Genomic DNA, 57,671 nt, shown 5'->3' on the forward strand with positions numbered 1-57,671 from the left:
CTGTACGTCGATGATGAAAAGGGCGGGCCGTTTGCCAAATCCGCCGCGCTTGCCATATCCGGCGAGCTGGTAGATTTCCTTGTCATGTTCGGTGAGGAATTTATCCCAGACCCGTTCCGTCATTTCACGCTTTCCCTGAAGTTCTGAAAATGTAATCACCGCCGGCCTCGATGCCGGGCAGGACCTTGCCGCCCTCGGCAATCAGCCGGCCTTTCAGGACGGTTGCGGTTACCGCCCCTTTCAGTTTGCGCCCGGCCCAGGGCGTATAGTCGGAATGCGATTCCAGCTGGTCCGGATCGACCAGCGTCTCGCCATCCAGATCGACAATTGCGAAATCGGCGCTGTAACCCGGTGCGATACGGCCCCGGCCCGCCAGATTGTAAAGATCCGCCACATTCGCGCTGGTTGCCGCCGCCAGCACGTCCAGACCGACGCCGCGCCGGTGCCAGCCCTCGTCCAGCAAGACCGGCAAGAGCGTCGCGATCCCCGGGAAACCTGCACTCGCAGTCCAGATGCCGCCGTCCTTGGTCTCGGCTTTGCGGGGCACATGGTCCGATCCGATGGTGCTGATCTCGCCCAGCCGCACCCCTTCCCAAAGCGCGTCGATATCGGCCTGCGACCGCAGGGGCGGGTTCACCTTGGCCAGGGCTCCGCTGGCATCGTCATGCGAGAGCGAGAGGTAATGCGCGCAGGTCTCGACATGGATCGGTGCCCTGTCGGGCCGGCGCAGACGGCGCACGAGCTCAAGGCTTTCCCCGGCAGACATATGCACGATATTGACCGGGCAGCCGGTTTTCTCACCAAACCAGCAGACGCGGAAGACATTCTCAGTTTCCAGAAAGCCGGGGCTCTGTTCATCCCAGGCTCTCAGATCGTCGCGCCCGGCGTCACGCAGCGGCTCGCGGAAGACGGGAATGACTTCGGTATTCTCGCAATGCACGCCTACCACGGCGCCAGGGATCTTTGCCCCGGCCTGCAGCGCGCGGAACAGCAATGCGTCATCGACCTCGCCAAAGCCTTTGGCGGCCCCGGCGGCGCCCTTATACATCAGATAGACCTTGATCGAGGTCACCCCGAACCGGGCCGCATTCTCTGCCAGTGTCTCGACATGGGCGCGGCTGGTGACCCCGAAATGAAAGCCGAAATCGATGATCGAGCGCGCCTCGCCCGCCTCACGCCACGGCCCGGTCGACAGTGCCAGATCGTCCGAGCGGTGGAAGGTCATCATCCCGGTCACCCCGCCAAGCGCGGCGGAACGGCTCTCGGTCAGGAAGTCGGCTTCTTTTGCGCCAAAGCCGATATGGGTATGGGGGTCGATCACGCCGGGGAAGACGTGATTTCCCTTGCAGTCGATCACACGGACGGCCGTCGCGCTCTCGCCCGGCGCCAGCAGCGCGGCAATGCGCCCACCGCTGACCCCAACCGAGGCGTCGACAAGGCCAGTGCCGGGGATCACGAGGGTTCCGTTTTTCAGGATCAGGTCAAAATGCATCGAAACCTCAGGAGACAGGGGCAAGCAGGCGGTCAAACAGCCGCGGGAAAATACCGCCGGCGGCCAGCAGCGCCCGCTCATCGGCACCGTGAAGGTCGGCGGTCAGGCTGAAGCGGATCTCGCTGCCATCCGGCGCGGTGGCGGTGACGCGGATCGCATCTCCGGTCCTGATCGCCGCGTGAAGGCCGTCAATGGCAAAGCTTTCCTCACCGCTCAGCCCGAGGCTTTCATGGCTCTCGCCCTCCTGGAACAGTGCGGGCAGGATCCCCATGCCGATCAGGTTAGAGCGATGAATGCGTTCATAATTTCGCGCCATCACCAGCGAGACCCCCAGCAAAGCCGGGCCTTTCGCGGCCCAGTCGCGGCTGGACCCCATGCCATAATCGCGCCCGGCGAGGATGATCGCCGGAACCGAAGCCGCGCGGTAGCGCATGGCGGCGGTATGGATCGGCATCTCTTCGCCATCGGGCAGGTGGCGGGTCCAGCCGCCCGGACGGCGGACGAGGCGGTTGCGGATGCGCGGATTGGCAAAGGTCGCCCGCGCCATAACCTCATGATTGCCGCGCCGCTGCGTATAGGCGTTGAAGGCGCTGACCGGCACGCCCAGGCTGGCCAGATACTCACCGGCAAGCGTATCTGCGGTGATCTCGCCCGAAGGGGTCACATGGTCCGTGGTCAGGCTGTCGCTAAAAACCGCCAGCGCGCGGGCCGCATCGAGACGGTCCGGAACTGAGCGACGGGTTTCCAGGAAATCCTCGTCAAAGAAGGGTGGGCGGGAGATATAGGCCGAGGCCTTATCCCAGTGGAAGAACGGGCCCTCCGGTGTCTCCAGCGCCTGCCATTCCTCGGTGCCCTGCGCGATCGTTGCGTAGTTCTGACGATAATCATCCGGGCGGAGCGCCGTTGCACTGAGCGCCGCCAGTTCCTCTTCGCCCGGCCAGATATCGGCGAGAAAAACCGGCTTGCCCGCCTGATCATGGCCCAGCGGCTCACGCGTCAGGTCAATGTCGATCCGTCCTGCCAGCGCATAGGCCACAACCAGCGGCGGCGAGGCGAGATAGGCGGCCTGGACGGCCTTGTGAGTGCGGCCTTCAAAATTGCGGTTGCCGGACAGCACGGCAGTGGCGACCATGCCCTCCGCGCTGACCTGGTGCTGGATGCCGGGGTCAATCGGGCCGGATTTGCCGGAACAGGTGGTGCAGCCAAAGCCGACCGTATGAAAGCCCAGCTCATCCAGCGGTTTGAGCAGCCCGGCCGCGCCGAGGTAGCTGAGCGCGACCCGCGAGCCCGGCGCCATCGAGGTCTTCACGCCTTTTGCGGTTCTCAGCCCGCGCGCGACCGCAGCACGGGCCAGCAGCCCTGCGCCCAGCATCAGCGTCGGGTTGGACGTATTGGTGCAGGAGGTGATCGCCGCAATGGCCAGGCGGCCATGATCGGGATGCGGCCCGGCCTCGAACCCGCCCGCCGATGCGGGGAGAGAAAGCCCCGCGCGAAACGCATCCGCGACCTGCGACAGGGCCAGCCTGTCCTGCGGGCGGCGTGGTCCGGCAAGTGAGGGCTCGACCTCGGACAGATCAATCTCAAGCAGGTCGGAAAATTCCGGCTCCGGCGCCCCGTTGTCGCGAAACAGGCCGAGGCGGCGCGCAACGGCTTCGACCTGAGCGATATGCTCCTCGTCGCGGCCCGTCTGACGCAGATAGTCGAGGGTCAGGCGGTCGATCGGAAAATAGCCGCAGGTCGCCCCATATTCCGGCGCCATATTGCACAGGGTCGCGCGTTCCGGGACCGCGAGGTGATCAAGCCCCTGGCCGGTAAATTCGACAAAGGCCCCTACGACATTCAACGCGCGAAGGCGCTGCGTCAGGGTCAGAACCAGGTCGGTCGTGGTGACACCCGGCCTCAATGCGCCGGTCAGCCTCACGCCGGTGACACGCGGGATGGTGACGCGGTAACGTTCGCCCACAAGGGCGGCCTCGGCATCAATACCGCCAACGCCCCAGCCAAGCACGCCGAGGGCATTGATCATCGGGGTGTGGGAATCGCAGCCCAGCACGAATTCCGGATGCCCGTCCGCCGTGACGACGCGGGCGAGATGTTCCAGATGCACCTGGTGGATGATGCCCATGCCGGGCGGGATCACCCGCAGCTTTTCAAAGGCCTGCTGCGCCCAGCGAAAGACCGTGTAGCGCTCGGCATTGCGGCGAAATTCCATCTTCAGATTGTGCTGCATCGCGCCCGGATGCCCGGCCTGATCGACGATCAGCGAATGATCCACCACAAGGTCGCACTGGATCTGCGGCTCGGCGCGGGCCGGGTCGCCACCCTCGCGCAACAGCGCGTCGCGTAAGGCGGCGAAGTCCATCAGCACCGGCAAGCCGCTGGAATCGGGCAGCACCACCCGGTCGACCGCCAGAGGCACCACAAGACCCGGGGCCCCCGGTCTCCAGGCGGCGACCTCAAGGATCAGGGCACGCTCGTCGGTCGGGCTGTTGCGGATCAGGTTCTCAAGGACGATCCGCAATGAATAGGGCAGCGGTGCGGTTCGTGTGGCGACGAGCCTCGCCAGTTCTGCTGCAACAGAGGCCTGTCGCCCATCGGCGCGGTCCTCGGAAATCTGGGTAATGCTCATGCCTCTGCTCTCCTGACGCCATTCTGGTGCAGATCGCGAAAACTGTCAAGAAAGTTGTATTATAAAGAATACAATAAAACAAATATGGCCAAAGAGAAGGGCGCGACATCTGGTATGCTGCATCCGGATCACAGGGGAAGAAGCCGGGCACACCGTCTGGCAACGAGCAGGCCCCTGTCTGGGGGCCTGGCACATCTGTTCGGTTTCGCATGTGACGGTGCGGCCTGGCGCAAGGGCAGGACTACCGGGCGCCGCTGAGACCGGAAATTCGCGGAATGTCAGGAAGAAGCAGAAGAGCCCGTCAGGATGCGAAGTCCTGGCCACGCCGGACCCATTGCGGCGTCTGGCTTTCGCCCTGTTCGCGCGAAAGGCTTACCCGGTATTCAAACAGCTCGGGATTGTAGAAGATCCGCAGAAATTCCACGAGGCGCCCGGTACTGTCGAAAACGGTGCGGCGCATACAGATCAGCGGCGCGCCGGGGGCCATGCCAAGATGGCTGGCCAGCTCCGGATCGGCGGCAACGGCAGTCAGGCGTTGTTCGGCATGGGAAAAGACAAAACCCTGTTCTTCCAGCGCTGCAACCACCGTGCGGTTTCCAAGCGATTCTTCGGAAAGAAGGTCCGATTCCGGCGGGAAAACATAGACGACGGAATGTGAAAACGGCACCTCGCCGCGGCGACGGGTGCGCCGGATCCTGAGCGCGGGACCGTTCAGCGCCTGACCGGTTTCCCGGGCCAGATCATTCGGAATATCCACTTTGGCGAATTCATGCAGTTCAACCGCCGTGGTTTCCTCAAACTCCCGAATATTGTCTTTGAAGCCGCTGATGCCGTCTCCGGGGCCACGGTCCAGCACCTCCGGATTGACAAAGGTACCGCGCCCGCGATGGCGGGTGATCAGACTGGCCTCTTCGAGAAGGGCCATTGTCTTGCGCACCGTCACCCGCGAGACGCCATATTCAGCTGCAAGCTCCTGTTCGGAGGGCATGACCTCGCCCTCGCCCCAGGTTCCGGCGCGAATCTGCTGATCCAGCACCAGGAAGATCCGGAAATACAGCGGAATGATGTCCTGCAAATCCCTGCTTTGTCGGGCTTGTGTCATCATTGCTTTACTGTGGATCCTGCACCGCGTTGCCAGAAGCTATAGGCCGCACAGGGGCTTGCGTCCAGTCTGGTGTGGCCGTTCAGCCAATGGTTTGCGCAAGCTCGGGGGCGGCGCGCTTCATGTTTTCACCCGGCGCGATATTCAGCGTCTTCAGCAACCACCATGCGGTGCAGAGGTTGGAGGACAGGAAAGGCAGGCCGCTGTCAGCGACCGCAAGCCCGGCGGGCACGGTGATCATGCCGGTGCCGCTCATCACCACGGCATCCGCGCCGCTGTGATCCACCCGGCCAAGGGCGGCCGCGACCTCATCTGTCGTCAGCTCGTAAGCGCGGAACTCTTCCGAGATCGGGACAATCTGGGTCACCTCGCAGCCAAAGGCCGTCCAGAAGGCGGTGGCATTTTCCGTGAGCCAGGCAGGATAAGGCGAGACCAGGGCGATCCGCTTTGCCTTCAGGGCCTCAAGTGCGCGCAGGATCGCGAGGCTGGCCGTCGCGACCGGATGACCTGCCTGGGCCGAAAGGCGGTCACATTGCGCGATATCGCCCTCGGGCAACAGCCGGTAAGACGGGCCGGTCAGGCCAATGGCTGTCGCGCCCAGCGTGATCGAGCCGAAATCGCCCAGACGCTGCGGATACTGGTCAAGATAGGCCTGGTTGCGCTCTTCGAGCGTCGTGCCGGGGCGCACGGGAAAGCGGGTCACATGCAGGCCGACGGTTTCGGGAAGCAGGAAGCGCAGCTCGGGTTCAACCGTCGGATTGGCGGGGGGCACCATCACGCCAACACGGGCGGCGGGGGCGAGAAGATCGGCTGCGACGGTCATTTTGCGGTCTCCGGCTGGATGGTCTGTGCGGGTGTCATCCGGGTGTCCGGCTGAAGGTTTTGGGCGTCACGCGGTGGTGCCATGTCGAGCATGGTGGTTCGCACCAGCATTTCCCGCGCGTTTTCCGGGCTGGCAGCACGGCGGCGCACTTCGTCTAGCCATCCTGGGCCGCCCGCGACATTGCGGTCGGTGCGGGGCAGCAGTTCTTCTTCCGCGACGCGGCGCCTCGCAATCGCTGCCGCTTCGGCAAGCCCCGGCTGGCCGCTATCCAGCGCATCGGCAATCGCATGGCCCAGCACCCAGGCATCATGGATGCCGCAATTCATATTCATGCCACCGCGTGTATTGGTCAGATGCAGCGCATCGCCAATCAGGAAAACCCGGTCATTGCCATGGCTGGAGGCCAGCATCTTCCGCGCGCCATAGATATCATGGCTGCGTAGGGTCAGACGCTCGGGCAGCATCGGCAGGAAATGGTGCAACTCTGCCATATACCATTCCGGTCTGACCACTTCATCCTCGTCAAACCCGGCTGGCAGGCGGATGATGAGCCGCCAGCAATCGGGCATTTGCAAGAGGCTGACCGAGCGGTTGTCACGGTCGAAAACATAGCTGATCTGACCGATCCCGGGGAGGTAGTCTTCAATCGGGTCGGTGCTGACAAGCCGCAGCACCCGGCCCGGATAGTGGATACCCTCCAGCTCCAGACCCAGAAGATCGCGCACCGTGCTGCTGGCGCCATCGGCCCCCACCACGAAGTCACAGTCATGATGATGAACGGCGCCATCCGCATCAGACCAGCCGACGCGCACCCCGTCTTCCAGCGTTTCAAGACTTTGCAGCTCTGCACCGAAGCGGATCTCGCCATGGCCCGAGCCGCGCACGATATCCGCCATCAGTGGCGTGATCGCCGATTGCTCCAGATGCAGGCGGAAAGGATAGGGGGTGTCGGCCTCCAGCAGCGCGTGGTCGAATTCGGCAAACACACCGTCGGGATCGCGATACTGGATATGGGTCGCCTTGCGCCCCTTCTCGAGCATTGGCCCGAGAACCCCGAAGTTTCCAAAGATTTCCAGCGTCGGCGGGTGGAAGGTCGACGCTTTTGACACGGTGCTGAGGCCGTCGCGCTTTTCGAGCAGAAGACAATCTGTGCCGCGGCGGCTGAGCACGACCGCAATCGCCAGCCCTACCGGCCCGGCTCCGATTACCGTTACTCGTGCAGCATCGGCCATCCGAACTCTCCTCAGTCTTGTGGTTGCGGGCAAACGGACAGCCTGGGCTCCGGAAAGTTCTATCGCATAGCTTTATGTCTCATACAAGATACATTTGATGCGGTGTGATGTCTCACATCAGGCCATTGCGCGGTGGGCAGATATTGCCGCCGCACGTCTGAACGCTGTTCCGGCAGGTGGCTGCAACGAACAGGACAGGTGCCGTTTGCGGCGCAGAAGAAATCCGAAATGAAACAGGCCTCAGGCGCCGCCTTCCGGCAATGCGCGCAGCTGATCCAGCGCCAGGCGGATATGGGCGCGCATCAGGGCTTCGGCCTGATCCCCTTCTCCGGCGGCAATTGCAGCGGCGATGGCGCGATGCTCATCAGCGGCCTGGGATTTGCGCTCGGGCACCGCGCCGGATTGGCGGCGATAGAGCTTGAGCAGGTGATAAAGATCGCCGCAAAGCGTCCGCACCAGCCGCTCATTGCCGCTGGAAACTGCGACCAGCTCATGAAAATCCAGATCCGGGCCATCAATCAGCGGCTCAAACTGCGCGAGCAGCGCCTGTGCAGAGGAAGGCTGCATCCGTTCCGCCGCAAGCCGGGCGGCGCATCCTTCCAGCGCTTCGCGCAGCTGAAAGAGATCAATCATCGCCGCACGCGACAGCCGAACCACCCGCGCCCTTTGCCAGGATTCGCGGGTGATCAGTTCAAGGCCCTGAAGGCGGCGCACCGCCTCCCGCACCGGGCCGCGGCTGACGCCCATCTCGGCCGCAATCCGTGCCTCGCGGATTTCGGTGCCGGGAGGAATGGCGCCGGAATGGATCTGCTCCAGAAGAGCATGAAACACCCGGTCGCCAAGCGCCGCTGCTTTCGGTTCTGGCTCTGTCATAAGGCCCCAGTCCGGCTTGTGATCCGGTTCGCGGTCAGTATGTGACCCCGTCAAGGTCCATATAGCGCGCTTCCAGACCGGCGACATCATTCTCGCCCATCAGATCCCACAAATCATCGATATCGGTGAGGAGGTCCGGTCGTTCTGTCGGCTCAAAGCTGTCGAGCGATTCCTTCATCGCCACCAGCGCCCGCCGCATCGCCAGCACGGCCGCCGCAGGCAGCATCCGGGGCAGGGTGACCCGCTTCACCCCAAGCTCTGCCAGCCGCGCCACCGGAATCAGCGGCGTCGTCGGGCGCGAACGGAGGCCAAAGCCCATATTGACCGAGACCGGCACATCCACCGATTCGACCAGGCGGCGGATCTGGTCCTCTCCCTTGATCGCATCGGCAAAGATCAGATCCGCCCCCGCCTTTACATAAAGCTGCGCCCGGCGGATCGCCTCATCCAGCCCCTCGACGGCAATCGCATCCGTGCGGGCGAGGATAACGAAATCATCATCCCTGCGGGCATTGCAGGCGGCCTCGATCTTGCGGGCCATCTCGCGCGCATCGATCACATCCTTGCCTGCCATATGGCCGCATCGCTTGGGGCTGACCTGATCTTCGATGTTGATGCCGACAACGCCGGCTTCCTCGAAAAGCTTCGTGACATGGAAGACAGTGACCGGGTTTCCATAGCCCGTATCGGCATCGGCCATCAGCGGGATCGAGATCGAGCGCGCCAGAATGCGGACCGCTTCGAGATTGTCCGTCAGGCTCATGATGCCCGTATCAGGCACACCGAGCCGCGCATTGGCGAGGCCCGCGCCGGTGGTGCAGGCGGTCTTGTAGCCCATCTGCTCGACCAGCTTTGCGGAATATCCATCGAAGACGCCCGGAGAGACGAGAACGGGCTCTGACTTCAGAAGCTCCCTGAAAACACGCGCCTTAGTGATCATTTTCTTCCCTTACCGTGATCGAGTTCGTTGGGTGGCAAGATTGTGGAGGAGGAAGAAACTGTCAACACTTTGAATGCTGGCCACCGCCTTATGCCTGGCCCATGTGTTTTTGTGACGCCTTTTGTGATGACCATGAGGTGACGTTGCCCCCTGTGGCTGATCCAGTCTGACCTCGGCTCTGGCCGAACCGAAAGGGCCCGAGATGACGCGCAGCAGGTTCACCGAAGATCAGATTATCCGCATGCTGAAGGAGCACGAGGCCGGGGTTTCTATAGCCGGGCTGTGCCGCAAGCAGGGCGTCAGCGATTCGACCCTCTGCAAGGGGAAGGCCAGGTATGCCGGTATGGATGTCAGCGAGACGAAGCGGCTGAAGGGGCCAGAGGTGGAGGAGGATCAGGAAACGATCCGGGGGATCGTTTTCCCGACGAACGGAATGCCCGTCTGAAGCGGATGCTGGCGGGCCACGGGATGGGCGACCGTCGGGCATGTCGGGTGATCGGCACACGGGCACCGATGGCGCTGTCGCTCATGCCGGACCAGATCTGGTCGCTCGATTTTGTCTCGGACCAGCTGACCGATGGCCGCCGCTTCCGGGTCATCACCCTGGCCGATGACTGCAGGCGGAAATGCGTCGCCCTGATCGCCGACGCCTCCCTGTCCGGAGCCAGGGTGGCGCGGGAACTGGCCACGCTGTTCGAGGTGCGTGCCAGGCCTCTGACAATGGTCAGTGACAACATCCCGGCTCGGGAAGGAAACGCGGTTTCAGGCGTCAGATCACGGGGCATTCGAGCGAAGGGGCGCCTTAAGAACAGATGCCCAGGCGGGTTCCGCCGTCGGGAAGTGGCCTTTGCTATAGCAAATACAGGGTCGGCCAGGTTGCCGCCCTTACCGTCCTTAAGACGAGATCCTAAATCCCGGGCGGAAGGCCCGAACATTGTCTGCGAGGTCAGGAAGCTGCCTCCGCGGCTCTACAGAGAGGGGTCCTTCCTGCGCCGTGACCTGCATCTTGTGCCTGCCAGGTATGGTGATGACTGCGCGCTGCGGGCCGGATGTTCTTCACAACCTGCCCGGCTGGCGCTTTCATCGTGACGGCTTTCTTCACCATCTTCTCAACTTCATCCGGCTCTGGATGAGCCAGAAGCGCTCCACTGCGCAATCACGCCAGACTGTTCCATGGGGCTGCCGGCGGACAATCCTGTCCCCCTTACGTGGAAAAAACCGGGTAAGGACCCTGTAAATCCAGGGGCCATTACGTGCGACCACTCAGCCGCAGCACCAGCACGTAAAGCGCGGGGACCATGAAGAGGGCGATCACCGTTGAGGCGACCATACCGCCCAATACCCCGATTCCAATGGCATGCTGCGCTGCCGCACCTGCCCCGGAGGCGAGCGCCAGGGGCAGGACACCCAGGGCAAAGGCGAAAGAGGTCATCAGAATCGGCCGCAGCCGGGCTTCGGCGGCGGAACGGGTGGCAGCCAGCAGCTCCATCCCCTGTTTTCGTCGCGCCTCGGCGAATTCGACGATCAGGATCGCGTTGCGCGCGGCAAGGCCGATGGTCGTTAAGAGACCCACTTTGAAATAGACATCGTTCGACTGCCCGAACCCCCAGGCCGCAACAAGCGCGCCAAGAATGCCCACCGGCACCGCCAGCATCACCGAGAACGGGACCGACCAGCTTTCATAAAGGGCCGCCAGCGACAGGAACACCACGAGTGCCGACATGGCGAAGAGGATCGGCGCCTGGTTGCCCGAAAGCCGCTCCTGATAGGAAAGGCCGGTCCAGGCGATGCTGTAGCCGGGAATATCTTCCAGCAGGGCCTCGAGCCCCGCCATCGCCGCGCCGGTCGAAATTCCCTCACCCGGATTGGCAGAGACCGAGATCGCCCGTGTGCCGCCATAGCGGTTCAGCGTGGGGGAGTTTTCGGACCAGGTCTGGGTCATGAAACTGGCAAAGGGCACCATCTCGCCGGCGCGGTTCCTTGCATGCCAGACAGTCACGTCTTCGGGCTGCATCCGCCATTCGGCGGCCCCCTGGACGATCACCGGTCGCAGCTCGGCCCCGAGTTCGAAATCGTTCACCTCCCGGCCCGAGAAGATCACCGAGAGCATGGCATTCACCTCGGACACCGTGAGCCCCATTGCCCGGGCACGGCTTTGGTCGACATCGAGGCGCAAAGCGGGGCGCCGGCTCGGCTCATGGCCGCGAAAGCCCGAGGCGATACCGGCCTCCTGGGCGCGCGTGGCCAGAAGCATTGCGGCCTCTTCCATTGCGGCCTGGCCCTGACCTGCCTGGTCGATCAGATAGAAGGAAATACCGGCGGAACTGCCGACCCCCTGGATCGCCGGTGGCTGGGAGAAGGTTATATTGCCGGCGCGATGGCCGTTGAAATGGGCATTGGCGACGCGCTCCAGCCGGGACGCAGACAGGCCGGGGCGATCGGCAAAAGGTTTCAGCCTGATATAAAGCATGGCGGTATTCGGCCCGCCTCCGCCCCAGGTAAAGCCAAGCGCGGTCATCACGGTGTCAACGGTCGCGCCTTCTTCCTCCATCAGCCAGTCAACGACTTCTTCGGTCACGGCACGGGTCTGCGAGGTGGTCGAGCCTTCGACAAGGCGCAGCTGCACCATCATCACGCCCTGATCTTCTTGCGGGACAAAAGACGACGGCAGCTGGCGAAACAGCTGGAACGAGCCCCAGCTGATCGCGCAAAGCACAAGCAGGACAAGAAAGGGCCAGCGCATGGCCAGCCCGGCGGCATGGCCATAGCCGCGCGTCACTTTGGCCATTCCGCGGTTGAACTGGCGGGCAAACCAGTTGCCGCCGTCATGCGCGCGCGGCTTCAGAAGTGCCGCACACATTGTGGGAGACAGGATCAGGGCCACTGCCAGCGACAGGACCATGGCCGAAATGATCGTGATCGAAAACTGCCGGTAGATCACCCCGGTCGAACCCGTCATGAAGGCCATCGGCAGAAAGACCGAAGACAGGACCAACACGATCCCGACCAGCGCTGATGAAATCTGCCCCATCGACCGGCGCGTGGCGCTGACCGGATCCAGCCCCGGCTCCTGCTCCAGCTGGCTTTCGACATTCTCGACCACCACGATCGCGTCATCGACCAGAAGACCGATCGCCAGCACCATGGCGAACATGGTCAGCGTGTTGATCGAATAGCCAAGCCCCGAGAGCACCCCGAAGGTGCCCAGAAGCACCACCGGAATGGCGATCACCGGGATGATGGTTGCGCGCCAGCTTTGCAGGAAGATCAGGATGACGAAGAACACAAGCGCCACCGCTTCGGCCAGCGTTTTCCAGACGGTCTGGATCGATTCCTCAATAAAGGGCGAGGTGTCGAACGGATAGGCAACCTCGACCCCTTCGGGCAGGGCGCTTTGCAGGCCAGAAAGCGTCTCGCGCACCCGTTTCGCGGTCTCGACGGCATTCGCCCCCGTGGCCAGCGTCACCGAAAAGCCGGCGGCATTGGCGCCGTTGAAAAGCGCCGAACGGCCATAGCTCGTCTGGCCGATCTCGATTGTGGCAACATCGCCCAGCAGCACTTCACCGCCGCCTTCTTCGACCCTGAGCCGGATCTGCGCGAACTGATCGACCCCGGTAAGCTGGGTCTGCGACGAGAGCGCCACGGTCAGCTGTTGCCCCGGCACCGCCGGATCCGCGCCAAGCGCTCCGACCGAGACGGTGGAATTCTGATCGGCAATCGCGGCGGTGACATCGCCGGGGGTGATCTGGAATTCGGCCATCTTCATCGGGTCCAGCCAGACCCGCATCGCAAAGCCCGATGAGAAACTGTCGATCGATCCGACCCCGTCGACCCGGAGCACTGCGTCCTCGACCATCTGCGTCGTCAGATCGCCCAGTTGCAGCGTCGAATAGCGGTTGTCGCGCGAGACCAGCGCCCCCACCATCAGCGAGCTTTCCCCGGCGCGCTGAACTTCGGTGCCGCGTTCGCGCACGACCAGTGGCAGACCGGATTCCGCCAGCGCGACCTTGTTCTGCACCTGGTTCTGCGCCTGATCCGCCGTCACCGTGTCGTTGAAAACCAGTTCGACCCGGCTGCGACCGCTGGCCGAAGAGCTTGAGGTCATGAACAAGAGTCCGTCGAGCCCGGTCATCGCATCTTCGATCACCGAGGTGACGGAATTCTCGGTCGCCTCGGCTGAGGCGCCGGGATAGGTCGCGGTCACACTGATACGGATCGGCGCGATATCGGGATATTGCTCGATGGGCAGGTTCCAGAGCGACCAGCTGCCGAACAGCATGGTGATGATCGCGAGAACCCAGGCGAAGACCGGGCGAGTGATGAAAAACTGTGCCATCAGATCAGTTCCCCGCGCCGCCTTCGGTGGCGGGCGCAAGGTCGCGCACCACCCCTTGCGCATCTATGGTCACCGGGACGGGGGTGATCTCGCGCCCCTCACGCATGGTGTTGATCCCGTCAAGCAGCAGCCAGTCGCCCGGTTCCAGCCCGGCCTGTACGATCCAGGCCGCCTCCCAGGTGCCGGTTTCGGTCAGGTAGCGTTTGGCGACTTTGCCATCCACAGCGATCCAGGCCGAAAGCCGCCCGTCGCGTTCGCGCTGTGTGGCACGCTGCGGCACAAGGATCGCCTGCTGCCGCGCCAGCGTCAGCTCGGCCTGGAGGAACATGCCCGGCGCGATCATGCCGCCCGGATTGAGAACCTCGAACCTGAGCGTGCGGGTGCCGGTCGAGGAGGACACTGTCGCCGCCGAAGAAATCAGCGCCGCCTGGCCCGCGATCCGCCGCCCGCCATCGAGAACCAGGACCAGTTCGGGTGTGATCAGCTCGATCTCGCCTCTTTCGGCCCGGGCCTCGATGGCAAGCCGCGTCTGATAGGGTTCCGACAGATCGACCAACACCGGATCGACCTGGACGATTTCGGCCAGCGCCTGGGCCTGACCCTGGGTCACCAGATCCCCGACCGAGACCTGGGCCACACCGACAATCCCGGTGATCGGTGCCCGGATCGTCGTCCAGTCCAGCTGGGCGCGGGCCAGATCCACGCCGGATTCCGCCTCGGCCAGCCCGGCCTGGGCTTTCAGAAGGTCGGTTTCGGCAATATCCAGCGCCGCCTGGCTGGCTGATGAGCCGCGCAGGGCAGAGACCCGGCCATAGCTGGTTTCGGCCGCCTTCAGATCCGCCGAGGCCCGCGCTAGGCTCGCCTCTGCCGAGGCCAGCGCGGCACGATAGGTCAGCGGGTCAATGGTGAAAAGCGGGGTCCCGGCCTCGACCTGCGCCCCCGGGGTATAGAGGATCGCGGTGATCTCGCCCCCGACCCTTGGCCGGAGCTGCGTCGCGCTGCGCGCCACCGCCCGCCCGGTCAGCAGCTGCTGCACCGGCACCGAGGCCCGTTCCAGCACGACATATCCGGCCTTGGGGGGCGGAGACGGGGCCTCCTGTGCCAGCGCGGGGCGCAGGAGCGGCAGCGGCACCAACAGGCCGGCCGGCAAGAGAACCAGCATGGCAGCCAGGAGATTGCGGGCGGGAGAAAAGCGAAAGGGCCGGGCTCCGGTGGATCGCAATTGGGTTCGCATCGGGAAGTCTCCGGCCTGTAGCTGCCTGTTCGGCTGTTGTTATGGTACGGATCCGCAGCCGGACCCATGGACTGACACGTCAGCCGCAGAATTTTCCGGCGTTTATGTCGCGACAAGGCTCTGATAAAGGCCCATGGCGCTGATCTGCCTGAACTTATGGCACTGTTTCGTGACTTTTCCTCTCTCGCCAGCGGAACTTCGCCCCTGGATGGTAAATCCGCCGTGAACCACGCCTCCTGAGGTGGACTTCTCTCCCCCTGGCCCGGATAAATGGCTGATGTCTTCCAGATCCCTCCTGACCCTGATCATCGCGGCTTTGCTGCTTATTGCCATCGGTATCGGCACCCTGATGCCTGGCGGGGCACTGCCACAGATGCCTGGTTCTGACAAAATGCAGCATTTTGGGGCCTTTGCCCTTGTTGCTCTTGTTGTCACCCTGCTGCGGCCGGGCTGGGTCCTGCCGGTCGCTCTGATCCTGGTGGCCTATGGCGGGCTGATCGAGCTGATCCAGCCGCTGGTCGGGCGCGCGCGCGAGCTTGCGGATTTCGTGGCCGACAGTCTCGGCGTGGCGGCAGGCAGCCTCACGGGGCTGATCGTCCACCAGGCTATTCAGCGCCTCCAGCGCGGCACCGGCGACACGGCCGTAAACCAGGCCGCCGATAGCCGCTGACCCAGGGGGCTTCCGGCTGGACGATCTGGGCCGGATCCCTGGCCCCACCCCGGGCAGAGCCGAGTGGATCCAGGCCGCCATTGAATGGGGCGCCTAAAACCTGCACCCGCTGATCCTGACGATCAATTGGCCGGTCTGGTCTGATTAAGATGCTCCCGAAGGGTCGTCCCGGTATATGCGTCGCGATAGATCCCCCGCGCCTGGAGATGCGGCACGACTTCCCTCGCGAAGTCTGAAAAGCTTCCAGGAAGAAAAGCCGGGGTTACCACAAACCCGTCGCAGCAGCCGCTCTCGAACAGCTCAGCTAACCTGGCAGCGATTTCCGCGCCGGTGTCAGCAATCTGTGGGACCCGGATGCTCGCGGCCCAGATCCGGCCAATGTCACCCAGGGTCTCATACGGGGCATGGATCGAAGGCAGCTTTTCACGGACATAGGCTGGCACCTCCGGGCGCTCCAGCAGGGCCGCAACCGTCAGGTCCAGCGGATAGGGCCCAAGGTCGAAATTCAGCTGCCCCGAAAGGGTGACAAGGCCAAGTTCGGGCCTCGCGAGGCTGTTGTGAAAGCGCAGCTTGTCCTCTGCCTCGGCCCGGGTCGCGCCGATAAAGGGCATCACCGCCGTGAGGATCTTGCAGTCCTCTGGCTGACGCCCGGCCAGTCGCATCTCTTCATGCACGGATTTGCGGAACCGGCGCATTTCTTCCGGCTGCCGGTGGATCGTGAAAATCACCTCGGCCCAGCGGGCACCAAAGCGCCGACCGCGGCCGGAGGAGCCTGCCTGGATGATCACCGGGTGACCCTGCGGCCCTGGCGGAATGTTCAGCGTGCCATTTACCCTGATCCATTTTCCTTCATAGGATACCGGGCGGATACGGGACGGATCGGCGAAAATCCCGGCCTCTTTGTCATGGATAAGTGCATCCGGAGCCCAGCTCTTCCACAATGCCAGCGTGGCCTCGACAAATTCATCGGCGCGGTCATAGCGCAGATCATGGGCCAGATGCTGATCCGCCCCGAAAATCCGGCCCTCGCTGTCATTCATTGAGGTGACGATATTCCAGGCAGCCCGACCCTTCGAGATATGGTCGAGCGTCGCGAAGGAACGTGCAACATGGTTCGGCTCGAAATAAGTGGTCGAGCGGGTGCCACCGAGGCCGATCCTGCTGGTCTGTGCGGCAAGATAGGACAGCATCGGCACCGGATCCAGACGCGCAGCATCCTGGGCCCCATAGCGAAAACTGGTCTCGCGTCCCTCTGTCAGCTGCTCCGAGACCGCCAGGCGATCCGCGAAGAACAGGAAGTCAAAAAGACCTTCTTCCAGCGCATGGGCCGTTGCTGTGTAGAGCGCGGGATCCAGGAAACTGCCCCTGGTTTCGGGATGTCTCCAGAGCGCATGGCTGTGGGCCACGGGACCTGCAATCAGAAAAGCGGCGAGATGGATCTGGGGTTTGCCCATGGTGTTCTCCTGTCAGCGTGGCGCTCTGAGCGGCCAGGTCAGTTCTCTGCTCCGGGTCAGGCCGCCTGGACGCCGGGTCAGAACAACAAGAATGATTATGGCAAGAAGCAGTTCCTGGCTGCCGGAGGGGAGGCTGAACCGGCTTTCTCCAAGCGTGACGCCGGATTCCAGGACCCGAAAGCCTGAGATGATGCTGCGGATCAGCACCGCACCCAGCACAGCGCCGGTCACGCTGGCGCGGCCACCAAAGATCAGCATGGCCAGCATCAGGAATGTGAGATCCAGCCAGAAGGTCCGCACCGAAAGCGCGCCAAGGAAATGGCCAAGCAGCACGCCGCCGACCCCGACAAAGAACGCGCTCAGCGAAAGCGAGAGGATGCGCAGCAGCAGAACCGGTACGCCCGAGGCCCGGGCCGCGATCAGGTCATCCTGTGAGGCGCGCAGCATCAGGCCATAGCGGCTTTCGCGAAACAGCACCGCTGCGGCCACTGTCACCACAGCCCAGGCGGCGGCAGTGCCCGCTGAGACGTCAAGCGGCAGGCCGATCAGCGTGCTGGCCCCGGCCGTCCAGCTGGTCCAGCTCTCATAGATCGCGCGCATCATCGCAAGGAACGCAAAGAGCGCGATAGAGGCCCCGATACCGCTCAGCCGCATCAGGATCAGCCCGATCAGCGCCGCGACAAGGGCCGCAAGGCTGGCCGCGATCAGGGTTGCGGGCAGCAAAGGCACCGTGTTTTGCAAAAGAAAGTCCGGCAGTCCGGGAAGGTAGACCGGTTTCAGCCCCGGGCAGCAGGTCTGCCAGGCCGAGGCATAGGCCGCGATCAGCATGAAAGCGGAATGCCCGAATGAAACGATCCCCGAATTGCCGATGAAGATCTGCAGGCCGACCACCGCGACGACATAGATGAACATCTCGGTCAGGAAGCGGTTCAGCGCGGGCGGGCCAAAGCTCTGGCCCAGAACCCAGATCAGTCCGATGGCCAGTGACAGGTTGACCGCAGTGGCAAAGCGGAAGGCGGGACGTGCGGCCATGGGTCAGACCCTCTCAATATGGGATTTGGCGCGGATCAGCCCGCCTGGCGCAATCACCAGCAGGATGAGGGCAAAGCCGAAGACGAAGGCGTCGCGCGCCTCGCGCAGGTGATCGGGCAGAAAGGCCTGGAGGGCGGTGGTGGCGATCCCGATCAGGAAACCGGCCAGAACCGGGCCCAGCAGGCCCCCCATGCCGCCGATCACCGTGGCCATAAAGCCCATCAGCGTGATCGGAACGCCCATCCGGTAATCCAGGGTACCTGTCTTCACGACAAGCAGCAGGGCCGTCAGCGCCGTCAGAGCGCCGCCGATTGCGAAAGCCGTGCCGATCACCCGGTCCGCCCGGATGCCCAGCAATTGCGCCATAAGAAAGTTTTCCGATGCGGCCCGCATCTCGGCGCCGAAACGGGTGCGCTTCAGAAACAGCGCCACCGCTGCCAGCGCGGAAAAACAGGTGGCGATGGTCACCAGATCGATGATCGGAGCCTGCCCCCCGGCAAAGCGCGCCGGGGCCATCAGTTCCGGCCAGAGATTGATCGATTTCGGCCGCCCGCCATGCACCAGCAGGATCAGGTTCTGCAAGGCATAGCTTACCGCGAAAGAGGAGATCAGCAGCGTCGCGGGCTCGGCATTGCGCAATGGGCGGAAGGCCAGCCATTCCGTCGCAAGCGCCAGCAGCACGATCAGTGCGATTACCGCGAGGATGAGAAGCGGTGCCGGCCAGGTGCCGATAAACGGCGTTGCCACCTGGGCCGCCGATGGCACCACCAGCGCATAGGCGGCCCAGGTGATGTAATCGCCACTGGCGAAATTGATCAGCCGCATCACGCCAAAGATCAGCGCCACACCAAGCGCCACCAGCGCATAAAGCCCGCCAAGCGAAAGGGCATCAATCACATATTGCATGAGGCTCATAATGCGGCTTCCCCGAAATAGGCCTGGTGCAGGCTTTCGGCTGAGAGGATCTCCGCGCGCGGGGCGGAAAAGGTGATGCGCCCGTTTCGCAGGACGCAGATATGATCCGCGATGCTGAGCGCGCGTTCGGCGCTTTGCTCGACGACCAGCGCCGCGACACCGCGCGCTTTCAGCCCCCGGATCGCGCCCAGCACCAGCGCTGTCATTTTTGGTGAGAGACCCAGCGAGGGTTCATCCACCAGCAAAAGCCTGGGCCGGGTCAGCAGGGCGCGGGCGATGACCAGCTGTTGTTGCTCGCCCCCCGAAAGCCTGCCTGCCGGTGTGGCAAGGCGGGTCTCCAGCGCGGGAAACTGCGCAACCGCCTCGGCGATGGCATCGTCGAGCTTCTGGCCCGGGCGCAGCCCAAGCCCGAGGTTTTCCGTCACGCTGAGCGTGGAAAAGACGCCGCGCCCCTCGGGCACCAGCGAAAGGCCGCGCCGCGCGACGAGATCGGCGCGCAGGCCGAGGATCTCTTCGCCTTCAAACCGGATGGAACCGCTCACCTGGCGCAACGCGCCGGCGACCGCCAGCATGGCCGAGGATTTTCCCGCCCCGTTCGGGCCGACAAGGCAGGTCACCTGTCCGGCTGCCGCCGTCAGGCTTATACCGCGCAGGGCCTCGATCCGGCCGTAACTGACCCGCAGATCGCTGAGTTCAAGCATCTTCCCCGCCCCCCTCATGACCAACTCCCAGATAGGCGGCGATCACGGTTTCATCCCGGCGGACAAGGTCGGCGGGGCCGTCAGCGATCTTATGGCCCCGGTCCAGCACCACCAGCTGCGGACAGGTCGCAAGGACCACATCCATATTATGTTCGATCAGCAGCAGCCCGCAGCCAAAGCGGGCAGGGATCGCGCGGATTCGCCCGGAAAGGGCGGCGCATTCCACCTCATTCAGTCCGGCGGCGGGTTCATCCAGCAGCAGGAAACGCGGCTGCGAGCCAAGCGTCCGCGCAATGCCGACAAGACGCTCTTCTCCGAAAGAAAGGTCTCCGGCGCGCAGATTTGCCCGGTGACCAAGGTCCATCCAGTCCAGCAGCTCCCGCGCGGCAGGCCCGGCTGCTCTGCGGCTGCGCCCGGCCGCGCAGAGCGCGACCTCGACGTTTTCAGCGACCGTCAGGTCATGGAAAAGCCGCGCGGCCTGAAAGCTGCGCACCACCCCGGCCCGGACCGCGCCGCGCGGGCCGCCCCTGGTGATGTTCTGACCATTGACCAGCACATCCCCCCGATCGGGCCGCTGAAAGCCGGTCAGAACGTTCACAAGCGTGGTCTTGCCCGCACCATTCGGGCCGATCACCCCCAGAATACCGCCCTGATCCAGGCTGATATCGACGGAACTCAGCGCTTTGATGCCGCCGAAACCGACCGATAGGCCGGTTCCGACGAGCTTTGTCACCGGGGACGGCGCCGTTTCGGGGCTTAGTCCCACCATTGGATGTAATCGCGTTTGGCGGGGCTGTAATAGCCGATGGCTGCGGGTTCACCATTGGTATAGCCGACGGCCAGCATCGGACGGCCCGCAGTGATATGCAGATCGGCGGTGAAGGTGGTCAGCCCGGCCAGCAGCGGCTCATCCCGGAACTTTTCCAGCTCGGCCAGAACTGCGTCAGACTCGAAGGTGCCGGCCCGTTCGACGGCCCGTGCCCAGGCGGTGACGGCTGAATCGCCGGTGACAGCCTGACCGGTCTGCGGACGCTCGCCTGTCGCGGCCAGGAAATCAGCGTTGAAGGCACCGATTTCCGGGCGCGGGTCATCGCCGCGCGCCGAGGAATAGGAGAAGTAATAGAAGTCGCTCAGATTTTCCGCCGGAACGGAATCGCGCCAGCCGTCGCCATCCGCATTGGTCCCGGTGACGAAGGGCGCAGTGATGCCCGCCGCGCGGAACTGGCGCACGATGGCCGGGAAGCCGGGCGTGACGCCTGCAAGGGCGATGACATCGGGTTGCTCGGGCAGCGCCTTGATGCGGGTGATCTGCGCCGAGAAAGAGGCATCGTCATTGCGGAAGGTATCGCTGCCGATCAGCGTGCCTTCGCCCGCCTCGGCGGCCCAGCCTGCCTCAAATCCACGCCCGAGGCTCTTGGTATATTCAAAGCTGCTGTCGGTCAGCAGATAGGCGGTTTTCCAGCCCTGTTTATGCACCGACCAGCTGGCGAGCAGGCTGCCATTGGCCTCGGCCTCGCTGGCGAGGGAAAAGACATAGCGGCCGATCGCATGATTGCCGAGCTTGGCATCCGCGCCGCAGGTCGAGAAGGAGATCACGCCTTTCTGGTTTGCAACCAGCGCCGTCGGTGCGCCCATGTCGAAATCGCAGGAGATGATCAGAACCTGGGCACCGGCATCCAGAAGCTGCGCCCCGGCCTGGGCGGCTCCGGCGACTTCGGTCTTGGTATCGGCCTTTTCCAGCACCAGCGTCTTGCCAAGCAGGCCGCCATTCGCATTGATCTTTTCAACGGCGAGTTTCACGGCGTTATAGGGGCCCTCATCATAGGGGGCCATCCAGCCGCTTTCGGCAATGGCCGCCCCGATGACGACGCTGCTGTCGTCAGCCTGGGCTGCCAAAGGCATGAGCGAGAGCGTGGCTGCGGCCGACGAGGCAAGCAACCTTTTGATATGTACAGACAATTTATTCTCCTTGGGGGTTGTGGCCTGTTTCAGGCTGTCTCGGTTGTGACGAGGTAGTCACCGCCAGGCCTGACCTCTGCCACCGTTTGCGGCAGCAAAAGAAGCGTGGTGGTGCTTTCCTCGATGATGCCCGGGCCGGGGATCCGGTCGCCGGGTCGAAGCCGGTTGCCGTCATAGACCGCCACGCGGCGCAGACTGCGATGGGCAGGCGACCAGACCTCGCGCGAGCCCGTGGGTCCGGTGTTGCCACCCGCTTCACCTGGCGTGCCGGTCTGGTTCAGATCGACCTCGTTCAGAGGGTTGCGCCCGAGGGCCGCGACCTTCCAGGTGGTGAATTCAACGATATCCGCCTCTTCGCGCACCCCGTAGATCCGCTCATGCGTTTCGTGGAAACTGTGGATGAGCGCAGGAATATCCGCCTCGGTGAGCACCCCGTTTTCGGGGGAGAAATGCACCTCGATTTCCCAGGACTGGTATTTGTAGCGCCCGAGAAACGCATATTCGAGATCGATCCGCCCGACGCTTGTTTCGGCCTCTTTCAGCCCGGCAAGCGCCTGTCGCCGCAGGGCCGACAGCAGATCGTTCACCTTTGCAAGATCGAAGCCCGCCGATGAGGTCTGGCCGGTGCCGGTCTCATTAAAGCGCAGATCCGAGACGAGGCCGCCAAAGGCGCTGAGCCCGGCGGTCAGCTTTGGCACCAGGATACTGTGGATACCCAATACCTCGGCCATTTCGGCGATATGGCAGGCGGTTGCGCCGCCGCCCGAGACCAGCACGCTCTCGCGCGGGTCGATCCCCTCATTGATGGTGATATTCTGGATCGCGCCAACCATATTATGATTGCAGGTGGTGCAGATCGCCCAGGCCGCTTCGTGCAGCCCGATGCCCAGGGCCCCGGCAATCGAACCGACGGCGGCTTCGGCGGCTTTGCGGTCCAGCTTCATCCGGCCGCCAAGGAAATTATCGGGATCAATGACCCCAAGTACCACATTGGCGTCGGTCACGGTCGGCAAAGTGCCGCCCCGGCCATAACAGGCCGGCCCGGGTGCCGCCCCCGCGCTTTGCGGCCCGACCCGCAGGAGCCCGCCCGGATCAACCCAGGCGATGCTGCCGCCCCCGGCGCCGATCGAGCGCACGTCGATTTTCGGCACGCCCAGCATGTCAAAGCCGATCAGGGCCTCGGGGGTGATGATCAGCTGGCCATCCCGGACCACCGAGACATCCAGCGTGGTGCCGCCCATATCGGCGATGATCAGATCCGCCCCCGGCAGAAGGCGGCGCGCGGCAATCGGTGCCAGCGTCGGGCCGGACATGGTGCTGAAGATCGGCTTTTCGGCGATCACCCGCGCGGGCATCATGCCGCCGACGCAATTGGCGATCAGCAGTTCACGGCGGTAGCCCGCCGCGCGCAGGGCCGTCTCCAGCCCTTCGACATAAGAGCGGACCACGGGCAGGAGCGCGGCATTGAAGGCCGTGGCGATGGTGCGGCGATATTCGCGCTGGATCGGGTTCAGCTCATGGCCAAGGGTGACCGGCACTTCCGGCCATTCCGCGGCAAAGATCTCACGGATCCGGCGTTCATGGCTGCCATTCACCACCGACCAGAGCAGACTGACCGCCACCGCCTCGACACCAAGGGCGCGGAAACGGGCAATGGCCTGATGCACATCCTCTTCGGCCAGCGGCTGGTGCTCGCGGCCCCTGGCATCGATCCGTCCGCCGATCTCCTGCGTCAGATGCGGCGGGATGAAGGCATCGGGATAGGGCACGGACCAGTCAAAGGTCCGCTTGCGCGGGCCCTCGCGCAGCAGAAGAATATCGGGATGGCCAGCTGTCACCAAAAGCCCCGCACGGCCGACCTTGTTCTCGACCAGGGCATTGGTCGAAACGGTGGTGCCATGCACGATGCTTTCGGTCCTGGACAGGAAATCCTCCAGCGACAGCTGATAGGATTGCGCCGCCAGTTCCAGCGCCGCCATGAAGCCATGCTGAAATGCCGGCGGTGTCGAAGAGGCCTTGAAGATGCGCGGCAGGCCACCCTGCTGCAGCACAACGGCATCGGTGAAGGTTCCACCGATATCAATGCAGATGCGGAAGCTCATATTACTTGCCTCCCGCTGCGGCGTGCCTGGCGCGCAACTGACCGGTGCGGGCCAGATCGGTGACGACAAGACCTGGCAGCTCGCCGGGGCGCACTGCGACACCATATACCGTTTCGGCGGCCTCGGGGCTCAGCCAGCCGCGATTGATATCCTGCGTCACGCGGTCGGGGGCACGTTGCCATGGATCGCCATAGCCGCCGCCGCCGTTATTGATCCAGACCAGCGCCTCACCCCGGCGCAAAGTCTCGCTGTGAAAGCCCGGCAGGTCGATGATCTCACCGCTGGCAAGCCGCTTCATATTGCGCGCAGCCGCTCCGGCCCCGCCGCCCAGCACGCCTTTCGGCGGGTTGACGCAGCCGTCACTGCAATAGATCGCGGTCAGCTCATCTCCCAGCGGGATCATGGTGCCCGTCATCCCCGGCGCGCCATTCCACTCGCCCGCGCCCATGGTACCGGGGGCGACTTTGCGCTCTTCGATCAGGATCGGATACATGCCCTCATCGATCTCGACACTGTCGAGGACGATCACCCCGGCATTGACCGAACCAAGATAGGTCAGCCAGCCATCGGTGCCATGTTTGGCCGGGCCGCCGCCATAGGTGACGAAAAGCTGGTTCACATAGGGCTGGTTGCCGTTATCGGCATCAATCCCCGAAATCACCGACTCGCCGGCCTGTTGCTGCACCGCGCCCTCACCAAGGCCGAAGGGGCGGCCCATCTGCGCGAAACAGGCCTGAACCGCATTGATCAGCCGTTCATTGACATTGGTTGTGGCAATCGAGGTGCCGGCGGGAAACTTCGGTCGCCCCACCACCGCGCCATCGCGCAGCAGCACCCTGATCCGGCTGTCGCTGCCCGCATTATGCGGCAGGGTCGGGTCAAGATTGAAATAGACCCCGATCCGGCAGGAGCCGAGCGCACAGGCTTCGGAAAGGTTAAAGCCGCCGGGAATATTGTCTTCATTGTCGCGGGCATCGATGGTGATCAGGCCGTTTTCCGGATCGGTGATCACGGTCACCCGCACCGGGACACCCTGATCGGCAACGCCCGGGATAGGGTCGTGACGGGTCTCATAGCTCCACTCTCCGGCGGGAAGGCGTTTCAGTTCCTGGATCATGCGGCGCTCGCCATAGGCGGTCCATTCGTCGAAAAAGCGACGGATCGTCTCAATGCCGTATTTCGCGACCAGATCCTTCAGGCGGCGCTCGCCGACACGGCAGGCCCCCACCTGCGCCCGGTAATCGCCATACCAGATATTGCTGACGCGGATGTTATACATCGCGTAGCGGATCCAGTCTTTCTTATCGGTGAAATCCTCCTGGATGCGGATGCAGGGGAAGTTCAGGCCTTCCTCATAGATCGTGGCCGCTTCGGGCAGATAGGTGGTCGGCAGCGGTGCCCCCATATCGGCGTGATGCGAGCGCGCAAGTGCCCAGAACAAAAGCTCTCCCTCATAGAAAACCGGGATCACCACTGTCAGATCGGCGTGATGGGTTCCGCCGGTATAGGAACAGTTGTTCAGAAAGGCGTCGCCCTCTTTCACATCATCGAAAAGATCGGTGATCGCGCGGGTGGTCAGATCCAGCGCCGAGATATGGATAGGGATCCCTTCTTCGACGCAAAGCTGGCGATGATCGGCGGTCAATACGCCACAGGACAGATCGCGCGCATTCTTGATCACAGCCGAGCGGCTGGCCTTTGACACGGTATTGATCATTTCGCGGATGATGGTTTCGATCCGTGCTGACAGAACGGACAGCAGCACGGGATCGAAATCCGGGGCGGTTGGGGCAGACATAGTTCTCCTTCCGGCCGGAGGAGGGAAGGCTGCCCCCCGCGAAGATCCGGCCGTGTTCCTGACGTTCCGCGCACCTTAGGAATGGGCCGCTTTCAGTCAATTCTCTCACCAGACGGCAAACAGAGGGTTTGTTTTCCGCCACTGGCCCCAAAGAGAATGAAGAATAAAATATCTATAATTCTTAGATAGATATGCCGATCTTCTGAAGAAATTGCGCCCGGGCCAGTGCGACCACTGGTCCATTCTGGATCCCTCCATTCGGAATAACTGGATCCTTCTCTTCGCTGCAATTCATCGCCCTGTCCCGGGCTGATGAGATTATTTGCGCAGGGCGCTGACCTCTTCGGCGATGATTTCGACCCCCCGCGGGATGAGCTGCGCCCTGATCGAAGAGTAGCCGAGCCGCAGACAGGAACGTTCGGGCGGCGCCACGAAGAAGGCATCTCCGTTCTCGACAAAGACACCCCGGGCCAGCAGGTTTTCATAAAGCGGTGCCGCGCGGATTCCCTCGGGCAGCGTCAGCCAGACAGAGGTGCCGCCCCGCACCGGCAGGAACCCTGCATCCGGCAGCAGATGGCGCAGGGTTGTGGTCAGCGCCCTATAGCGACCGTGATAGGTGCTGCGCAGTTTCTGCAGATGGGCATTGTAATAGCCGCTGCGGATAAACCTTCCGATCGCCGCCTGAATATAGGTCGAGGGATTGCGCATGATCAGCCGGCGCAAAAGCCGCAATTCGGCAATGATCTCACGCGAGGCAACCACATAGCCCGCCCGCAGCCCCGGGGCGAGCGTCTTGGAGAAACTGCCGACATGAATCATCCGCTCGCCCGGAGCCATGGCCCGCAGGCAGGGCAGGATATTGCCCTGGAACGGCAGTTCTGAATCGTAGCCATCCTCGATCACGTAAAAGCCTTCGCGCGTGGCCCGTTCGATCAGCGCTTCGCGGCGGCGCAAAGACATGCGGACAGACGTGGGAAACTGCCGCTCGGGGGTGCAGTAGATCAGATCGCTGCCGGCCGGGATGGCTTCGGTGATCAGGCCTTCCTGATCGACCGGCACAAAGGCAACTTCGGCCCCGTTCATCCGCAGGATCGAGGTCATATCGGTATAGCCCGGATCCTCGACCACCGCCTTTTGCCCGCCAGAGGCCAGCAGACGGGTGATCATAAAGAGCGCATTCTGCGCCCCGCCGGTGATCAGGATCTCATCATCCTGCGCCCAGAGCCCCTGTTGCGGGAGGATGACCCGTCGCAGCGCGTCAATCAGTTCGGGGTCATCCTCGTCATAGACTTCGCGGGTCCAGACAGAAATACCGTTCAGCGAGTTCAGGTCCCGCAGAACAGAGCGCCAGTTTGCGGTCGGGAATGTCGCGGGGTCGCACTGACCATAGATGAACGGATATTCCGCGCTACGCCAGTTCTTATCCTTATGGATGCGCGGCAGAGAGCTGACCGATCCCGGGAGGCCTGGCTTTGCCTTATCCGGCTCAGGCGGCAAGGCCCCGGGACCACCCGCCTTCGGCATTTGCCGGGGGCGCACCATCTCGCTGACCCGAAAGACAGACCGCTCTTCGCTGCGGGCCAGACCGTCGAGCACAAGCCGTCGATAGGCGGATATAACCGTATTGCGCGAAAGCGAAAGCTGCTCTGCCAGCTGGCGCGTCGAAGGCAGCGCGTCGCCAGAAGAAAACATGCCCTCATTGATCAGCCCTACAAGAGCGGCATAGAGGCTGTCGCGTCTGGTGGTGCCACGCGCGACCTGCAGGCTTTGGAGCGTCGCAAAGTTGCGGGGGACCGCAGAGGGTCTGGCCATAGGAACCACCTGATTGTTAATGCCCACCCGCCACCGCGCCGGGCAGGCACGAAATCTCCCCGCGGAACTGAGCCACGTGAACATTCCCCCGAAGCGGCGAGCGGTGGTGGCAATGCAGTTCTCCACATGGGGCTTTTGAACATCATTCGCCAGATGCACTTACGACAGCAGCCGTCGATCTGCGAGATCGCCAGGCGCATGGGTTTGTCGCGCAAATACTGTGACTGAGCATCTTGCGGCTCCTACCGCTGAACCGACGCCCCGCACCATATCCCACAACCGCTACGGTTGCCTGGCGATGGACCTATCTTTCGCGGCCAGTTTCGTGGCACGTCCTGGGGCACGGGTGAGATCAACCGCGACAATCGGCTCGCTGCGGCTTTCTTTCACGGCATGATGGAGGATACACAGTGCGGCTACTGCGCCGGGTGCCTTTTTGCAAAACCGCGCATCCGGATCTGTTGTCGGGGCGTGGGTCGTATTGGAACACTTCCCGCCCCAGCAGCCGAGTTCGCCCGGGGCAAACACTGGCCTCGCGTCGCAATGGCCGGCGACGCGAGGCTGATTTGTCAGAGGCCCATCACCTTTGGCAGCCAGAGCACGGTTGCCGGAACGAAGGTCACCAGCATCAGGATCACCAGCATAATGCCCAGCAGCGGGAGGCTTTCCTTCAGGATCGCCCCCATCGGCTCTTTCGCGATGGATTGCGTGATCAGAAGGTTGAGCCCCATCGGCGGATGGATGAGGCCGATCATCAGATTGACCACCACGACCAGCCCGAAATGCACCGGATCGATCCCGAGCGCGATGGCCGAGGGCAGCACGATCGGCACGATGATGATGGTGGCCGGGGTGGAGTCCAGGAAGGCCCCCGCGATCAGCAGGATCAGGTTGATCAGAAGCAGGAACACCACCGGCGAAAGCTGTGCCTCCTGGATCCAGCGCGACAGATCCTTGGGCACTCCATGCACCACCATCAGATAAGCGACGAAGGAAGAGGTTGCGACCACCAGCATGATATTTGCGGTCTGCATCCCGGCATCGGTCAGGATCGCGGGCAGCTTGCCCCAGCGGAACTCGCGGTGGATCACCCAGCCGACAAAGATCGCATAGACGACCAGAACGGCCCCGATCTCGGTGATGGTGAAATAGCCGCCCCGCGCGCCGATGATCAACAGGATCGGCATCGACATGGCCCAGACCGAGACGCGGAATTTCTGCCAGATCACCGCGCCCCCCTGGCGGCCCCGGCGCGGCAGGTCATGCTTTTTCGCGTGGTGATTGACGAAAATCACCAGCGCCACGACAATCATCAGCGCCGGGATGTAACCGCCGATGAAGAGCTTGACGATCGAGACCTCGGCGATCACGCCATAGATCACCAGCGGGATCGAAGGCGGCAGGATCGGCCCGAGAAGTGCCGCCGTGGCCGTCAGCGCGGCGGCGAAGGCGCCCGAATAGCCCTCTTTCTTCATCTCGGGGATCAAAAGCGCGCCGGTGGCCGAGGCATCCGCCACCGACGAGCCGGAAATCCCGGCGAGAAACAGGTTCGTCCCGATATTCACCTGGCCCGAGCTGCCCCGCAGGCGGCCCATGGCCGAGCCCAGCAGATCGACGATGCGGGTGGTGATGCCGCCTGCATTCATGATGGAGGCGGCGAGGATGAAGAAGGGCACCGCGAGCAACGGGAAACTGTCGATCCCGTTCAGCATCTTTTGCGCCAGAACAAAGCCGGGCGTATCCCAGATCAGGATGATAACAAGCGAGGCGATGCCCAGCGAAATCGCAATCGGCACGGCAAGAAACATCAGCGCGAACAGAACCAGCGCAAGGGTCAGAAGCATCAGCATGGATCAGGCCCTCTTGCCACTGTCGGCGGTGATCGCCGCGAAGAGACGCGTCTTCACCGCGCGCTCAAGAATGAAATAAAGCCCCGCCACGCAGAAGGTCGGCAGCGCCAGATAGACCCATCCATAGGGAATGCCGGTCGCCGGCGCGCGCTTGATCGCCACCACATCCAGCAGCTTTTGCGAATAGATCAGCAGGGCCACCATGAGTGCGGCGGTGCAGATCTCGACAAAGATCATCTGGACGCGCTTTGCCTTCGGGCCCATCTGGACCGAGAAGAAGTCAATCGAGATCAGATCCCCGCGTGAGACCAGCCAGGCCGAACCGGCAAAGACCAGCCAGATGAACAGAAAGCGCGCGAACTCTGCCAGTTGCGGCGTAGCTGTGCCGGTGAAATAGCGGGTGATCACCTGGTAGAAGACCAGCACCACGATCAGCAACAGGGCGATCGCGACAAGGGTGGCAAGGACGGCGCGTAGCAGATCGCCGATCCGGAAGAGGATTTTGCTCATCGGGGGTCCGGGCATCAGGGTGTCGGGAGGCGGCGGAAGGGCCGCCGAGAAAAAGCCGCCCCCCGAAATCGGGAGGCAGCCATGGCGACAGGTCTTATTCGACCGCGCGCACTTTTTCGATGATCGGCTGCAGCGTGGCCTCATATTGTGCCGTGGCCGCCCGTGCGATGAAGGGCGCGATATCGGGGCGGGTCACAATCGCGCCTTCGGCCTCGAGATCTGCCAGAAGGGCTGCCTGCGATTCTTCGGTATAGGTCCGATACCAGTCAGCGCTGTCGACAGCCGAGGCCTCGATGGCGGTGCGGGTGGCCTCATCCAGGCCGGCATACCAGTCGCTGTTGCACATGAAGCCCATGGTCTCGGCCATGTGATTGGTCAGCGCGAGGTTCTTCACCACCTCATGGAACCGCTTGTCCTTGATGGCGGTCAGCGGCTGTTCCACCCCGTCCACCACATGGCTTTGCAGCGCGGCATAGACCTCTTCAAACGCGACCGTGGCGGGGTTCGCCCCCATGGCGCGGATCGATTCAATATAGGCCGGAATGCCAGGCGCTCGGATTTTCAACCCGTCGAGATCCTCGGCCTTTTCGATCGGCACATTGGTCAGGATCTGGCGGAAACCGTGGAAGGCCGGACCGACCACCCGGAAGCCTGCCTCATCGGCGATGGAATCGAGGATCTCCTGGCCGACCGGGCCGCGCCAGATGCGGAAGAAGTGGTCCACATCGTGATAGACATAGGCCACGCCTTCGATATTGGCGGCCGGATGGAACGAGCCCAGCACGCCCACGCTTTCATACATGCATTCCAGCACGCCGCCCTTTACCTGTTCGACCATCTCATCGACAGTGCCGAGATGCGAATTCGGAAACAGCTCAACCGCCACGCCATCACCGAGGCGCTCGTTCAGCTTTTCGGCAAAGACCTCCATCGCCTTGGTGTCCGGGCTGGTGTCAGAGCCCGCGCCGCCGATGCGCAGGGTCACGTCGGCCTGGGCCGCCGTGCCGGCCATCAGTGCAAAAAGCGAGACGGTGATCAGTTTCTTCATCGCAGTCCTCCTGTCAGATGTTGTTTGTTTTGTCGCAGTCTTATTTCGCGGCCGGCCCGCGCGCATCCCGCGAAAGGCTGGTCAGAACCTCGTCCAGCGTATCGACCAGAGTGTCGATCTCACCCTCGCTGATGGTGAAGGGCGGGCTGATCTGGATATGGTCACCGCCCTTGCCGAAATTCGCACCCGGAACGCCGCCGCCAACGATGACGCCGCGTTCGCGCATCATCCCGACCAGACGACCGGTAAAGCCGGTGCTTTCCGGGAAAGGTTCACGGCTGGCGCGATCCGCCACAAATTCAAGCCCGGCATAAAGTCCGCGCCCGCGCAGATCGCCGATCACCTCATGGCGCTGCTGCAGCGCGCCAAGACGCTGATGCATATAGGCGCCGATGCTGGCCGGGCGGTTGAAAAGGTCTTCACGCTGCATGATCTCGAACACTTTCTGGCCCACGAAGCATGACATCGCATGACCGGAATAGGTGAAACCATGGACAAAGCGGCGTTTGCCTTCCCGGAAGAACCCGGTGATCTTTTCCGAAACGATCACCGCGCCGAGCGGCGCATAGCCCGAGCCGATCGCTTTGCCGCAGGTGATCATATCGGGGAGCACATCCCAGTCCTGGATCGCAAAGGCACGGCCGGTGCGCCCATAGCCCATCAGCACCTCATCGCAGATGAAGAGGATGCCGTAGCGGTCACAGATCTCGCGGACGCGGCGGTAGTAATCCGGTCCCGGCGTGACCCCTGACGCGGTGGTGCCGATGATGGTTTCGGCAAAGAAGCAGGAGATCGTCTCCGGCCCCTCCATCAGGATCGTGCGCTCCAGTTCCTCGATGCAGTGATCGGTGCAGTCGCCCCCTTCGCCGCAGATGGTGCAGCGGTAATTATAGGGCGGGCTGACATGAACGACCGGCAACATATAGGGGTCGTAAGGTGCGCGCCACGAGGTCCGCCCCGACAGGGACAGCGTGGCGATGGTAACGCCGTGATAGCTTTGCCAGCGGGCGAGCATCTTGTGGCGGCCGGTCTCGCCGCGCGCGACGTGATACTGGCGGGCAAGCTTCAGCGCGGTTTCATTGGCCTCGGATCCGCCCGAAACGAAATAGACGCCCGACATGCCTTCGGGCGCGACCGACAGGACCGAGGCCGAAAGCGCCTCCTGCCAGGGATGCGTGAAAGAGGCGGTATAGACATAGCTCACCTTCGAGCCTTCCTCCGCCAGCGCCTGATAGATCTCTGTGCGGCCGTGACCGATGCCGATCACCCCGGCGCTGCCCATGCCGTCAAGATAGCGCCGGCCATCAGCCCCGTGAATCCAGACACCCTCTGCCCGCTCGACCAGCGGCGTGGAAACCGCAAAATCCCTGGAAAACACGCCGCTCATCAGTCTCTCCTTATCAGGGCTTCACCCTGACGTGACCGATTAATGATTATCAATAATAATGGCAACCGGTAGGGAAAATTTCGTGCAGACCACGAAAACTGCTCAAAAATTACGCCAGCCTGGCGGTATCCAGTTGATGACACCGGTCGCCAAGCTGGCTATCGAAGGGCAGAGTTGATTGCGAAGGACAGACCCGTGCGGCATTCCCGAGACGCAGCCCATGTCCGCCCCAGTCTCGAAACCGAGATTGCATCGGCGATCCAGGAGGGCATTCTGGATGGGGAATGGCAGCCTGGAGACCGGCTTGTCGAAATGGAGCTTGCCCAGAAATTCGGCGTCAGCCAGGGCACGATCCGGGGGGCTTTGAAATATCTCCAGGCTGACGGGCTGGTCGAGCACCGGCCGCGGCGCGGCAATTTTGTGATCGCGGTCTCCGAAGAAGATATTCGCGACATCTCTTTGATGCGCGATATTCTTGAATCGGCTGCCGCACAGCTCGCGACCGAAAGGATCACCGATGCCGGCCGGGCCCGTCTGGCGGAAGTTGTCGAGGAAATGCGACGCGCGTCCAACAATCGCCAGCGTCGGCACCTGCTGGAACTGGACCTGCGCTTTCACCGGACTGTGGTCGAGATTGCACAGAGCAAGCTGCTGCAGGACATGTATAAGCGGCTGGAAGGCCCCGCGCTGCTGTTTCTTCTGCTGGCAGACGGGTTTTACGAAGAACCACAAACGATTGTTGATCTGCATGAGCCGCTGCTGGCAGCGATTTGTTCCGGCGACAGCGCCCGAGCGCATGAACTCGCGCGGCGTCATACGGATCAGGACGCTATCCGGCTGACTGATCCATCTGCGGGCGGGCCTGCCGCCTGACAGTCATAGGTGTCGCAGCCTTTTGGCACAGCAATGCCCTGTGTGTATCGACCCGGCGAAATCTGCTCAGGTTAAGCCGCTCATCTGAATGCCGCGGCCGGTGTGCGCCTTGCATGCGTTCAACTGTGAAGCCATTCTTTATGCAGGCATCGAACGGCGTATAGTCTCGTGCGGCAAGATGCCCCCTGCATTTCTGGCCGCACGGATGCTTTTTTCAGGTATCGTGACGACAGGACTGCAATCGGTGGTATCCTTTGGCGGCGGTTTCGCTGCCAGGACCACAGGGCCAGCTGCTACCTCGGAGGGCATGCCAGATGTTCGGACTGACCGCACTTGAACTGGCCCGTATCCAGTTCGGGTTCACCATATCTTTCCATATCATCTTCCCGGCCATAACCATTGGCCTCGCCAGCTATCTGGCGGTGCTGGAAGGGTTGTGGCTGTGGAAAAAGACCGCCGTTTACCGCGACCTTTACCATTTCTGGTCAAAGATCTTCGCGGTGAACTTCGCCATGGGCGTCGTCTCGGGTCTGGTGATGGCCTATCAGTTCGGCACGAACTGGAGCTACTTTTCGTCTTTCGCCGGGTCAGTCACCGGGCCGCTTCTGGCCTATGAGGTGCTGACCGCCTTTTTCCTTGAGGCGGGGTTTCTGGGGGTCATGCTGTTTGGCTGGCACCGGGTCGGGCCGGGGCTGCATTTCTTTGCCACCGTCATGGTGGCAATCGGCACGCTGATCTCGGCCACCTGGATTCTGGCGTCGAACAGCTGGATGCAGACGCCGCAGGGATTCGAGATCGTGAATGGCGTGGTGGTGCCGGTCAACTGGTTCGAGGTGATCTTCAACCCCTCCTTCCCCTACCGGCTGGCTCATATGGTGACGGCGGCTTTCCTTGCCACCGCGCTGTTTGTCGGCGCAAGCGGGGCCTGGCATCTGCTTAAGGGCCATGACAATCCGCGCGTGCGCAAGATGCTGTCGATGGCGATGTGGATGCTGCTGATCGTGGCGCCGCTGCAGGCGGTGATCGGCGATCAGCACGGGCTGAACACGCTGAAACACCAGCCTGCGAAAATCGCCGCGATGGAGGGGCATTGGGAGAACGAACCCGGCAAGGGTGTGCCGCTGATCCTTTTTGCCTGGCCTGATCAGGCGGCCGAAAAGAACCATTTCGAGATCGCGATCCCCAATCTTTCCAGCCTGATCCTGACCCATAGCCTTGACGGGCAATTCCCCGGCCTGAAGGAGTTCGCCCCCGAAGATCGCCCGCCGGTCGCCGTGGTGTTCTGGACCTTCCGCATCATGGTCGGCCTTGGGATGCTGATGATCACGCTTGGCCTCTGGGCCGCCTGGCGGCGCTGGCGTGGCACGCTTTACGAGGGGCGCTGGTTCCAGCGTTTCGCGCTTTTAATGGGGCCGACCGGGCTGATCGCCATTCTGGCGGGCTGGTACACCACCGAAATCGGCCGCCAGCCCTGGGTGATCTATGGCGTGATGCGCACGAAGGACGCGGTCTCGGACCATTCGGCGCTGACCATGAGCGTGACGCTGGTGATCTTCATCGTGGCCTATTTCTTCGTCTTTGGCTTTGGCACCAGCTATATGCTGAAACTTGTCGGCAAAGGGCCGGAGGCGGGCGAAGACGACCCCGCAACCGACAATGACCACCCCGGCCAGAGCCCGGCGCGGCCGCTCTCTGCCGCCCCCGATCTCAGCAAGGAGCACTGACCCATGGGCATCGATCTTCCCATCGTCTGGGCCTGTATCATCGGTTTTGGTCTGATGATGTATGTCATCATGGACGGGTTCGATCTGGGCATCGGCATCCTGTTTCCGTTCATCAGGGGGCGCGATGACCGCGATGTCATGGTCAATACCGTCGCGCCCGTCTGGGATGGCAATGAGACCTGGCTGGTCCTTGGGGGCGCAGGGCTGATGGCGGCCTTCCCGCTGGCCTATGCGATCATTCTGACCGCGCTCTATATTCCGCTGGCGCTGATGCTTCTGGGGCTGATCTGGCGGGGCGTTGCGTTCGAATTCCGGTTCAAGGCGGACGAGCATCACAAGCCGTTCTGGGATAAGGCTTTCATGCTCGGATCGGTCACGGCGACCTTTTTCCAGGGCGTGTCGCTGGGCGCTTTCCTGAACGGCTTTCAGATGGAGGGCACGCGCTATACCGGCAGCGCGATGGACTGGGTCTCGCCTTTTGCAATCTTCACCGGGCTTGGCCTTCTGGTTGCCTATGCGCTTTTGGGCGCGACCTGGCTGATCGTGAAAACCGAAGGACCGCTGCATGACTGTCTCGTCAGCCTCGCGCGGCCTTTGATGCTGGCTTTGCTGGCGGTCATCGTGGTCGTCAGCCTCTGGACACCGCTTGCGCATCAGGCGGTGGCAGAGCGCTGGTTCAGCCTGCCAAACCTCTTCTTCTTCGCGCCGGTGCCGGTGCTGGTGGCGCTGACCGCCTTCCTGCTCTTGCGGTCATTGCGGACAGGGGATCCGGGGCTATCGCCCTTCATCCTGACGCTGTTTCTTTTGTTCCTCGGCTATACCGGCCTTGGGATCAGCATGTTTCCCTATATCATCCCGCCCGCGATCACCCTGCGCGAGGCCGCCGCGCCGCCGGAAAGCATGGGATTCGCGCTGGTCGGCGCGCTGCTGATCATTCCGGTGATCCTCGCCTATACCGCCTGGGCCTATTACATCTTTCGCGGCAAGGTGCGGGTGGGGGATGGGTATCACTGATGAAACGCATGGTGATCGAGCGGCAGTCTGACGCGCCCGCATCTCTGGCCAGGCGGCTCGGCTGGCTGGTGGCGATCTGGCTCGCCAGCGTCCTGGCCCTGGGCGTGGTCGCTTACGGATTTCGCTTTGTGATGAAAGCCGTGGGGCTGAGCCTCTGAGGGTGGCAAATGCAAAGGCCCCGGACTGCCGGGGCCTTTGAGAGAGGTCATGAGGTCAGGCTGGCCTTCACCCGCCGACGCGCGGCGTGGAGCAGGGGTTCAGTATAGCCTGACGGCTGCGACTGCCCCTCCAGGATCAGGGCCCGGGCGGTCAGGAAAGCGGTGCCGTCATAGCCCGGGGCCATCGGGCGGTAGGCCGGATCATCCGCATTCTGGCGGTCAACGCGCAGTGCCATACGCTGCAGGCTTTGGTCGATCGCCGCCCCGGAAACCAGACCATGCAGCATCCAGTTCGCCAGAAACTGCGCCGAGATCCGCAACGTGGCGCGGTCTTCCATCAGCCCGACATCGTCGATATCGGGCACTTTGGAACAGCCGATCCCCTGATCGACCCAGCGAACCACATAGCCAAGGATCGACTGGCAATTCAGATCGACCTCATGCGCGATCTCCGCCGGTGTCAGAGTGCAGTCTTTCATGAGCGGCGGGGTCATCAGCGTCTCAAGGCAGGCGCGGGGGCGCGCGGCCAGCCCGGCCTGGCGTGCGGCCACATCGACCCGGTGGTAATGCGTCGCATGCAGCACCGCGGCAACCGGCGAAGGCACCCAGGCCGTGCTGGCCCCGGCCTGCGGATGGCCGATCTTGGCGGCAAGCATCTCTGCCATGTCATCGGGTTTCGCCCACATGCCTTTCCCGATCTGACCGCGCCCGTCGAGCCCGGTCGCAAGCCCCGCATCGACATTGCCGTCCTCATAGGCCGAAAGCCAGGCGGCGTCGCGGATCTGCGCTTTGGGCAGCACTGGGCCGGCCTGCATCAGCGTGTGGATCTCGTCACCCGTGCGGTCAAGGAAGCCGGTATTGATGAAGACCAGCCGGTCTTTCAGCGCCCGCATCGCCTCGCGCAGATTGGCCGAAGTGCGACGCTCTTCATCCATCAGGCCCAGCTTCACGGTGCCGGGCGCAAGGCCGAGGATCTCTTCCACCCGCCCGTAGCAACGATTGGCGAAAGCGGCCTCTTCAGCGCTATGCATCTTGGGTTTGACCACATAGACCGATCCGCTGCGTGAATTGCGCAGCCCGCCGGTCTTTTGCAGATCATGCAGCGCGGCGGTCACGGTCACCATCGCATCCATCAGCCCTTCGGGCGTCTCTTCGCCATCCAGCAAAACCGCGTCCGTGGTCATCAGATGACCGACATTGCGGCAAAGCAGCAAGGCGCGCCCCGGCAGGATGAAGGCTTTGCCATCAGGCCCGTTGAAGGCGCGGTCTGCGGCCAGGCGCCGGGTGACATCACGCCCCGCTTTCGTGAATGTCTCCTGAAGATCGCCCTTCATCAGCCCCAGCCAATTGGCATAGGCCGCGACCTTGTCATCCGCATCGACCGCGGCGACGGAATCCTCGCAATCCTGGATCGCCGTCAGCGCCGCCTCCAGCACCACATCGCGCAGCCCCGAGGGGCTGGCCGCGCCGACCGGGTGGCTGCGGTCGAACACCAGTTCGATATGTAACCCGTTATGGCGGAAGAGCAGCGAGTCGCCTGCCGCGCCCTTTCCGGCCCAGGCGGCGGCATCGGCGAGCGGGGTTTCGCCGGTTTCCAGTTCGGCCATCACCCTGCCATCTGTCACCCGCCAGCCTTTGACATCGGCATGGCGGCCCTGTGCCAGCGGCAGCGCCTGATCAAGGAAATCCGCCGCCCAGGCCACGGCCTGCGCGCCCCGCGCATGGTCAAACCCCGTGCCGGTGGCGGCGCCCGGCAGCGCATCCGTGCCATAAAGCGCGTCGTAAAGGCTGCCCCAACGCGCATTGGCCGCGTTCAGGGCAAAACGGGCATTCATCACCGGAACCACCAGCTGCGGCGCGGCGATCCTGCTGATCTCGGGATCACAGGGCGCGGTTTCGATGGTGAAAACATCGCCTTCCGGCAGGAGATAGCCGATCTCGCGCAGGAACCCCATCCATGCGGATTGATCCCAGGCCTGTCCGACCGCACACCGGGCCTGAAGCCAGTCGTCGATCTGCCGCTGAAGCGCCTCGCGCCTTGCCAGAAGCCTGCGGTTCTCGGGCATGAAATCGCGCAAAAGGCCGGCATAGCCCTGCCAGAAAGCTTCGGCCGTCAGCGGCAGGCCGGGCAAAAGGCGGGTCTCGACAAAATCGACCAGGGGCGTTGCGATCTGCAGCCCGGCGCGGGTGAAGGGAGCGGTCATCTCGATGACTCCGGTACAAGAAAGGGTTGCTCTCACCATGCCGCCAGGGGGGCATACTGGCCATCTTTGGGTTGAAGTTTTCCACGATGTGGAAAACGATGCATGAAAATGGAAAGGATCCGCGATGGTTCAGGCCGTTGACCGCGCGCTTTTTCTGCTGGAACTGTTATCAAAAGCATCCGGCGGGCTGCGCCTGTCCGATCTCGCGCGCGAGGCAGGACTGGCCGCGTCAACCACGCACCGCCTGCTGACCACGCTGGAAGAGCGCGACTTCGTGCGGCTGGAACCCCAGGGCCAGCACTGGCTGATCGGGCAGCGCGCTTTCACCACCGGGCTGGCCTTCACCCGCTGGCAAAGCTTTATCGCCGCCGCCGGCCCCTATCTGCGCCGGTTGCGTGATCTGACCCGCGAGACCGCCAATCTGGGCATCCTGGCCGAGGGCGAGGTGATCACCGTGGCCCAGGTCGAAAGCCGCGAGATCATCCGCGCCATCGCGCCGCCCGGGGGGCGCACGCCGGTGATGAATTCCGGCATGGGCAAGGCGATTGTCGCCACCTGGCCAGATCCGGCCATCGAAGCCCTGATCGCCAGCCACGGGCTGCGCCCGATGACCAGCCACAGCCTGCGCAGCGCGACCGAAGTCATGGATGAGATCCGCCGCATCCGTCGTGTCGGCTTCGCGCTGGACAATGAGGAATTCACCCCCGGGCTGCGTTGTATCGCCGCCGTGGTCTGGTCTCCGCTGGGCGAGCCTCTGGGCGCGATCTCGGTCTCGGCACTGGCGCAACGGATGGCCAGCCGCGAAACGGTGCGCATCGGGCTGCAGGTGCTCGCGGTTGCGCGTGAGATGACGGCAGCGCTTGGCGGTGTCGCGGGCGCGGGGGCCTATGGGCCAGAGGCCGGGACACAGACGGATGACGACGCCGCCTCCTGAGCCTTACCCGTTTGCCCCGTCAGCTGCGGTCAACGCCGGCGGCTTTGGCCCGCCGGTCGCCCAGTCGAGCAGTTCCACCGTATGGACCACCGGAACCCTGGTGCCAGCGCCGATCTGCATCATGCAGCCGATATTGCCGGCGCTGATGATATCGGGCCGGATCGCCTCCAGATGGCCTACTTTCATCGCCTGCAACAGGCCGGAAATCTCGGGCTGCATAAGGTTATAGGTGCCCGCCGAGCCACAGCAGATATGGCTGTCTTTCGGCTCCAGCACCGTGAACCCCGCCGCCCGCAGAAGATCCTTCGGCGCATTGCGGATCTGTTGGCCATGTTGCAGGGAACAGGCGGCATGATAGCCCACCCGCAGCGGCGCGGCATGGCCGGCTGAGGCAAGGCCCAGATCCGTCATCACCTCGGTGATGTCGCTGGCCAGCGCCGCCACCCGCGCGGCGTCCTGCGCAAGCGGGGTCTGTGCAAACATATGTCCGTAATCCCTGACCGTGGTGCCACAGCCAGAGGTGTTGATCACCACCGCATCCAGCCCTTCACCGTCCAGCTCGCGGATCACGGCGCGGATATTGGCCGCGGCCAGGGCATGGCTTTGCGGCTCGCGGCCCATGTGATGGGGCAGCGCGCCGCAGCAGCCGATGCCCTTCGGGATCACCACCTCACAGCCATGGCGGCGCAACAGCCGGATCGTCGCCGCATTGATCGCCGGGTTCAGCGCCTTTTGCGCACAGCCGGTCAGCAGCGCCACCCGTTTGCGGCGCGGCCCCTCGGGGGCGTGGCATTGCGGGTCATCGTCGCGGGCGGGCCCGGCAATCCGCTTCGGCGCCATCTCAAGCATCGCCCGCAGCCGCGCATCCGGCATCAGACGGCGGAAGGGGCGGGCGATCTTTGCTGCCAGAAGTGCAAGCCGAAAGCGGCCCGGATAGGGCAGCACCCTGGCCAGCACACCCCGCAGCAGGCGATCTGACAGCGGGCGGCGATAGGTCTTTTCGATATAGGCGCGGGCATGATCGACCAGATGCATGTAATGCACTCCCGACGGGCAGGTCGTCATGCAGGACAGGCAGGACAGGCAGCGATCGATATGGCGCACCACCGTCGCATCCGGCTTGCGCTCGTTTTCCAGCATATCCTTGATCAGATAGATGCGTCCGCGCGGGCTGTCGAGCTCATCGCCCAGCACCTTATAGGTCGGGCAGGTCGCGGTGCAGAAACCGCAATGAACGCAGGAGCGCAGGATCTCATTGGCGCGGGCGGTGCCGGGATCCTGCAACTGTTCAGCGGAAAATTCAGTCTGCATCTGCCGCCCCCATGGACCCGCCCATCAGGCCCTGATTGAAAACGCCCGCCGGATCAAAGACCTGGCGCAGCCCTGCCGACAGACGCCCCAGGCCCTCTGCCTCGTTCGGAAAGCGCGCTGTACTTAGGCCTGCGCGCCGGATCAGCCTGGCGGAGGGCGCAAGGCTGCGGATCAGCGCAGCATCCGCCGCGCCCTGATACCAGATCAGCCCGCCGCCCCAGTCGGTCAGCACCTCGCCGCCGTGATCCGCGAGCCGCTGCGCAAGCGCCACGCCCTCCCGTGCCCTGACCTGCAGCCGCCACAGCGGCAGGGTCTGGTCGGCAAACATTTCCAGATCGCGAAAGCCGCGCCAGAGCGTGCGGCTGGCGTCTCCCTCCAGTTCCTCGACCTCGCAGGCGAGCAGGCGCAGCAGTTTCGCCCGGCGAGACGCGACCTGGGGGCCCGGCCCCTCAAGACGCAGACAGACCCTGCCGCGATGGAAGACCGCCGCGGAAACCTCCCAGGGTGTCGCGAGGGCTTTCGCAATAAGCGCCTGCGCTGCCGTCGGGGCCAGATCTGACACCGCAAGGGTCAATGACACCGGCGCGCGGGGCAGGGTGCGGATCGCGACCTCGGTCAGAACTGCGAGCGTGCCATGTGATCCGGCCAGAAGGCGCGACAGATCCAGCCCGGTGACATTTTTCATCACCCGGCCGCCATTGCGCAAAATGCGCCCCCGGCCATCCACCATCCTGATGCCCAGGATATGGTCGCGGCAGGCCCCCGAGAGCAGACGGCGCGGCCCCGAAGAATTCACCGCCACCACACCGCCGATGGTCGGCTCTGTCGCCATGGTCCCCAGCACAAGGCGCAGATCGGGCGGCTCGAACGCAAGGCACTGATCCGATTGCGACAGCAGGGCCTCGATCTGGGCAAGCGGCGTTCCGGCCTGCGCGATCAGCGTCAGCTCGCCCGGCTGGTAGTCCACCACGCCGCTCAGGCCAGCGGTGGACAGGATTTCTCCGCCGATCTCGCCGGTTATGCCGGCACTGCCGCCGCCCTCGATCACCAGCGGCGAGGCCGTCTGATGCTGGTGGGCAATCAGCGCAGACAGCTCCATCTCGGAGCGGGGAATATGCCGGATCATGCTGCACCGCCTTTTCCGGCCCGGAACGGCGCGCTGGCCTCTAACGGGTAGACCTTGGCCGGGTTCAGAAGCCAGTCCGGGTCAAAGAGGCTCTTGATCTCCATCTGGATCGCGAGATCATCCGGCCCGTATTGCGCGCCCATCAGATCGCGCTTTTCGATGCCAACGCCATGCTCTCCGGTCAGACAGCCGCCAGCCTCGACACAGGCGCGCAGGATATCGGCGCCGAAGGCCTCGGCCTTTTCCAGATCGCCGGGCCTATTGGCGTTGAAGAGGATCAGCGGGTGCATATTGCCGTCCCCGGCATGGAAGACATTGGCGACTTCCAGCCCGTATTGCGCAGAGAGCTCGCCGATCCGTTTCAGCGTCGCGGGCAGTTTCGAGACCGGAACGGTGCCGTCAAGGCAGAGGTAATCCCCCAGCCGCCCCATGGCGCCAAAGGCTGATTTACGCCCTTTCCAGATCGCAACCGCCTCGGCCTCGCTGCGGCTTTCGCGGAACTCGACCGGGTTCAGCGCGCCCGCGATCTCGCGGATGGCGGCGATCTGATGGTCGATCTCTTCCGGCGCGCCTTCAACCTCGACGATCAGCACGGCGGGGCATTCGGGATAGCCGGCTCTGGCAAAGGCCTCGACCGCGCGCAGGCAGGGCTCGTCCATATATTCGATCGCCACCGGCAGCACGCCCGAGCGGATGATCCGCGCCACGCATTCCCCCGCCGTCACCGCATGACCGAACCCGATCAGCACCGGGCGCGCGCCTTCGGGCCGGGGCAGGATGCGCAGGATCGCCTCGGTCACGATGCCAAGCTGCCCTTCCGAGCCACAAAACAGCCCGAGCATATCCAGCCCCGCCGCGCCCGGTTCCGGCCCGCCGAATTCCACCACCTCGCCGGTGACCAGCACAACCTTCGCGGCCATCAGGTTATTGGTCGTCACCCCGTATTTCAGGCAATGCGCGCCGCCGGAATTCATGCCGATATTGCCGGCAATGGTGCAGGCCAGCTGGGACGAGGGGTCAGGGGCGTAAAAAAACCCATGCGGTTCAAGTTCGGCCGAGACCGAGAGATTGGTCACGCCGCATTGCACCCGGATGAAGCGGCTTTCCAGATCCAGCTCCAGCACGTCGCGCAGCCGCATCGTGCCGATCACCACACTATCCGCCGTCGGCAAAGCCCCCCCGGCGAGCGAGGTGCCCGCCCCGCGCGGCACCACCTTGACGCCCATCCGGTGGCAGACCCGCATCGCGGCGGCGACTTCTTCGGTGCTGCGCGGCAGGACCACGGCCAGTGGCGCACAGCGGTAGGCGGTCAGCGCGTCACATTCATAGGCCCGCAATTCGTCGGGCGCGGTGATCAGCCCATCCGCGGGCAGAACCGCCGCCAGCGCCTGATGGATGGCATCGCGACGGTCCAGGATATGCGGATCGGGCGCGGGCATCACAATTGTGCCTGACACGGGGCTGGTCTCTCTTTTGGCTGGCCCTGCGCAGGGTATTTCCGCAGCAGGCACTTGCATCGGTTGGATTTTGGTAAAATAATTTTACCAACGCTGTCAACCAGAGTCCTCTTGACCGGTCCGGCAGATGCCGCTTGTTTCGCCTCCGGTAAAAAAGGCAGCACCATATGGCAGAGTTTGACATCAGGGGCGGGGCACCGGGGATCCAGCCCGAACGCGCCGCGGCAGCGGTTGCCCGTCTGATCGAGGCGATGATCCTTGAGGGCAGTCTGCGCCCGGGCGATGCGCTGCTGGCCGAGCGCGACCTTGCGGCGCGGCTGAACGTGTCACGCCCGACCCTGCGCGACGGGCTGAAACTGCTGGAAGAAAAGGGGCTCCTGACCCCGGCGGGGCGCGGGCTGCAGATTGCTCCGCTCGGGATGCAGGCGATTGGCGATCCGTTGCTGGCGCTGCTGGCCGATCACGGCGAGCTGGCCGATGACTGCCTTGAATTCCGCGATATCGTGGAAAGTGAGGCGGCAGCGCTGGCGGCGAGGCGGGCCAGTGACACCGACCTGGCGCATATCCGCGATTGCCTGAGCCGGATCGACGCCGCGCATGACGCGGGCGATCCGGCGCTGGAGGCCGAGGTCGATGCCGCGCTGCATCTGGCCATCTATGAGGCGAGCCATAATCTGGTGCTTTTGCACATCATGCGCGCGCTCTCGGTCAGTCTGCGCAATGATGTGGTGCAAAACCGCAACCGGCTGTTCACGCGGCCCGACACCCGCGAGGCGCTGCGCGCGCAGCACCACCGGATCGGCGCGGCAATTCTCGCGCGCGATCCGGTGGCAGCACAGGCAGCAGCCCATGATCATCTTGACTGGCTGCGCCACACCACGCGCGAGATCCGGGACGCCGAAGCGCGGCGGCAGGTGGCGGAACGCAGGCGTCAGGGGCCGGATCTGACCAATGGCAAAGGCGGGGCCACCTGACCGGCGGCGCCGCTTTCAGGACGCCCCCGAGTGGCGCCCCTGCCCGCGCCGTGGTGAGGGCGCGGGTTTTACGGGGGTCTCAGTCGAGCCAGGCGTAGGACGGCGCGAAGATCTCGGAAACCGGCGGGTGGTTCAGTGTCCGCAGCGGGTATTTCGCGATCAGCCCGTCAAACTGTGCCTGCGCGCGGCGGCCCCATTCCGCAAGATCGATGCCGGGAAGCTGGCGGTCATGCATCACCAGCCTGCCATTGATCACCGAACTGCGGAAATCGCGCCCGGTCCCCGACAGGATCATGGTCTGGATCGGATCAATCACCTGGCCAATCGCAAAATCAGACAGATCGAACAGCGTCATATCGGCCTTTGCCCCGACCGCAAGGCGCCCCAGATCCGGCCGGCCCAGAGCCTCGGCCGCATGAATGGTGGCGGCGTCGTAAAGATCGGCGGCGCTGGCTGCGGTCACCGAATGATCCGCCACCCGGCACAGGCTGACCCCAAGGCGCATATTCTCGACCATATCCGGCGGGAAGGTATCGGTGCCAAGGCCGATCCTGACACCTGCCTCGCGCAGCCTGCCAAAGCTTTCCATCGACCCGCCATAGCGTGACAATACCAGCGGGCAATGGATCAGTGTTGATCCGCTGTCGCGCAGCAGACCGACATCATCGCCTTTGCGATCCACCTGACTGTGCCCGGTGATATAGACACCATGCGGCAGCAGGGCGCGCTCGTTCAGGAAATCGAGCGCGTTCAGCCATTCCAGCGGTGTCATGTCATAGCGGTCGACCACCGCATTGAATTCGCTCAGTGACTGGCAGCAATGCAGCCGGATCGGCACATTGAGATCGGCCGAGACATCCCGGCTGCGCCGGATCAGGGTCTCGGTGCAGTTCTCGATCCGGTCGGGGGCCAGCATCCCCCGGATCAGCCCGCCTGCCTTGCCGTCGAAATCGCGGATGAACCGCTCGGCATCGGCAAGACCGTTCAGCCCGCGCTCCTCATCCCAATGGGTGTAGAAACTGCCATCGGGCCGGACCACTTCGACGCCGGTCATATAGCAGGGGCCAAGATAGGCGCGGATCCCCAGCTCGATGGCACTGGCGGCGGAATTGGCAAATTCCGCATAGGTTTCCGCCCATTTGCGGTAGAACATCGAGGTGATCGGCAGCGCCGTCGTGATGCCATTCCGGATCAGCTGGGCGAAAGCATACTTCATTTTGAAGGTCTGCTCTTCTTCGCTGTACATCTCGATCGGGCCGGATTTCAGATAATTCTCGGGCCAGGTCCGCCCCTTGGCCCAGTCGGGCTGGTTGTCGAAGGCCAGCACCGTCGTATCAAGATCGCCAAGCGCATTCAGGTCGATGAAGCCAGGCCCGAGGACGGCATTACCGCCGTCAATCTCGATATCGACCTGACCCTCGAACGCTTTGCCGACATAGAGGATCGTGTCGCCCCGGAACACCACTTCGCCATTCAGCAAGGTCCGGTGAGAGCGGCCATCCCAGGCGATGACATAGCGGGCGCGGATGCGGGTGGTGGTCGACGACATGGCTGGTCCTTGGGATTCGATTTTCAGAAAGGGGCAGGGCGGCAGGCATGGTCACTTGCGGCGCCTGATCAGCATGAGCCTTGTGCGCGGATCGAGGGAGTCGCGCAGGGAATCTCCGAGCAGGTTGAACGCCATAACGAGGATGGTGATGGCAAGGCCCGGGACGGCGGCGATATGGGGGGCGTTGAAGATAAAGTTGCGCCCCTCGCTGGTCATGATGCCCCATTCGGCGGTGGGCGGCTGCACACCAAGACCAAGGAAGCTCAGCCCCGCGGCGGTGATGACCACCGCGCCGACGATGGTGCAGGAATAGACCACCGATGATGCGATCACATTCGGCATCATCTCGGACAGGATGATCTTATACCCCGGCGTGGCCATAGCCCTTGCCGCCTCGACATAGGCCTGATCGCGTTCAAGACAGGCGGCGGCATAGACGACGCGGGTGTTATAGGGGATCAGCGTGACCACCAGCGCGATCATCATATTGCCGATGCCAGGCCCCATAAGTGCTGCCAGCAGAATGGCAAGCAGTGCCATCGGGAAGGCGAAAAGCACATCCATCGAGCGCATGATCACCGAGCCGACCACCGGATACCAGGCGCCGAACATCCCCAGCGGAACAGAGATCACCGCGCCGAGCACGACGGGGGTGATGCCGCAAAGCAGCGTGTAGCGCGCGCCGTAGATCAGTCGCGAAAGGATATCGCGGCCCTGATTGTCAACGCCGAGCCAGTGGCCGGACGTGCCGGGCGGGCGCAGACGCATCGACGGGTCGGCCTCATTCGGAGGCCAGGGGGCAATCCAGGGTGCGAAAACCGCGGCGAGGAAGAAGATCAGAATGATGCCGACCGCAATACGTGCGACCGGATCACCAAGGACGCCGCGCCAGACGAAATAAAGGTTCGAGCGGCGCTTTTCTGCCGGCTGCCTTCTGCGGCCGGTCTCAAGGGACACATCGCTCATGTCTCAGCCTTTCTTGGGGTCAAGCGCGTAAACCGCGATATCTGACAGCAGGTTGCCGATCACGAAAACCACCGCCACCACGAGCACACAGCCCTGGATCATCGGGATGTCGCGTTGCAGGATCGCGTCATAGACCTGCAGGCCGATTCCCGGCCAGTTGAAGATGATTTCAGTAAAAATCACGCCGCCGAACAGATAGCCGATCTGCAGGCCGCCGATACTGGCAAAGGTCGGCAGGGTATTGCGTACCGCATGGCGCAGAACCAGCTGGCTGCGCTTTAGTCCGCGGGCCTTGCCGGCAAGGATATAGGGCTGCGCCATCACGTCGATCATCCGCGAGCGGGTGACACGGGCCACGACCGCCACCGAACCCGCCGCAGTCACGGCTGCCGGCAGGATGAGGTGATGGATAAGATCCCAGAACCCGCCCGGACTGGCGACATTATACATTCCCGAAATCGGGAAGAGCTTCCATTTGAAGCCAAAGAAATAGAGCATGATGATGCCCAGCCAGAAGGCCGGAAGACTGGCAAGGACCAGCGTGATCACCACCACGACCCGGTCGGTGGCGCTGCGGAATTTTGCCCCAGACAGCACCGCCAGCAGAAAGCCGAAGACCAGCACGATGAAAAGGCTGCCCGCCATCAGGATGAGTGAGTTGATGATCTTGGGCCCCAATATCCCGGCGACAGGCAGTTGCTGCGACAGCGATGTGCCGATATCGCCCTGCAAAAGCGCCGTGAACCAGATGCCGTATTGCACGACAAGCGAACGGTCGAGGCCCATCTGCTCGCGCAGGGCCTGAAGCTGTTCCTGCGAGGCCATCCGGCCAAGGATGGAAAGCGCAATATCCCCCGGCACCAGCTGGACCGCGAGAAAGACGATGATGGTGACGCCGATCAGGACCGGGATCGCGGACAGCATCCGCATGAAGGTGAACTGGAGGATTTGCATGAAGACTTTCTCTTGCCTGCCTGTCCCCCGTTTCCGGACGATTGCCGAAAGCACTTTGTCCGGAAACGGGGGCGCGATCTGTAGACCGGTTCGGCGCGGCTTACTCCTTGACGATGGAGGTCAGATCGAACCAGTGCTGCGGGGCAAGCCGGAAGTCCTTGATGCCCGGAACCGCGACATAGACGGAATTCGTCGCGAAATAGCTTGAGAACGCCATGTCGTCGGCCACGATATCGCGGGCTTCCTGCAATTTGGCGACCATCTCCTCTTCCGAGCCGGCAGCGCGCGCTTCGCTCAGCAGCCGGTCCATCTCAGGGTTGTCATAATAGCCGGAATTGCAGCAGTTCGGCGGCATCACCGTGGTCGGGAGCACCTGGTCAAGCCAGGAGAAGGTGCTTTCCCCCCAGGAGGCCGAGGTGATCCCGGTGCCGTCGCGCATCCCCGCCGACATCATGTCCCAGAAAGCATTGTTGTCGAACATCTCGATTTTGGCGCGGATGCCGACCTTTGCCCAGTCGCGCTGCAGCCATTCCGCATCGCCTTTGGTATTCACATCGGCGCCGCCGCCGAAGGTCCAGTCCATCCTGGTGTCCAGCCCGTCGGGATAGCCGGCCTCGGCCAGCAGCGCCTTCGCGCCTTCCGGATCATAATCGCAATCGCGGAAGTCCGGATCATAGCCGGGGCCGCCGGGATTCAGCACGCCCCAGGTCGGCTGCGCATAGCCCATGCGCTGATAAAGCGCCATTTCTTCGCGATTGATCGCCATACAGGCCGCTTTGCGCACCCGCACATCCTTAAAGATTTCGTCCTTTGTATTGAACCACATGACATAGATCATCGGCGACGGCCCGGTGATCAGCTGAAGCCCCTGGGCTTCGAGCATTGCGATGGAATCCGGCGAGGGTGTGCCGATGATATCGACCTCGCCGGACATGATCGCGAGTTCGCGGGTCGAGACTTCCGGCATCGCGCGCAGGATGATGCGGTCGGTTTTCGGGATCCGCTCCGGGTTCCAGTAATCGGGGTTCCTTGCGATGGTGACGCGTTCCCCGGGCACCCGCTCGACGAATTTGAAAGGCCCGGTCCCTATCGGGTTCTGCTCGATCCCGTCATTGCCGAATGTCGCCACCGCCGTCGGAGAGACCATGCGCGGTGACCCGGACCCGCCCGCCGTCAGACGGCGCAGAAACTCGGCATTCGGCTGCGTGAGCGTGATGGTGAACGTATAGGGGTCAACGACCGCGTAGCTTTCCAGATCGCCCCAGACCCAGCCCATCAGCCCCGGCGAGGCCGGCACGAAATATTCGAAATCAGGATTGGTCATGCGGTCGAGATTGAACTTTGCCGCATCGGCATTCCAGTCGCTGCCGTCGTGGAATTTCACGCCCTTGCGCAGATGGAACGTATAGGTCTTGCGGTCATCCGAGATGTCCCAGCTCTCGGCCAAGGCGGGGACGATCTCGGGAACCGCGTCGCCGCCTTTCGTCAGATCTTCCTCGACAAAGGTCTCGTAGACATGGCGGATCACTTTAAAGGTATTCCAGGTCCGCGCCGCTGCCGGATCCATACGGCTGAAATCTGCCTCGACCCCCATGACGATGGTGCTTTCAGCCAGTGCCGGGCTGAACCCGGCCATGAGACCCAGAAGCGCGGTGGAGGCGATCCCACGCCGCAGGCCTTTGACAAAAATTGACATTGTAGTGCTCCTGTTGGGATTTTTGTTTTGTTTTGTTTTGTTTTTTGGTGTCTCAGGCGGTGGCGGGGTACAGAAGGCAGGCCACGCTGCGCTGATCATGCAGGGTTCTCAGCGCGGGCATTGCCCGGGCGCATTCGGGCATCCGTTGCTGGCAGTTCGAGACATAGGGGCAGCAGGGGCCGGACATGGCCGGGGCCGCCGATTCCAGATCTTCCGCGCGCTCTGCCGCCGCTTCCCAGCGGTTGTCGCGCTTCAGATGCAGCACGGTGCCCAGAAAGTCCTGGGTGAAAGGATGCATCGGCTGGCGGTACACCTGATCGCTCTCCCCGGTTTCCAGGAGCTTGCCGCGATACATCACCATGGTGCGGTCGCAAAACTGCCGGACGATCTTCAGATCATGCGAGACAAAGAGGAATGTCAGCCCGAGTTTGACCTGAAGATCCCTGAGCAGCGTCAGGATCTGGGCCTGGATCGAGACATCCAGCGCCGAGACGGGCTCGTCGAGGAACAGGAATTCCGGCTCCAGCGTCAGCGCCCGCGCGATGGCGATCCGCTGGCATTGCCCGCCGGAAAACTCGTGCGGATAGCGGTAAGCCTGCCCGGGATCGAGCCCGACCAGCTGCAAAACCTCATCGACCCGCGCCTGCACCTCATCCGCACGCATCCCGAAGTTCAAAAGCGGCCTGGCCACATTCTCGGCGACCGTCCGCCTTGGATTCAGCGATTGCAGCGGGTCCTGAAACACGATCTGCGCCCGCCGCCGGTGCAGCCGCAACTCGGCGGGGCCGAAGCTGCGCAGATCGGCACCATCATAGGTGATGCTGCCACTGTCGGCCTCGATCAGACGCAGGATCATCCGGCCCAGCGTTGATTTCCCCGAGCCGGACCCGCCGACACAGCCAAGGATCTCGCCTTTGCGGATATTGATCGAAATATCGCTGACCGCAGGGTTCTCCGAGATCTCGCGCCTCAGGAACGAGCCCCGCCTGACGCGGAAGGTTTTCGACAGATTGCGGATTTCAATCAGGTTTTTCACTTCAGACCTCGGCAAAATGGCATCTGACGAAGCGCTCGTCGGCAAGGCTGCGCCAGTCCGGAACCTCTGCGCGGCAAATCGCTTCGGCGCGGCCGCAGCGGGGCGCGAACCGGCATCCTTTCGGCGCCAGAGCGAGATTGGGCGGCTCACCCTCGATTGACCGCCACTCGGCCGTCGGCTCGTCGGGATCCGGGATCGCCGCGATCAGGGCCTGGGTATAGGGGTGTTTCGGATCGCTCAGCAGCGCATCAATCGGCGCCGATTCCTGGATATGCCCGCCATACATGACCAGAACCCGTGTCGCGACGGCTGCAACCACGCCCATGTCATGGGTGATGATGACAATCGGCAACCCCGTGCTCCGGCTGCGTCGCTTCAGCAGCAAAAGGATGCGCGCCTGAACCCCTACATCAAGCGCGGTGGTTGGCTCATCGGCGATCAGAATCTCGGGCTTGCAGGCCAGTGTCATCGCAAGCGCGATCCGCTGGCACATCCCGCCCGACAGCTGATGCGGATAGCTTGCCATGACACGATCAGCCTCGTTAAAGCCGACCTGGTTCAGCGACAGGATGGCCGCCTCGCGGGCCGCAGCTTTGCTGAGCCCGGTTTCATGACGCCGCAGTGTTTCGATCAGCTGTGCGCCAATGGTGAAAGAAGGGTCAAGCGAGGCGCGCGGGTTCTGAAAAATCGTCCCGATCCGCCGCCCTCTGACCTCGGCCATCTGCTTTTCGCTGAGGCCCAGCAGATCAAGCCCCCTGAGAATTACCGTCCCGCCAAGATAGATCGCCGGCGGTGTGCTGATCAGACGGGCCAGCCCCATCGAGGTCACGGTCTTGCCTGAACCTGACTCGCCGATGATCGCGAGAATTTCCCCGGAAGATACCGAAAAGCTTATGTCTTCAGTTGCGACGACAGTTCCGTTTGGCGTGGCAAAGCCTACAGAAAAGCCGTTCACCTCAAGTATGGGTGCGTCCGTCATCTACCTGTCCGAGTGAATTTGTCACCCGAACTTATTCGGAAGTTGAAGAGTTATTATGTCGAAATTTAATAAACATTTATCAACAAATGAGGCCAATCATTCCCGCCAGATCTGATGCAGTCTACGGCTGTCGAGAGGTGGCGACGAGGGTGATGGGGACCAGCTGACGCCCGTGAGGCCGCGCTCTGTGGTTCAAAGTTCCGCTTTCCCCAACGGAGCCTGGTGCATATCCACATCTGCCGACGAACGGGCCTTCTGCTCAGGTTACATATGTGCCGCCCTGCACGCCAGCCATCCCTGGTGCGACGCAGCGTGCAACATGAAGGCTGAACTGTGCGCGGATGTCATCTTGCCGCGCCACCATACAATGGCATAAATTGTATGCGTGCAATCATGGGCAGCAAAGGCCGAGCATGTGGACCCCCTGGATCACCGATGGCGCGAGACTGAAATATCTCGGCATCGTCGAGGCGCTTGAAGCGGATATTCGCGCCGCAAGGATCGGGCCGGGCGAGCGGCTGCCGCCACAGCGCAGCATTGCCGAACAGCTGGGTGTGGATCTGACCACCGTGACCCGCGCCTTCAACGAAGCGCGCCGCCGCCGGCTGGTGGCGGCCCAGGCCGGGCGCGGGACTTTCGTGCGCGATGATCCCGCCGAATTCTTCCCCGACGAACCCGCGCCGGTGCTGGATCTGAGCATGAACATCCCGCCTCAGCCCGAGGGGATCGATTTCCGCAAACTGATCCCGCAGGGACTGGCTGCGATCCTTAATGGCCCACGGGGCGGGCTGAGCCTGCAATATCAGGAAAGCAGCGGCGGCATGGCAGACCGGATCGCCGCGACACAATGGCTCTCGCGGTGCCACGGGGCGCTGACGCATGACCGGGTGCTGGTCACCGCCGGGGCGCAATCGGCACTGTTCGCGCTGACCGATCTGCTGGTTTCCGCCGGAGCGCATATCGCCGCCGGCGAGATGACTTACCCCGGGCTGAAGGCCAGCGCGGCGCAGCGTGGCGCGATGATCGACCCGATTGCGATGGATGCCGGCGGGCTGATCCCCGATGACTTCCGCCGTCTGTGCGAGGCGCGGGCGCCGCATGCGCTCTATGTCACGCCCAGCATCGACAACCCTACGACCGCCACCCTGCCCGAAGCGCGGCGCATCGCGATTGCAGAGATCGCGCGCAAATACAGTGTCGCCATCATCGAGGATGACCCATATGCGCCCTTGCACGCAGAACAGCTGCCGTCTTTCCTCGCGCTGGCGCCGGATCTGACCTGGCATCTGGCCACCCTGTCGAAATCGGTCACGCCTGCGTTGCGGGTGGCCTATGTCGTGGCGCCCGATCCGGCGGGGGCCTTGCGACTGGCGTCGATCTTGCGGGCGACTGTCCTGATGGCGCCGCCGCTTCTGGCCAGCCTTGCGACCCGCTGGCTGCGCGAAGGCGTAGTGGATGAGATCGCCGCCGCGATCCGCGCCGAGAACCGTATCCGTCAGACCCTCGCGGCCGAGGCCTTCCGGGGGGCCGATTTCCGCGCTGACCCCGAAGGCCATCACCTCTGGCTGCGCCTGCCGCCGCATTGGCGGGCGACGGACTTTGCCGAACATGCCGACCGCGCCGGTGTCTCGATCGTGCCGGCATCGGCCTTTGCGACCGGCGAACATGCCTCGGCGCATGTGCGGATCTCGCTTGGCGTGGCGCCAGACCGGGGCGTACTTGACGAGGGGTTGCAGCAGCTGGCCGGGCTGATGCAGCGGCCAGCGGGGGCAGTGCGGGCCGTGGTCTGATTGCCGCCGTGGTACAGGCCGAAACGGGTCTTTGCCCGCCAGTTCGTCGGTCATGCCCCACGCCGGGATACCGTTTTCCGCACTGCGGAAGGCATCATCTTGCAGCCGGATCGGCTTTGCCCCACCCCTGAAAGCCGGAATCCATCCGCAAAGCGAGCCAGAAATGTCGCAAGAGCCCGTGCTGTCGACCCTTGATCAGGGTGTGTTGCTGATCGAGCTGAACCGCCCCGAGCGGATGAATGCCTTCACCGAAGAAAGTCATCTGCGGCTGCGCGAGATCCTTGCGCGCGCGGCTGAGGATCACGCTGTGCGGGCTGTGCTCCTGACCGGGCGTGGCAAAGGGTTCTGCGCGGGACAGGATCTTAACAACCGCGATCCCCGCCAGCCGGGGCCGCGCAGCGATCTCGGCCAGTCGCTGGGCCAGTTTTACAACCCGACCATCCGTGCCCTCCGCGGGCTGCAAAAGCCGGTGATCTGCGCAATGAACGGAGCGGCGGCCGGAGCCGGTGTGGGGTTGGCGCTGGCCTGTGATATCGTTATCGCGGGCGAGAGTGCCAGGTTTGTGCTGTCTTTTTCCAGGCTTGGGCTGGTTCCTGATGCCGGGTCCAGCTGGTGTCTTACCAGAATTCTTGGCGAAGCCCGCGCCAAGGCGCTGTTGCTGACCGGAGAGACGATCCCGGCCCCGCGCGCGGCAGACCTGGGTCTGATCAGCAAATCGGTCCCCGATGCGGAGCTTGCAGATGAGGCCCGGGCGCTGGCCGGTAAACTGGCCGCCGGCCCGACCCTTGGGCTTGGCCTGATGAAAACGCTTATCCAGGAGGCAGGCGGGCGCGATTTTGACAGCCAGCTCGAGGCGGAACGGCTGGCGCAGCAATCCGCAGGCTTCAGCGATGACTATGCCGAAGGGGTGACCGCCTTCCTCGAGAAACGCCCGGCGCTGTTTCGCGGCAGCTGAGCCCGCCGGGGCAGTCCTTCCGCTCTGCGGGACGAAGCCAGGGATATTGGCTTTGACCTTTCGGGCGCCCTGCGGTCACTGGAGAGCAGTGAAACAGTCTTGCGGAGGCGAGAATGGCAGCAGAACTCCCGTTGAAAATTGGTGTGGCCGGCGCCGGCGCAATGGGGGCGGGCATTGCGGAAACCGCCGCCGCAAGTGGCATTGCCGTCATCCTGACCGATCTGCGGCAGGGGGCTGCTGCCAGCGCCATTGAGGCAATTCTCGCCCGCGCTGCAAAGCGGGTCAGCAGCGGTAAGCTGTCCCAGGGCCAATATGACGCCCTTGCGGGCGCGCTCATCGCCGCCGACAGCCCGGACGCACTGGCAGATTGCGATCTGGTGGTCGAAGCGATCATCGAGGATCCCGCCGCGAAACAGGCTTTGTTTGCCCGGCTGGAGGATCTTCTGGCCCCCGAGGCACTGATCGCCAGCAATACATCCTCGCTGCCGATCGGGGTGATCGCGCGCGACCTGAAACATCCCGAGCGTTTCGCGGGGCTGCATTTTTTCAACCCGGTGCCGCTGATGAAACTGGTCGAGGTGATTCCCGGCCCGCGCACCAGCCGTGAAACGATGGAGCGGCTGCTCGCGGTGGCGCGCCATCTTGGCAAGGAACCGGTTGAGGTGCGCGACACGCCCGGCTTCCTTGTGAACCATGGCGGGCGGGCCTATCCGACCGAAGCGCTGATCGCGTTGCAGGAGGGGGTGGCCAGCCCGGCTGAAATCGACGCGATCATGCGCGATTGCTGCGATTTCCGTATGGGTCCGTTCGAGCTGATGGATCTGACCGGAATGGATGTGAATTTCACCGTCTGCGAGTTCCTGCATCAGAGCTATTTCGCCGAGCCGCGCCTGCGTTCGACCACCTATCACCGCTATCTGCTGCAAACCGGCCAGCTGGGCCGCAAGACGGGGCAGGGTTTTTACACCTATCGCGATGGCGCCGGCCAACCGTCGGCTGATTTCATCAGCACCGCAGCGCCGGCACAGCAGGTGGTTCTGGCCGAAGATCTGGCCGAGCTGCGTGATTTCGCGGCCTCTCTCGACTGCCAGGTCGCGGCCGAGGATGATGGTGCCAGCCCGGTGCTGGCCTTCCCGGTCGGCGAAGATCTGGCGGCCCATGCGGCCCGGCTTGGCTTGCCGGCCACCAGGCTGGTGGCAGTGGATCTGGCCTTCGACAGCACGCGGCGCGTGGTGCTGATGACCACGGTCGGGGCCGATCCGGCGGTGCGCGATGCGGTGGCTGCGGCGGTGAGTGCAAGCGGGCGCAGGGTCACCGCGATTGCCGATTCCACCGGTTTTGTCGCGCAACGGATCGTTGCGGCGGTGGCCAATCTCGGTTGTGAAATGGCGCAGATGGGGCTTGCCGCGCCTGGTGATATCGACAAGGCCATGCGGCTTGCGATGAATTACCCCTGCGGTCCGCTGGAATGGGTGGATCGGGTCGGAGCGGCGCGGATGCTGACGATTTTGCGCAATATGCAGGCGCTCAGCGGGGATGACCGTTACCGCCCGAGCGCCTGGCTGCGGCGGCGCGCGACGCTGGGGCTGGATATCCGCAGCCTGTAAGAAAAAAGCGGCGCCGGGATCGCAGCCGGCGCCGGCTTTACAGCAGTTCCTGTACGGTTTCGCGCAGGATGGGGGCAATGATGCCGCGCATATTGGCGACCGAGATCGATCCGGTGGCAAAAGGCACCGTAATCGCGGCCTGTTCATGCGCGGTGCTGATGCCGACCGATACCGCGCTGATACCACGGCGCCAGGTGTCGCGGCTGAAAGAGACGCCATCCTTGCAGGCCGCCTCCAATGCGGCATTAAAGGCGGTGACATTGCCATTTTGCTGGGTGAGCTGGCCACGGATCCGGCTGGCAAGCTGGCGCCGCTCTTTCTCGGGCAGGATCGAGAGATAGGCAGGCCCGGCCGCCGAGGTGGCAATCGGCAGCCGCCCGCCCACAGCAAAGCGCACCGCCAGAATATCCGAGCCGGACACAACCTGGACGAAGGTCAGATACATGCCATCGCGCACACAAAGCGCCGCGGTCTGGCCGGTTTTTTCGGCCAGCACCTTCAGCAATGGCGTCGCACGGTCGATCAGGGCAAATCCGGTCAGCACCGAATAGCCGAGATTCAGGCTTTTCGGGGTCAGCTCATAGCTGCGGCCGGTTTCGCTGTGGCGCAGATATCCCAACCGCATAGCGGTATAAGTCAGCCGGCTGATGGTCGAAGGCGGCAGGCCGGTGCTTTTTGACAGATCACTGTTCGACATCGGCTTTTTCTGCTTAGACAGCGCCTCGAACAACTGCAGCCCCCGGGCGAATGCTTCGACAAACTGACGATCTTCCTGCGACATCCCTGGCTCCAGTATTCCGCTCTGCGAAATGAATTCCCTGCCTATGGCATTGCAGAATGCCGGATGAAAATCCAGTCTCCGGCGCAAGGGAAATCCGCAAATGCGGGTTCGGAGTAACCTGGAGGGGATATGCTCACCGGTGATATGTTGCGGCGCTCTGCCGAGCGCTTTCCGGAAAAGCGCGCCATTCTGTGGCAGGACAGGTCCATCAGCTATGGCGATCTGGACCGCGAGGCCAGTCGTTTTGCCCATGCCCTTCTGGGCCTTGGTCTTGGCAAGGGCGGCAAGGTCGGCATCCTCAGCCGCAACCGCATCGAATATGGCAGCGTGTTTTTCGGCACCGCCCGCACCGGCGGGGTGATCGTCAATATCTCCGTGCTCTATGCGGCGGAAGAGCTGGCCTATGTGCTGGACAAGGCCGATGTCGAAATTCTGGTCTATGAAGATGTCTTTGCCGCTCGCGTCGCCGAAGCGGCGCAATCACTGCCCAAGATCCGTCACTTCATCACCCTCGGCGCCGCGCAGCCCGGTGCCCATGATTTCCAGGCCCTGATCGCGGATCAGCCCGATCATGTGCCCGAAGTGGAGATCCATGAGGATGATCCCTTCTGCATGACCTATACCGGTGGCACCACGGGGCGGCCCAAGGGCGTGCTGGCCAGCCATCGCAACCGCGTCACCACCGCGCATACGGTGATGCATCACGAAAATATCCAGGAACGCGATGTGGTGGGGATTGTAACCCCGCTGTTCCATGTTGCGCTGAACATCATGTTTCAGCCGGCAGTGCTGGCCGGGGCGACCTGCACCTTCCTGACCAAATGGGATGTGCAGGACTTTGCACATATGGCGCAGCGCACCGGAATGACCGCCTGTTTCATGGTGCCGACCCAGGTCGCAATGGTGGTCTCGGACCCGAACTTCCAGGCCTCGAATTATGTGCAATGGGAAAAGCTGGCCTTTGCCGGCGCCCCGATGCCCGATTGGGTACAGCGCGATCTGATGGAAAAGCTGCCCGCGATCAGGCTGACCCAGATCTATGGCCAGTCAGAAGTGGGGGTGATCACCACCCTTGGCCACTGGCATCTGCCCGAGCGTCTCGGCTCCATCGGCCAGCAGGCTTATAATGTCGATCTTGCGGTCGTGGCCCCCGATGGCCATGCCGTGGCGCCGGGGGTGATCGGCGAGCTGGTTTCACGCGGCGCGAATGTCATGCTGGAATATTACAACGAGCCGGAGCAGACCGCGAAGTTCTTCCGGCATGGCTGGGGCTGGACCGGCGACCTGGCGGTGATGGACGAGGCGGGCTTTGTCACCCTCGTTGACCGCTCAAAAGACATGATCATTTCGGGCGGTGAAAACATCTATCCCAAAGAGATCGAGAACGCGATTTTCGGCCTCGACGCCGTGGCGGAATGCGCGGTCTTTGGCATTCCCGATGAAAAATGGGGTGAGGTGCCGGCAGCCTATATCCTGCTCAAGGCCGGGGCCGTGCTGGAAACCGAAACCGTTGTCGCGCATTGCGAGAAGACGCTGGCGCGGTTCAAGCGTCCTCGCCTTGTCACATTCGTCGAAAGTTTCCCCAAGACGCCGATTGGCAAAATCCAGAAGAACCTACTGCGGGAGCCCTTTTGGGCAGGCCGGGAGAAGAACATATGAGCCTCGATATCACCACCTATAAGCG

Annotated in this window: 47 protein-coding genes and 1 pseudogene (2 of these 48 only partly in view); 14 read left to right on the forward strand and 34 right to left on the reverse strand. The window is 63.2% G+C overall.

What is annotated here, in order from left to right:
• From AC4FS3_RS07110 to AC4FS3_RS07145, 8 genes are all read right to left on the reverse strand, one after another.
• Positions 1 to 123, reverse strand: the start of a protein-coding gene (locus tag AC4FS3_RS07110; protein ID WP_283179310.1) for an isochorismatase family protein. It extends 591 nt beyond the left edge of the window; 123 of the gene's 714 nt are visible here — the first part of the coding sequence; it begins with the start codon at positions 121 to 123; its stop codon lies off the left edge, out of view.
• 1 nt (position 124) lies between these two features.
• Positions 125 to 1,492 (reverse strand): dihydroorotase, encoded by a 1,368-nt coding sequence (locus AC4FS3_RS07115; RefSeq protein ID WP_491019943.1) that lies wholly within the window; start codon positions 1,490 to 1,492, stop codon positions 125 to 127.
• A 7-nt stretch (positions 1,493 to 1,499) separates the two neighbouring features.
• Complete coding sequence (acnA, locus tag AC4FS3_RS07120; protein ID WP_491019944.1) at positions 1,500 to 4,121, reverse strand: aconitate hydratase AcnA; 2,622 nt, start codon at positions 4,119 to 4,121, stop codon at positions 1,500 to 1,502.
• A 301-nt stretch (positions 4,122 to 4,422) separates the two neighbouring features.
• The gene (locus tag AC4FS3_RS07125) at positions 4,423 to 5,196 is read right to left on the reverse strand and encodes a GntR family transcriptional regulator (protein WP_491019945.1); all 774 of its coding nucleotides are present in this window, start codon (positions 5,194 to 5,196) and stop codon (positions 4,423 to 4,425) included.
• 109 nt (positions 5,197 to 5,305) lie between these two features.
• The gene (locus tag AC4FS3_RS07130) at positions 5,306 to 6,046 is read right to left on the reverse strand and encodes a maleate cis-trans isomerase family protein (protein ID WP_491019946.1); all 741 of its coding nucleotides are present in this window, start codon (positions 6,044 to 6,046) and stop codon (positions 5,306 to 5,308) included.
• Entirely contained in the window at positions 6,043 to 7,278 is a 1,236-nt protein-coding gene (locus AC4FS3_RS07135) for an FAD-dependent oxidoreductase (protein WP_491019947.1), read from the reverse strand. Before AC4FS3_RS07135 ends, AC4FS3_RS07130 begins: the two co-directional genes overlap by 4 nt.
• Positions 7,279 to 7,518: 240 nt before the next feature.
• On the reverse strand, positions 7,519 to 8,151 hold the full coding sequence (locus tag AC4FS3_RS07140) for a GntR family transcriptional regulator (RefSeq protein WP_491019948.1): 633 nt from the start codon (positions 8,149 to 8,151) through the stop codon (positions 7,519 to 7,521).
• 34 nt (positions 8,152 to 8,185) lie between these two features.
• Positions 8,186 to 9,091: an isocitrate lyase/PEP mutase family protein gene (locus tag AC4FS3_RS07145; protein ID WP_491019949.1), complete on the reverse strand. Its 906-nt coding sequence runs from the start codon at positions 9,089 to 9,091 to the stop codon at positions 8,186 to 8,188.
• Positions 9,092 to 9,293: 202 nt separating this feature from the next.
• Here AC4FS3_RS07145 and AC4FS3_RS07150 point away from each other — a divergent pair, with 202 nt between their 5' ends.
• Entirely contained in the window at positions 9,294 to 9,536 is a 243-nt protein-coding gene (locus tag AC4FS3_RS07150; RefSeq protein ID WP_491019950.1) for a transposase, read from the forward strand.
• A gap of 107 nt (positions 9,537 to 9,643) precedes the next feature.
• A pseudogene (locus AC4FS3_RS07155) lies at positions 9,644 to 9,853 on the forward strand (IS3 family transposase); the annotation flags it as partial.
• Positions 9,854 to 10,340: 487 nt separating this feature from the next.
• Here AC4FS3_RS07155 and AC4FS3_RS07160 read toward each other — a convergent pair.
• Both AC4FS3_RS07160 and AC4FS3_RS07165 read right to left on the reverse strand, forming a co-directional pair.
• Positions 10,341 to 13,427, reverse strand: coding sequence for an efflux RND transporter permease subunit (locus AC4FS3_RS07160; protein ID WP_491019951.1), 3,087 nt, complete (start codon positions 13,425 to 13,427; stop codon positions 10,341 to 10,343).
• Between the two features lie 4 nt (positions 13,428 to 13,431).
• A complete protein-coding gene (locus AC4FS3_RS07165; protein WP_491019952.1) occupies positions 13,432 to 14,661 on the reverse strand; it encodes an efflux RND transporter periplasmic adaptor subunit in 1,230 nt (409 codons plus the stop codon).
• A 277-nt stretch (positions 14,662 to 14,938) separates the two neighbouring features.
• On the opposite strand from AC4FS3_RS07165, the gene AC4FS3_RS07170 reads away from it, so the two are divergent.
• Positions 14,939 to 15,331: a VanZ family protein gene (locus tag AC4FS3_RS07170; protein ID WP_491019953.1), complete on the forward strand. Its 393-nt coding sequence runs from the start codon at positions 14,939 to 14,941 to the stop codon at positions 15,329 to 15,331.
• A gap of 122 nt (positions 15,332 to 15,453) precedes the next feature.
• Here AC4FS3_RS07170 and AC4FS3_RS07175 read toward each other — a convergent pair whose 3' ends face one another.
• From AC4FS3_RS07175 to AC4FS3_RS07235, 13 genes are all read right to left on the reverse strand, one after another.
• On the reverse strand, positions 15,454 to 16,785 hold the full coding sequence (locus AC4FS3_RS07175) for an NtaA/DmoA family FMN-dependent monooxygenase (protein WP_491019954.1): 1,332 nt from the start codon (positions 16,783 to 16,785) through the stop codon (positions 15,454 to 15,456).
• Positions 16,786 to 16,797: 12 nt separating this feature from the next.
• Complete coding sequence (locus AC4FS3_RS07180; RefSeq protein ID WP_491019955.1) at positions 16,798 to 17,817, reverse strand: branched-chain amino acid ABC transporter permease; 1,020 nt, start codon at positions 17,815 to 17,817, stop codon at positions 16,798 to 16,800.
• 3 nt (positions 17,818 to 17,820) lie between these two features.
• The gene (locus AC4FS3_RS07185; protein WP_491019956.1) at positions 17,821 to 18,732 is read right to left on the reverse strand and encodes a branched-chain amino acid ABC transporter permease; all 912 of its coding nucleotides are present in this window, start codon (positions 18,730 to 18,732) and stop codon (positions 17,821 to 17,823) included.
• Positions 18,729 to 19,433, reverse strand: coding sequence for an ABC transporter ATP-binding protein (locus AC4FS3_RS07190; RefSeq protein WP_491019957.1), 705 nt, complete (start codon positions 19,431 to 19,433; stop codon positions 18,729 to 18,731). The genes AC4FS3_RS07185 and AC4FS3_RS07190 overlap by 4 nt, the downstream gene beginning before the upstream one ends.
• Positions 19,426 to 20,166, reverse strand: a complete 741-nt coding sequence (locus tag AC4FS3_RS07195; protein ID WP_491019958.1) for an ABC transporter ATP-binding protein — start codon at positions 20,164 to 20,166, stop codon at positions 19,426 to 19,428. Before AC4FS3_RS07195 ends, AC4FS3_RS07190 begins: the two co-directional genes overlap by 8 nt.
• Positions 20,167 to 20,189: 23 nt before the next feature.
• Positions 20,190 to 21,392, reverse strand: a complete 1,203-nt coding sequence (locus tag AC4FS3_RS07200; protein ID WP_491019959.1) for an ABC transporter substrate-binding protein — start codon at positions 21,390 to 21,392, stop codon at positions 20,190 to 20,192.
• Between the two features lie 29 nt (positions 21,393 to 21,421).
• Positions 21,422 to 23,494: a hydantoinase/oxoprolinase family protein gene (locus AC4FS3_RS07205; RefSeq protein WP_491019960.1), complete on the reverse strand. Its 2,073-nt coding sequence runs from the start codon at positions 23,492 to 23,494 to the stop codon at positions 21,422 to 21,424.
• 1 nt (position 23,495) lies between these two features.
• On the reverse strand, positions 23,496 to 25,292 hold the full coding sequence (locus AC4FS3_RS07210) for a hydantoinase B/oxoprolinase family protein (RefSeq protein ID WP_491019961.1): 1,797 nt from the start codon (positions 25,290 to 25,292) through the stop codon (positions 23,496 to 23,498).
• A 318-nt stretch (positions 25,293 to 25,610) separates the two neighbouring features.
• Positions 25,611 to 27,104, reverse strand: a complete 1,494-nt coding sequence (locus tag AC4FS3_RS07215) for an aminotransferase-like domain-containing protein (protein ID WP_491019962.1) — start codon at positions 27,102 to 27,104, stop codon at positions 25,611 to 25,613.
• A 569-nt stretch (positions 27,105 to 27,673) separates the two neighbouring features.
• Positions 27,674 to 28,954 (reverse strand): TRAP transporter large permease, encoded by a 1,281-nt coding sequence (locus AC4FS3_RS07220; protein ID WP_491019963.1) that lies wholly within the window; start codon positions 28,952 to 28,954, stop codon positions 27,674 to 27,676.
• A 3-nt stretch (positions 28,955 to 28,957) separates the two neighbouring features.
• Complete coding sequence (locus AC4FS3_RS07225) at positions 28,958 to 29,464, reverse strand: TRAP transporter small permease (RefSeq protein ID WP_491019964.1); 507 nt, start codon at positions 29,462 to 29,464, stop codon at positions 28,958 to 28,960.
• A 94-nt stretch (positions 29,465 to 29,558) separates the two neighbouring features.
• Positions 29,559 to 30,512: a TRAP transporter substrate-binding protein gene (locus tag AC4FS3_RS07230; RefSeq protein WP_491019965.1), complete on the reverse strand. Its 954-nt coding sequence runs from the start codon at positions 30,510 to 30,512 to the stop codon at positions 29,559 to 29,561.
• A gap of 40 nt (positions 30,513 to 30,552) precedes the next feature.
• A complete protein-coding gene (locus AC4FS3_RS07235; protein WP_491019966.1) occupies positions 30,553 to 31,899 on the reverse strand; it encodes an aminotransferase family protein in 1,347 nt (448 codons plus the stop codon).
• A gap of 195 nt (positions 31,900 to 32,094) precedes the next feature.
• Here AC4FS3_RS07235 and AC4FS3_RS07240 point away from each other — a divergent pair, with 195 nt between their 5' ends.
• The 4 genes from AC4FS3_RS07240 to AC4FS3_RS07255 all read left to right on the forward strand — a co-directional run bounded on the left by AC4FS3_RS07240 (position 32,095) and on the right by AC4FS3_RS07255 (position 35,668).
• Positions 32,095 to 32,772 (forward strand): GntR family transcriptional regulator, encoded by a 678-nt coding sequence (locus AC4FS3_RS07240; protein WP_491019967.1) that lies wholly within the window; start codon positions 32,095 to 32,097, stop codon positions 32,770 to 32,772.
• A 314-nt stretch (positions 32,773 to 33,086) separates the two neighbouring features.
• Positions 33,087 to 34,496 carry a cytochrome ubiquinol oxidase subunit I gene (locus AC4FS3_RS07245; protein WP_491019968.1) on the forward strand — a complete coding sequence of 470 codons (1,410 nt, stop codon included), beginning with the start codon at positions 33,087 to 33,089 and terminating at the stop codon, positions 34,494 to 34,496.
• Positions 34,497 to 34,499: 3 nt separating this feature from the next.
• Complete coding sequence (gene cydB / locus AC4FS3_RS07250; RefSeq protein ID WP_491019969.1) at positions 34,500 to 35,510, forward strand: cytochrome d ubiquinol oxidase subunit II; 1,011 nt, start codon at positions 34,500 to 34,502, stop codon at positions 35,508 to 35,510.
• On the forward strand, positions 35,510 to 35,668 hold the full coding sequence (locus tag AC4FS3_RS07255; protein WP_491019970.1) for a DUF2474 domain-containing protein: 159 nt from the start codon (positions 35,510 to 35,512) through the stop codon (positions 35,666 to 35,668). The genes cydB and AC4FS3_RS07255 overlap by 1 nt, the downstream gene beginning before the upstream one ends.
• Before the next feature lie 47 nt (positions 35,669 to 35,715).
• Here AC4FS3_RS07255 and AC4FS3_RS07260 read toward each other — a convergent pair whose 3' ends face one another.
• Entirely contained in the window at positions 35,716 to 37,872 is a 2,157-nt protein-coding gene (locus AC4FS3_RS07260) for a malate synthase G (RefSeq protein ID WP_491019971.1), read from the reverse strand.
• Positions 37,873 to 37,996: 124 nt separating this feature from the next.
• On the opposite strand from AC4FS3_RS07260, the gene AC4FS3_RS07265 reads away from it, so the two are divergent.
• On the forward strand, positions 37,997 to 38,806 hold the full coding sequence (locus tag AC4FS3_RS07265; protein WP_491019972.1) for an IclR family transcriptional regulator: 810 nt from the start codon (positions 37,997 to 37,999) through the stop codon (positions 38,804 to 38,806).
• A 3-nt stretch (positions 38,807 to 38,809) separates the two neighbouring features.
• On the opposite strand, the gene glcF is transcribed toward AC4FS3_RS07265, so the two are convergent.
• The 3 genes from glcF to AC4FS3_RS07280 are packed head-to-tail and all read right to left on the reverse strand — an operon-like array spanning position 38,810 to position 42,688.
• Complete coding sequence (glcF, locus tag AC4FS3_RS07270; RefSeq protein WP_491019973.1) at positions 38,810 to 40,117, reverse strand: glycolate oxidase subunit GlcF; 1,308 nt, start codon at positions 40,115 to 40,117, stop codon at positions 38,810 to 38,812.
• The gene (locus tag AC4FS3_RS07275; RefSeq protein WP_491019974.1) at positions 40,107 to 41,243 is read right to left on the reverse strand and encodes an FAD-binding protein; all 1,137 of its coding nucleotides are present in this window, start codon (positions 41,241 to 41,243) and stop codon (positions 40,107 to 40,109) included. Before AC4FS3_RS07275 ends, glcF begins: the two co-directional genes overlap by 11 nt.
• Positions 41,240 to 42,688, reverse strand: a complete 1,449-nt coding sequence (locus AC4FS3_RS07280) for an FAD-binding oxidoreductase (RefSeq protein ID WP_491020055.1) — start codon at positions 42,686 to 42,688, stop codon at positions 41,240 to 41,242. Before AC4FS3_RS07280 ends, AC4FS3_RS07275 begins: the two co-directional genes overlap by 4 nt.
• A gap of 179 nt (positions 42,689 to 42,867) precedes the next feature.
• Between AC4FS3_RS07280 and AC4FS3_RS07285 the strand changes: the two genes are divergently transcribed.
• The gene (locus AC4FS3_RS07285) at positions 42,868 to 43,674 is read left to right on the forward strand and encodes an FCD domain-containing protein (RefSeq protein ID WP_491019975.1); all 807 of its coding nucleotides are present in this window, start codon (positions 42,868 to 42,870) and stop codon (positions 43,672 to 43,674) included.
• 79 nt (positions 43,675 to 43,753) lie between these two features.
• Here the strand turns inward: AC4FS3_RS07285 and AC4FS3_RS07290 are convergent, their stop codons facing one another.
• From AC4FS3_RS07290 to AC4FS3_RS07315, 6 genes are all read right to left on the reverse strand, one after another.
• The gene (locus tag AC4FS3_RS07290; RefSeq protein ID WP_491019976.1) at positions 43,754 to 45,223 is read right to left on the reverse strand and encodes an amidohydrolase family protein; all 1,470 of its coding nucleotides are present in this window, start codon (positions 45,221 to 45,223) and stop codon (positions 43,754 to 43,756) included.
• Positions 45,224 to 45,274: 51 nt separating this feature from the next.
• Positions 45,275 to 46,189 carry an ABC transporter permease gene (locus AC4FS3_RS07295; protein WP_491019977.1) on the reverse strand — a complete coding sequence of 305 codons (915 nt, stop codon included), beginning with the start codon at positions 46,187 to 46,189 and terminating at the stop codon, positions 45,275 to 45,277.
• Between the two features lie 3 nt (positions 46,190 to 46,192).
• A complete protein-coding gene (locus AC4FS3_RS07300) occupies positions 46,193 to 47,143 on the reverse strand; it encodes an ABC transporter permease (RefSeq protein ID WP_491019978.1) in 951 nt (316 codons plus the stop codon).
• A 100-nt stretch (positions 47,144 to 47,243) separates the two neighbouring features.
• Positions 47,244 to 48,839, reverse strand: coding sequence for an ABC transporter substrate-binding protein (locus tag AC4FS3_RS07305; protein WP_491019979.1), 1,596 nt, complete (start codon positions 48,837 to 48,839; stop codon positions 47,244 to 47,246).
• A gap of 52 nt (positions 48,840 to 48,891) precedes the next feature.
• A complete protein-coding gene (locus AC4FS3_RS07310) occupies positions 48,892 to 49,875 on the reverse strand; it encodes an oligopeptide/dipeptide ABC transporter ATP-binding protein (RefSeq protein ID WP_491019980.1) in 984 nt (327 codons plus the stop codon).
• A 1-nt stretch (position 49,876) separates the two neighbouring features.
• Positions 49,877 to 50,854 carry an ABC transporter ATP-binding protein gene (locus AC4FS3_RS07315; RefSeq protein ID WP_491019981.1) on the reverse strand — a complete coding sequence of 326 codons (978 nt, stop codon included), beginning with the start codon at positions 50,852 to 50,854 and terminating at the stop codon, positions 49,877 to 49,879.
• Positions 50,855 to 51,267: 413 nt separating this feature from the next.
• On the opposite strand from AC4FS3_RS07315, the gene AC4FS3_RS07320 reads away from it, so the two are divergent.
• The 3 genes from AC4FS3_RS07320 to AC4FS3_RS07330 all read left to right on the forward strand — a co-directional run bounded on the left by AC4FS3_RS07320 (position 51,268) and on the right by AC4FS3_RS07330 (position 55,206).
• Positions 51,268 to 52,644, forward strand: coding sequence for an aminotransferase-like domain-containing protein (locus tag AC4FS3_RS07320; RefSeq protein WP_491019982.1), 1,377 nt, complete (start codon positions 51,268 to 51,270; stop codon positions 52,642 to 52,644).
• 163 nt (positions 52,645 to 52,807) lie between these two features.
• Positions 52,808 to 53,599: an enoyl-CoA hydratase-related protein gene (locus AC4FS3_RS07325; protein WP_491019983.1), complete on the forward strand. Its 792-nt coding sequence runs from the start codon at positions 52,808 to 52,810 to the stop codon at positions 53,597 to 53,599.
• Between the two features lie 113 nt (positions 53,600 to 53,712).
• Positions 53,713 to 55,206, forward strand: coding sequence for a 3-hydroxyacyl-CoA dehydrogenase (locus AC4FS3_RS07330; RefSeq protein ID WP_491019984.1), 1,494 nt, complete (start codon positions 53,713 to 53,715; stop codon positions 55,204 to 55,206).
• A 37-nt stretch (positions 55,207 to 55,243) separates the two neighbouring features.
• Here AC4FS3_RS07330 and AC4FS3_RS07335 read toward each other — a convergent pair whose 3' ends face one another.
• A complete protein-coding gene (locus AC4FS3_RS07335; protein ID WP_092904569.1) occupies positions 55,244 to 55,987 on the reverse strand; it encodes an IclR family transcriptional regulator in 744 nt (247 codons plus the stop codon).
• Between the two features lie 129 nt (positions 55,988 to 56,116).
• Between AC4FS3_RS07335 and AC4FS3_RS07340 the strand changes: the two genes are divergently transcribed.
• Positions 56,117 to 57,646 carry a class I adenylate-forming enzyme family protein gene (locus AC4FS3_RS07340; RefSeq protein ID WP_491019985.1) on the forward strand — a complete coding sequence of 510 codons (1,530 nt, stop codon included), beginning with the start codon at positions 56,117 to 56,119 and terminating at the stop codon, positions 57,644 to 57,646.
• Positions 57,643 to 57,671: the 5' portion of an enoyl-CoA hydratase/isomerase family protein gene (locus tag AC4FS3_RS07345; protein WP_092904565.1), read on the forward strand. The gene runs 781 nt beyond the window's last position; 29 of the gene's 810 nt are visible here — the first part of the coding sequence; the start codon lies at positions 57,643 to 57,645; its stop codon lies off the right edge, out of view. The genes AC4FS3_RS07340 and AC4FS3_RS07345 overlap by 4 nt, the downstream gene beginning before the upstream one ends.

Source organism: Pseudogemmobacter sp. TB195 (assembly GCF_058313095.1).

What these genes read in the sequence shown, in the direction of transcription:
- AC4FS3_RS07115 (WP_491019943.1), bottom strand. Translation starts at nt 1,492, where the DNA reads ATGCATTTTGACCTGATCCTGAAAAACGGAACCCTCGTGATCCCCGGC.
- acnA (WP_491019944.1), bottom strand. Translation starts at nt 4,121, where the DNA reads ATGAGCATTACCCAGATTTCCGAGGACCGCGCCGATGGGCGACAGGCC.
- AC4FS3_RS07130 (WP_491019946.1), bottom strand. Translation starts at nt 6,046, where the DNA reads ATGACCGTCGCAGCCGATCTTCTCGCCCCCGCCGCCCGTGTTGGCGTG.
- AC4FS3_RS07135 (WP_491019947.1), bottom strand. Translation starts at nt 7,278, where the DNA reads ATGGCCGATGCTGCACGAGTAACGGTAATCGGAGCCGGGCCGGTAGGG.
- AC4FS3_RS07140 (WP_491019948.1), bottom strand. Translation starts at nt 8,151, where the DNA reads ATGACAGAGCCAGAACCGAAAGCAGCGGCGCTTGGCGACCGGGTGTTT.
- AC4FS3_RS07145 (WP_491019949.1), bottom strand. Translation starts at nt 9,091, where the DNA reads ATGATCACTAAGGCGCGTGTTTTCAGGGAGCTTCTGAAGTCAGAGCCC.
- AC4FS3_RS07150 (WP_491019950.1), top strand. Translation starts at nt 9,294, where the DNA reads ATGACGCGCAGCAGGTTCACCGAAGATCAGATTATCCGCATGCTGAAG.
- AC4FS3_RS07160 (WP_491019951.1), bottom strand. Translation starts at nt 13,427, where the DNA reads ATGGCACAGTTTTTCATCACTCGCCCGGTCTTCGCCTGGGTTCTCGCG.
- AC4FS3_RS07165 (WP_491019952.1), bottom strand. Translation starts at nt 14,661, where the DNA reads ATGCGAACCCAATTGCGATCCACCGGAGCCCGGCCCTTTCGCTTTTCT.
- AC4FS3_RS07170 (WP_491019953.1), top strand. Translation starts at nt 14,939, where the DNA reads ATGTCTTCCAGATCCCTCCTGACCCTGATCATCGCGGCTTTGCTGCTT.
- AC4FS3_RS07175 (WP_491019954.1), bottom strand. Translation starts at nt 16,785, where the DNA reads ATGGGCAAACCCCAGATCCATCTCGCCGCTTTTCTGATTGCAGGTCCC.
- AC4FS3_RS07180 (WP_491019955.1), bottom strand. Translation starts at nt 17,817, where the DNA reads ATGGCCGCACGTCCCGCCTTCCGCTTTGCCACTGCGGTCAACCTGTCA.
- AC4FS3_RS07185 (WP_491019956.1), bottom strand. Translation starts at nt 18,732, where the DNA reads ATGAGCCTCATGCAATATGTGATTGATGCCCTTTCGCTTGGCGGGCTT.
- AC4FS3_RS07190 (WP_491019957.1), bottom strand. Translation starts at nt 19,433, where the DNA reads ATGCTTGAACTCAGCGATCTGCGGGTCAGTTACGGCCGGATCGAGGCC.
- AC4FS3_RS07205 (WP_491019960.1), bottom strand. Translation starts at nt 23,494, where the DNA reads ATGAGCTTCCGCATCTGCATTGATATCGGTGGAACCTTCACCGATGCC.
- AC4FS3_RS07210 (WP_491019961.1), bottom strand. Translation starts at nt 25,292, where the DNA reads ATGTCTGCCCCAACCGCCCCGGATTTCGATCCCGTGCTGCTGTCCGTT.
- AC4FS3_RS07215 (WP_491019962.1), bottom strand. Translation starts at nt 27,104, where the DNA reads ATGGCCAGACCCTCTGCGGTCCCCCGCAACTTTGCGACGCTCCAAAGC.
- AC4FS3_RS07220 (WP_491019963.1), bottom strand. Translation starts at nt 28,954, where the DNA reads ATGCTGATGCTTCTGACCCTTGCGCTGGTTCTGTTCGCGCTGATGTTT.
- AC4FS3_RS07225 (WP_491019964.1), bottom strand. Translation starts at nt 29,464, where the DNA reads ATGAGCAAAATCCTCTTCCGGATCGGCGATCTGCTACGCGCCGTCCTT.
- AC4FS3_RS07230 (WP_491019965.1), bottom strand. Translation starts at nt 30,512, where the DNA reads ATGAAGAAACTGATCACCGTCTCGCTTTTTGCACTGATGGCCGGCACG.
- AC4FS3_RS07235 (WP_491019966.1), bottom strand. Translation starts at nt 31,899, where the DNA reads ATGAGCGGCGTGTTTTCCAGGGATTTTGCGGTTTCCACGCCGCTGGTC.
- AC4FS3_RS07245 (WP_491019968.1), top strand. Translation starts at nt 33,087, where the DNA reads ATGTTCGGACTGACCGCACTTGAACTGGCCCGTATCCAGTTCGGGTTC.
- cydB (WP_491019969.1), top strand. Translation starts at nt 34,500, where the DNA reads ATGGGCATCGATCTTCCCATCGTCTGGGCCTGTATCATCGGTTTTGGT.
- AC4FS3_RS07255 (WP_491019970.1), top strand. Translation starts at nt 35,510, where the DNA reads ATGAAACGCATGGTGATCGAGCGGCAGTCTGACGCGCCCGCATCTCTG.
- AC4FS3_RS07260 (WP_491019971.1), bottom strand. Translation starts at nt 37,872, where the DNA reads ATGACCGCTCCCTTCACCCGCGCCGGGCTGCAGATCGCAACGCCCCTG.
- AC4FS3_RS07265 (WP_491019972.1), top strand. Translation starts at nt 37,997, where the DNA reads ATGGTTCAGGCCGTTGACCGCGCGCTTTTTCTGCTGGAACTGTTATCA.
- glcF (WP_491019973.1), bottom strand. Translation starts at nt 40,117, where the DNA reads ATGCAGACTGAATTTTCCGCTGAACAGTTGCAGGATCCCGGCACCGCC.
- AC4FS3_RS07275 (WP_491019974.1), bottom strand. Translation starts at nt 41,243, where the DNA reads ATGATCCGGCATATTCCCCGCTCCGAGATGGAGCTGTCTGCGCTGATT.
- AC4FS3_RS07285 (WP_491019975.1), top strand. Translation starts at nt 42,868, where the DNA reads ATGGCAGAGTTTGACATCAGGGGCGGGGCACCGGGGATCCAGCCCGAA.
- AC4FS3_RS07290 (WP_491019976.1), bottom strand. Translation starts at nt 45,223, where the DNA reads ATGTCGTCGACCACCACCCGCATCCGCGCCCGCTATGTCATCGCCTGG.
- AC4FS3_RS07295 (WP_491019977.1), bottom strand. Translation starts at nt 46,189, where the DNA reads ATGAGCGATGTGTCCCTTGAGACCGGCCGCAGAAGGCAGCCGGCAGAA.
- AC4FS3_RS07300 (WP_491019978.1), bottom strand. Translation starts at nt 47,143, where the DNA reads ATGCAAATCCTCCAGTTCACCTTCATGCGGATGCTGTCCGCGATCCCG.
- AC4FS3_RS07305 (WP_491019979.1), bottom strand. Translation starts at nt 48,839, where the DNA reads ATGTCAATTTTTGTCAAAGGCCTGCGGCGTGGGATCGCCTCCACCGCG.
- AC4FS3_RS07315 (WP_491019981.1), bottom strand. Translation starts at nt 50,854, where the DNA reads ATGACGGACGCACCCATACTTGAGGTGAACGGCTTTTCTGTAGGCTTT.
- AC4FS3_RS07320 (WP_491019982.1), top strand. Translation starts at nt 51,268, where the DNA reads ATGTGGACCCCCTGGATCACCGATGGCGCGAGACTGAAATATCTCGGC.
- AC4FS3_RS07325 (WP_491019983.1), top strand. Translation starts at nt 52,808, where the DNA reads ATGTCGCAAGAGCCCGTGCTGTCGACCCTTGATCAGGGTGTGTTGCTG.
- AC4FS3_RS07330 (WP_491019984.1), top strand. Translation starts at nt 53,713, where the DNA reads ATGGCAGCAGAACTCCCGTTGAAAATTGGTGTGGCCGGCGCCGGCGCA.
- AC4FS3_RS07335 (WP_092904569.1), bottom strand. Translation starts at nt 55,987, where the DNA reads ATGTCGCAGGAAGATCGTCAGTTTGTCGAAGCATTCGCCCGGGGGCTG.
- AC4FS3_RS07340 (WP_491019985.1), top strand. Translation starts at nt 56,117, where the DNA reads ATGCTCACCGGTGATATGTTGCGGCGCTCTGCCGAGCGCTTTCCGGAA.